This window comes from Cohnella cholangitidis (assembly GCF_014107495.1).
GTDB lineage: Bacteria > Bacillota > Bacilli > Paenibacillales > Paenibacillaceae > Cohnella > Cohnella cholangitidis.
Window position 1 is genome coordinate 2,775,690 of the sequence record NZ_CP041969.1, and the last position, 57,671, is coordinate 2,833,360.

Sequence of the window (57,671 nt, forward strand, 5' to 3'; positions counted from 1 at the left end):
TGCGTATGCTACCACATTACTCTAATCATTTCGAAATATCCACGAAGCCTTCCCCGAACACGTCCCTAACGTCGTGAATCGTAATGAACGCGTCCTTGTCGATCGCTCTTACGATTTTCTTGAGCATGCTTACTTCCTGTTTGCTAATGACGATGTAGAGCAGCTCTTTGGGTTCGTTCGTATAATAACCCCGTCCATAGATGACGGTAACGCCCCTCTCCATGATCATCGTCACTTGTTCGGCGATTCGGTTCTGCTCCTTGGACACGATCGTAACCGCCTTCTTCGGGTTGACGCCTTCGATAATGAAGTCCATCACCTTCGTTGCGATATACAGCATCACGATCGTGAGCATGACGCTCTGCGCTCCGATAATGAAATACGAAGCGAATACGACGATCAAATCGAAAAACAAAAGGGCGTAGCTAACGTTCCAGTCCAAGTATTTATTCATGATTCTAGCCAGAATGGTCGAACCCGCGGTCGTTCCGCCGACCCGGATGATCATTCCGATGCCGACTCCGGCGAACACGCCGCCGAATATCGCATTAATGACCACCTCGTCGGATTGGATGTGCCAGCTCTCGGTAAGATGCAGGAACAGGGAGTTAAACAGCACGGCTATGATCGTATACGCCGTCGTGGTCTTGTCCAGAAATCGATAACCTACGACCAGCAATATGGAGTTGAGAATCAGGCTTACGAGTCCGGGAGACCATTCGTACAAGTAATATAGAATGATCGTTATTCCCGTTACTCCCCCTTCTCCGAATTCGTTCGGAATGGCGTACAAGTTGACGGCCAGAGCGAATAATAGCGCCCCTGCTAGGATGATTAGAATATCTATTATGCGTTTTTTCATAGCTGCCCTTCCTTACTTCGAATTATCTCTTCCCGCATACTCCGTAGAAGAACATGTTAATTATGCCGTCCAGGAACTTGGCTTCGTCGCCGCTATTTTGCGCCATCTCCAGTATCGTTTCGTATTGGTTCATGTAGATTTGCATAAACGCCATGACGCTCTCGATCGTGACATCCTCCGATATCTCCCCGCTCGCTTTCCCTTCCTCGATTATTCGAACGGTCAGGGGAATCGCCTTCTCCTTGTACTGCCCTTCGATATAACGGGTCAGCTCGTCGTCATCGGCCAGCAGTTCCTTAATTATTGTCGGCGGAAGCTCTTGATAAGCTTCTTTCTCCCGAAAAAGAATATACTCGATTTTCTCCTTTAGCGAATGGCCCGCGTTCATATACTCCTCGAAATCGTTAATGGCCTTGTCGGAGTAGCTTATAAAGGCTTCGCGAAGCAGAACCTCTTTGCTTCCGAAATAATTGTATATCGTCACCTGCGACACTTTAGCCGTAGCGGCGATGTCGGCAATCCGAATTTTACTCGTGCTCGAAGTTCTCAGCATTTCCAAAGTCGTTTTTATGATTTTTTCTTTAATTCGGTTGGCTCTTTTCTCAAACCCGTTCATTACGTTCACCCTAGCTTCATAGATTATGATGAAATTTATGAAATAAAAAGATAAATATATTTCACGAATCGTTGACGAGTGCAACTTCCGAGCATAGTATAACATATATGAAATATAACTCTTAATATATTTCATTTCTTTACGATCGGAGGTAACCGTATGTTGACCGTTGATCACTTAACGAAGACATTTACTAACGGGAAAGGGATTTTCGACGTATCGTTCTCGGTGAATAGAGGCGAGGTTTTCGGTTTTCTGGGTCCGAACGGAGCCGGGAAGTCCACGACAGTCCGTCATATAATGGGCTTCATGAAGCCGGACAAGGGATCCGTTAAGGTGAACGGGCTGGATAGTTGGAAGGACCAAGGCAAGGTGCAAGCTTGCATCGGCTACTTGCCGGGCGAAATTTCTTTTATCGAAGGGATGAGCGGTAAGACGTTCCTGGATTTCATGGCGGATATGAAAGGAGCTTCGGATCCGTCCAAGCGCATCCGCTTGATCGAACGACTACAATTCGACGTCAACACCCCCATCCGGAAAATGTCCAAAGGCATGAAGCAAAAGGTAGCCATCGTAGCCGCGTTCATGCATGACCCCGAAGTGATTATTCTCGATGAACCGACATCCGGCCTAGACCCGCTTATGCAGAAGGTTTTTATCGAGATCGTGCTGGAAGAGAAAGCTCGGGGGAAGACGTTCCTGATGTCGTCGCACAGCTTTCCGGAAATCGAGAGAACGTGCGACCGGGCTGCCATTATCAAGGACGGCGTCCTTATAGCGGTGAAGGATATTCATGAACTGCAATCTATGCAGCGCAAACTGTTCGAAGTCACTTTCGAAGAGTTAACCGCGGTCCAATCTTTCCTGAACTCCGGGCTGCCGATCGAATCGCGCGAAGGGAATCGGGTAAGAGTCGCCGTACAGGGCAATTATGCGAAATTCCTGGAAGAGACGGCCAAACACAAGGTTCGCAACATCGATATTTTCACCCAGAACCTGGAGGACGTATTCATGAATTACTATGATCGGAAGGGGTCAACGCCATGAATCCCGCTTTATATAAGCAAATGATGAAAGTGAATATGAAGGGCTTCCTGAATTACGCTTTCGGGTCCGCGTTCTATATCCTGCTCATGTTCTGGTTATATCCCGGCATCGCGGAAAACTCGCAAGCTATCGACGCGTTGGTCCAATCCATGCCGGAAGGCGTCGGAAGAGCGTTCGGGCTGAATGGCTTCAATAGCGCCGAAGCCTTTATCTCCGGGGAGTATTACGGATTGATTCTGGTACTCATCCTGGCGATCGTATGCGTCCAGTTATCGACCCAGCTTATGGCCAAACTTGTGGATCGCGGGTCTATGGCCTATTTGCTGTCTACCCCGACAACAAGAGGCAAAGTCGCTTTCACGCAAGCGACGGTCCTAGTGACAGGTCTATTCCTGATCATAGCCGTCACGACTTTAGCCGGGATTGTCGGAGACGCCTGGTTTCTGGGATCCGACTATGCATTCGATACGTTGAGATTCTTGTTAATGAACGCATCGGCGTTCTTGCTCTTCTTTGCGGTCGGCGGCATTTCCTTCCTCGTGTCCTCTCTGTCCAACGACGAGAAAAAGGCGATCGGCATATCCGGTTTGATTACGTTCGGATTTTTCAGCCTCGATCTTGTAGGTAAATTCAGCGAGAAGATCGACTGGATGCGAGCTGTATCCCTCTTCTCCTTATATAAGCCCGGTGAGATCGTAAACGGGAACGTCAATCTAGGCATGACCTTCGCCGTTCTCTTCGTCATCGGATTGGTTTCCTTTGCCCTTGCCATAGTCCTGTTTCGAAAGCGCGACCTTCCTTTATAGCTCTTAACCCTACCGCAAAAAGCTAGTGCTATAACCTAAGATATACAAATAAAAATATATCTTGTAACTATAGTCTCGATTTATTATGATAGCTTTGTCGTAATATTCATATATTTGTCGCATTTGGGAATAATCCCCCAAGCGGCGAATAGAAAAATTTATTCAGGACGGTGCGCGATGATTATTCAAAGAAGTGTTGGCTTGGCAATCGTTTTATCGATTATCACATGTGGGATTTACGGGATTTACTGGTTCATTGTGATGACCAATGACGTTGGCAAGCTGAGCGGCGACTCCTCGTTCACGGGAGGCAAGCACTTCCTATTAACCTTAGTAACATGCGGAATTTGGAGTTTCGTCTGGGCTTATCAAGTAGGCAAGCAAATCGCGGAAGCGCAAAGACAACGCGGATTGACTATCACGGACAACTCTACGCTTTATATTATTTTCAACCTGTTCGGTTTGTCTATCGTAACTTACGCTTTGGTACAATCCGATATTAACAAGCTTGGCAATGTCCGCATTCACGCTTAAGAACCGGCCTGCAATATTATGGGGCTCCTTGCTTGGCGTTGGAGGCGCGCTATACTTAACCGTATGGTTGCCTGCGACGGGGATCGGAATTCCTTGCGTGTTTCATGAGCTAACCGGCCTTTATTGTCCGGGGTGCGGAATCACGAGGGCAGCCCTTTCCTTGCTACGATTGGATTTTACTCAAGCTTATCGCTATAACGCTTTGGTTTTTGGTCTAGCTCCTATCTATCTGATGTACGTCATGACCCGGAAAAAGCGGATGCCCCGAACAAGCAACGTTCTTATGGCGGCCATGTTAGTCCTCACCGTTGGATTCGGACTTGCGAGAAACTTGCCTATGTTTGATTGGCTGGCTCCAACCCTTATTCGTTAATTGCAAAGGACATCCTCAAAGGAGGGTGTCCTTTGCTTTATACTGAAGTCTTCTATCGTACTTTCAGAAAACTCTCAGCCCGCTTTAACCTTCTATTCACTTTGATCCTTCATGATAGGGATAACGCTGGCAACGATGACAACAAGCTGTCGTTATCCTGCACTCATCCCGGAGGGTCGTTTATGAAAAAAACGCGTACTTTGCACTTATGGATCGGATTGATCTGCTCGGTCTTCATCTTGCTTCAATCCATCACCGGATTGCTATTATTGAATGAGAGTTGGTTTACCGGCGGTCGCGACGGAGGCGGGCCTCCCGGCTTCGCTCGGATGGAGCAATCGCAATCCTATAACTCGGGCGATGCCGGCGCGGAGTCCATTGGCGAACCTAACGACCCTCAAGGCAGAATGCCTATGGGTCAGGGCGGTGAAGGGAGCAATAGCGGCATAGCCTTCATTAAAAATCTGCACAAGGGTCAAATCGGCGGTACCGACATTACGATACTTCTCGATATAACGGCTATCGGCATGATCGTTCTGACGCTGACCGGCATCGCACTGTCTATCAAAACGCTCAGGGCGCAAAGCAAAAGCCGACAAAAGCGGCGACAGGCGGAAAATGCGGCTTAACGTGTTCCATCAACGAATATCATGGCAAACTTGAAGGGCACCCGATGATCCCAGGTGCCCTTCTACGTGAAAATTAGTGACCGCGATGCTTGTCTTTCGCTTTCCGCAACTTCAATTCCCATCTGCGCGGGCCGAAAAAGCTTAACCGGTTGCCTTGCGGCCCGACGAAAAACTGACGATGGCGGATGCTAGCCCTAGCAGAACGACGACGCAAGCCAACCATGGATTGTACTGTGGGGTGGCAGCGGCATTGATCATCGCTCCGCCCGCTCCGGCCCCTGCCGCCAATCCCAAATGAATAATGGATGTATTTATACTGAGCACGAGATTAGCCGATCGAGGCGCCTGTTGAATAAAGTAAGTTTGGATAGCCGGACCGGCCACGAACATAGAAAAAATCATGAGAGCGATTAACGCTAATCCGACCCCTAGAAATTCAGAGAACAAGGGCAGTAAGGCAAGCGTTGCGGCGTGGACGATGATGCTGAAAGCGATCAAGCGGGAAGCCCCCCATCTATCGACGCCATAACCGCCCAATCGCGCGCCAACCGCGCCGAAAATCCCGAAAACCAGCATAACGACACTAATGTTCGAGGCTTTCATTTGCAGGATGTCCGTTATATAGGGGGTTAAATACGTAAATAAGACCGAGTTGCCCGATTCCCTAAAGAAAGTCAGCAGCAGTCCGCTTACGATAACCGCGCTGCCAAGCACTTTGAACTGTTGTCGGTAAGTGACCGGTTCGTCCCCCTCGATCTCCGGAAGACGGCGCATGACCACAAGCGTAATCAATAGGCTGAGTAGACCTAGTATCATGAATATGGCATGCCAATTTAACCATTTGGTAATCACGATCCCGATCGGTACCCCCAAGATCATCGCGCTGCTGAATCCAAGAACGATCGTTCCGATCGCGCCGCCCAACTTCTCGGCGGGTACGATTTTGGCGGCCGTACCGAACGCTACGACAAGATAGACGCCCGAGCTCACCCCTAGCAGCATTCGCGAAATCATCAAGACCGTGATGTCCGAGCTAACCGAACAAGCTAAGCAACCTAGGATGAAAGCAACCAATGATCCTACCAACACTTTTCTGCGTTCCATGCGAGACGTCAGCGACACGATAATAGGAGTCCCAACCGCAAAAGCAAGTGAGTATGCCGTTACCAATTGCCCCGCCAAGGCGATGGAGACGTTTAAGTCCTCGGCAATCATTCGAAGAATCCCGGATACGACCAACTCGGCGGTCGCCGTCACAAATACCCCTAGGGCAAGAACGTATATAGACAGTCTATTCATGGCATTCCTTCCTTTCATGATCTATGCGAAAGCTCTTGCCTGAATTATAATTACGTTACGATATTTATGTAAGAAGGCAAACGATTTGGATATTATCCAATTGTTTTGACTTTCTAACTAAAAGTAAGTAGGTGAAGACAAATGGAACCTAAGCAGGAAGAAACCCAGGATTTCTCCAACATCTGTTCGGTGTTGCAGATCCTTGGCGCGAAGTGGGCGTTCTTGGTGATCGCCGAGCTATCTAAAGGACCGAAGCGATTTAAACAACTCCATAGAGACTTAGCCATCATTAAAACGCAATCTTTAACGGATGCGCTTCGCCACTTAGAGCAGAACGGGATTGTTCTGCGCAAAGTATTTCCTACCGTGCCGGTGTCGGTCGAATATTCACTAACGGAAAAAGGGATGGATTTTCGGATTGCCCTTAAGGAAATGGATAAATGGGCGGCGCGTTGGGCAAACGCGACCCCGTGAAGATATACAAACCAAGCCGATTCTATGCTTTTACGCGGGGGAATAAAGGGATTACCGCAAACTCTATCGAATTCCACAGGTATGATGAAGCCAATATTAAACAAAATCCCTCTCAAAAATATAGTCGCGATACTATTATTCCTTAGCGTCCTCCAAGGGCTGCGGTTGAGCTGGTCCGAGGTTTTCCCTACCGCGAAGCACCCAGGTCCTGTCGCCGGCGTACTCGACATGCGCGGTTGGGACTTAAACCTGTCTCCTTCCGTCGCGCTAAACGGCGAATGGCAATTTGCTCCCGGAAAATTAGTATCCCAAAGGGATATGCAGTCGGAGGATCGCGCTTTCCGTAATATTCAAGTGCCGGGAGACTGGCGCGACGCGATGACGAACGAATCCGGTTCTTCGTACGGGTTCGGAACGTATCGGCTGCGCATTCTCGTCGATCCTTTGACCGCGCTATCTCTTTCTGGCTTAAAGACATTCAAGCCTCCTCTTCCGTGGAAATCAATGGGCGGGTTTCGGGCCGGCTCGGCAAACCTGCCGCGAACGCCGAAGAGTACGTTCCCCAGAATGTCTCCTACACGGCATCCTATACGGTAGAAGGCGCGACGGAAATTGAAGTGCTTATTCAAGTGGCCAACTACGATAACTATTTTGAAGGCGGGATCGTTCGCTCCATCCATTTCGGCTCACTGGCCGCGATCGACTACGTGCGCTGGTACTCTATCGGATCCCAACTGGTTACGTTCGTTATTTTGCTGTTGCACGGGTTATATGCTTCTATCCTCTATATGTTTAATCCTAAAGAACGGGCATTGCTCACGACGGGTCTGCTAACGCTATCGGTCGGAATCGCGATTCTGATCGGTCACGATAACGTGCTTTTATTGTGGTTGCCGATCAACTATTCATGGGCGATCAAGATCAGACTGATTTCGCTCCTGTGGCAAAATCTTTTTATTCTGCTTCTGTTTAGAAGATTCACTTCGGCACTCCCGTGGAACGCTTGGCTGAAGGCTTATACCGCCGCGCTCGTCGCTTTTTCGGGAATCTTGGCGTTCGCGCCCGCTTCCTGGGCGAACGGAATAATCGACTTGAAAATTTTTATCACCTTCTATTTAATTCCGTTCTCCTGGTTCATCTATATCGTAGGAACGATGATCTTCAAGAAACAAACCGACAAAGACTTCACCTTCTTGCTGCTGACCGCGGCGGGGATCATATCCAACGTGTTATGGAGTATCGTGGAATCCGCTATAGACGTTACTACCGTTTACTATCCGATCGATATAACCGCCGCGATCGTCGGCTTCTCTGCTTATTGGTTTAAGAAATACTTCCGCCATTCCAGGGAAAACTCTCAACTTAACGAACAGTTGAGACAAGCCGACAAGCTGAAGGACCAATTTCTCGCCAATACTTCGCATGAACTAAGAACGCCGTTGCACGGGATTATGAATATCGCCCAGACCGTCGTAACCAAAGAAAGAGCGAAGTTGAACGAGAACAGCCTTAAGGATATGGAGCTATTGATTACGATAAGCCGCCGAATGTCCCATATGCTTGGAGATCTGCTCGACGTGGCGCGCCTCCGGGAGCATCGCATTGCGCTGCAGCAAGAGCCTTTGCTTATCCAATCGATCGTCCCGGGTGTTATCGGCATGCTTAAGTTCATGATCGAGGGCAAGCCTATTCGGCTAAATATGGATATCAAGGAATCGATGCCGCCGGTCATGGCCGACGAGAAAAGGCTCGTGCAAATTTTGTATAACTTATTGCATAATGCCCTCAAATTCACGGAAGAAGGGACGATTACCGTGTCCGCCGACACTCGGAACGGACAAGCCCTCATTCGCGTTTCCGACACCGGGGTCGGCATGAACGAAGAGACGCTGGCGCGCGTATTTCTCCCTTACGAGCAAGGCTCATACGGAATGAGCGATGGAAGAGGAGTCGGGCTCGGGCTCAGCATTTGCAAACAGTTAGTAGAATTGCACGGCGGCGAGTTGACCGCTCGCTCCGATCCCGGTAAAGGCTCGGTATTCCGCTTTAACTTGCCGTTAGCAGACTCGTCGGTCGTTCCCTTACCGCAACGCCCGCTTCATCATGGCCAACCGACGGTAAGCATGGAAGCCGGGACTGCCGGGTTGATTTTCCCGGATACGGCAATCAGCCAAATCGCAGTCTCCGAGCTTGCCCCGCCGCTATTAAATGCCGGGAAAGCGAATATTCTCGCCGTCGATGACGACCCCGTCAACTTGAACGTGCTTGTCGGAATTCTGTCGACTGAGCAATATAACATTACGACTGCCCAATCGGGCCGAGAGGCGCTGGAACTGCTAAGCACCGGGCAATGGGATTTGCTCATCGCCGATGTCATGATGCCGCATATGTCCGGCTACGAGTTAACGCAGAGAGTACGGGAGCATTACTCCGTCTCCGAACTTCCGGTGTTGCTGCTGACCGCGCGCAGTCAACCCGCCGACATCTACACCGGATTCATGTCCGGAGCGAGCGATTACGTGACCAAGCCCGTAGACGCTCTGGAGCTGCAGTACCGAATTCGCGCTTTAACGACGCTGAAGCAATCCATTAATGAGCGTTTGCGCATGGAAGCCGCCTATTTGCAGGCGCAAATCCATCCTCATTTTCTATTCAACACGCTGACTTCCATCATGGCGCTTAGCGACATAGACACGGATAAAATGCGCAAGCTGGGAGATGCCTTTGCGTCCTATTTACGGATTAGCTTCGACTTTCTCAATTCGGGGCAACTGGTCGAGCTTTCCCATGAACTACAGCTTGTCGAAGCCTATTTGTATATTGAGCAGGAACGGTTCGAAGACAGGTTGTCCGTCGTATGGGAAGTTGAGCCGGACATCGAGTTGCTTCTTCCTCCGCTTTCGATACAGCCGCTGATCGAAAATGCGGTTAAGCACGGTCTTCTCAGCCGGAACAAGGGCGGAACGGTGTATATTCGAATTATGCGCCAAGGCGGCTCTACGCTTATCGAAGTAGAAGACAACGGAAAGGGCATGGAACAAGAGAAGGTTAATCAACTGTTGCATCCGACAGTGACGGGGAGACGCGGAATCGGGCTTTCCAATACGAACCGCCGATTAACTCAGTTGTATGGTCAAGGCTTGTCTATTCGCAGCAAGCCCAATGAAGGAACAACCGTTTCATTTGCTATTCCGGATAACGCTACTTAACAAAGGGTGGGACGAAGCTCACCGTTGCACGGAGCGCGTTCGATGCCCCGGTTGCCCGCATTCCGAGAGCATGCGCCCAATCAACTCGTACTCCTCCGCTTGCAATTTCCGAAGACGCTCCTGAACGTCTTCCGCATAACGGGCTTCCATACTCATTAAATACTTAAACATCTGATTACGCATCGTGAACGCCGCTTTCTCGATCCGTTCGTATTCGGAACGAATATCGGCGTCAAAGCGAAAGAAATTATGCTCTTCCATGTAATTCATGCGCCGATTCATCATCTTTTTGTGTTCCCAGAGCAGGTAGAACGGCCGGTGGTCGACAATCGCCTCGCGGCGCATGAACATGTTTAGCTTCTCCCTCAGCACGTCCATGATGCCGATCCCCCAGATCCACTCTTCCGTACCCGCTCCCTCCAATGCGATCCATCGGTCGGCGGTATTGCGCGAATTCGCGTAATCCGCCAACTGCTCGGCAAACCACGTCATGGAAAATTCGTTGCGGATGCCCTCGTTAATTCGGAACAAATGGATATAATCCGTATAGGAAAGCGGCTCGCTATTGCAATTGTTGTAAGCGTCCTTGAGCGCGGCATACGGAATTTCGACCGTTCCGTAGCTCTGGTTGTGGAAATAACCCGCGGCGTTGAGCGTTTCCGCCCCGTCGTCGTACCCGTACAGCATAATGCTATGCGGGTTCGAGATATTGCGGTAGGCCCGCGTGCCCGGAATGTCGTATTCGTCCACGAACGTCCAGACGTAATAGCCCTGATCGATCTGGAACCGGACGAAATCAATGAAATCGGGCGCGAACCGCGTTACCGTTGCCCGATCCATCCTAACGGTAGGGCTGATGGACGGAATACGGTTTACTTCGATGCTCGGAGAATAGTATTGAACGAATACCTTGGGTCCTTCGTCGACCAGGAAAATCTGAACGTAATTATTGTATACCCAGCGGGTAGCCTCAGGAGATGTTTGAAGAACGGATAACACGAATGCGTTGTTCGGAAGCGAGTCAAGCTCCGGTACGACCAGTGGTAGCTTGCATGCCGAATTCACGAATACCCCTCCAATTCATAATGGATTATTATAAAATTTTCCTTATTTGCATTATTCGTCTTTCTTTCGCGTAATCCTCCTTCAGGGCTCCCGGTAGCGAACCAACATCTTGGAGAGCCTCCTCCGTATTGAATCCTTTAACTCCGCTGGCTCCTCCAGCTCGGCTTCGTTTCCTAATCCGATGAAGAACTCCGTATAAAAAGGAATGTCCCCGCGGGACACGTCGTTATCGATCGCGCCGCTTCCGTCTTCGCGCACGTGCAGCATCGGAGCAAGCCATAACTCGGATTCGCAGCGCTGAACGCCGGCCCGGCTTAGCAGCGCGCGAAGGCGGACAGGCTCCCTCGGTCCGGCAACCTCCCTCCGGCTAAGGCGAATGTCGCCTAGATCAAGCGGCTCCATGCCGGAAGCATCGTATGCAGCCTCGCGGATGCGGTCGCAGCGAAACACGCGAAAGCCCTCGCGCAGGAAGCAGTAAGCGGTGCAATACCAGAAACCGTTGTTCGCGTAAATGCAGACCGGCTGAATTCGGCGGTTGCTCGCCCCCTCCTCCTTAGACTCATACTCGACGGCGAGCACCTTCTGATGCACGGCCGCATCGAGCAGAATAGCCAAGCAGGGCGCTTCGCCCCGCCTTGTCGGCGTAATGAAGTCTACGCGGTTTTTCATTCCGTCGATTCGGTCCCGGACGTCTCCGGGCATATGAAGGTAGAACTTGCTCAGCGCCGATGCGGATTCAGCTGCGAACGGCAGCGAGGAGTAATGGCGCAGGGCGTGCACCGCAAAGAACATCGCCGCGGCTTCTTCCTCCGTGAATGCGATCGGAGGCAGAACCCTCTCCCTAACCACCTGATAACCGCCATGCGGCCCTACTTCCGAATACAGCGGCACCCCCAGCTCGCTCAGCTCCTGCAAATCCCTAAGAATCGTGCGCTTGGAGACGCCGAATTCGTCGGCAAGCTCCTGAACCTTGAACCGCCGCTTCCGGTTGACGGTCATCATCAGCTCCATCAAGCGTTTGGACTTGGGCATCCCGATCCCTCTTTTCAACAATCTATAAGTTCATGACAAGTTTTGTCACCATTATGCCTTAAGATAAGCGCAGCAAGCAATACTATACCTTTAGGAGTGATTTGCCAGTGCGTAAATATACCTCGCTGTTCTTCCTCATTATGTTCATGATCGGAACCGATACGTTCCTTATCTCGCCCTTGCTCCCGACGCTGCAAACGGAATTCGGCGTCTCGACGGACAACGCCGGATGGATGCTTGGCGCCTATACGCTCGGCTCGGCCGTCTTCGCCTTGATCGCCGGACCTCTATCCGACGGATGGAATCGAAGGATCGTCTTGCTCGGCGGCCTGCTCGGGTTCTCGGTCTCGACGATACTATGCGGCTTCGCGGACGGATTCTGGACGATGTGTTTGTTTCGTTTCCTTGCCGGCGTCAGCGCGGCGTTCACGGCTCCTCAAGTATGGGCGTCCATTCCCGCCGTCATGCCTGCATCGAGAAATTCGAAGACGATGGGCATCGCCTTCGCGGGACTCGCCGCTTCCCAAGCGCTTGGCGTGCCGATCGGAAGCTGGCTCGCCGCGGCCCATTGGTCCGTTCCGTTCTGGACGATCGGCGGCGCTTCGTTACTACTCGCCGCAATCGCCTTTTGCTTGCTGCCGGACATGAAACCTAGCTTGCGCAAGACCGAGCGGACATCGATCTTTCGCCGTTATGTTCCGCTGATCGCGAGCAGTAAAGCAAGGAGCGGCTTCCTCGCCTACTTGCTCCTTCACTTAGGGAGCGGTACCGCATTCGCCTTCGTGGGCAAGTGGATGGCCGACGGCTTCGGGCTTCCCATCGGCCGGATCGGCATCGTGATGATGTTCCTCGGATTCGGCACTCTGCTGGGAAGCATGGTCAGCTCTTATGCGACTCGCAAAGTCGGCCCTGCGATCGCGGTCGCGGCGGGAATGACGTTGCTCGTCATCTTGTACCCGGTTATGCCTTTCCTGACCTACCTCCCTATCGTGACAATAGTTTATTTGATCATTTTCACGACGCTAGGAGTAATCTTCCCGGTTGTTATGGAGGCGCTCACGTCGCTCAACTCCTCCATCCGGGGAACGATCTCCAGTCTGGCCAACTCTACGATGAACGGCGCGAACACGCTCGGCGCATGGGCGGCCGGCCTGCTCTATGTCCAGTTCGGCGGTTATTCGTCGATCGGCATCTTCGCGGCGGCCAGCTTGGCGCTCTCGCTGGGGACGTTCCTGCTCGGCGGCGTATTAGGGAGGAATGAGGAACGAGCAGGGCAGGAATCGGCATCCGCTTCCTGACTCGACGTAACAAGCTCCTCGCGGTGACCGCGAGGAGCTTGTTTGTCGTCGTATTCATACGGTTAATCTAACGTCCATTAGCTTTGCGACAACTCATTCCCTATTAGATTTTCCGAAATAACAGATATGTAAAAATGCAGTTATTAGCTATACTGTTATGGGAATAGATTAGGTTTGAAGGGAGAGTCGCGAATGCGCACTAAAATATTATTGACGTCGAGCGCCATATTTATGGCCGTTCTCGGGATGTTATCTACCTTTATGCCCCAAGAAATATTGGAGTATTACGGGTCTTACCGCGAAGGCGAGAAGTTCGTGGTTCCGGCAGTTCAGATCGCCGGGGCTCTCTATTTGGGTTTCGCGATTCTCAACTGGACGGCTCGTGCAAGTCTTATCGGGGGGATCTATAACCGTCCGATCGCGCTTGGAAACTTCCTTCATTTTGCTATGATCGCACTCGTGCTATTGAAAGAACTAAAGAGTAACCATGGCGTCGAGATCGTTGCGGGAGCGCTCATTTACTCTGCATTTGCCGTTTGGTTCGGGCTGGTTCTGTTTGCCCGCGCGAGACAGACCGGAAAGTGACGGCGTTATTTATTTCCTTCCTTGTCTCTCGCCTGTCCCCGATGTACCGCGTCGCATACGGCCAACGAATTGCCGTCGGGGTCGAAAAATCCGCTTTGTCCGTTCATCGGTATTTTACGGTTGCGCAATCCCGTTAGAAACGTATCCACATCCGCGGAGTAAAAGTCGATTACGCTATGGGTTACGTTAGTGTATGTGTTCTTGAACGTTAACCTTTGTTCGTCCTTCGTCTCCACCAAATAAAAATTCGGTACGCCAAGCCGCTCTCCTCCGTCCAAATAAAGCATGGCCGCCTCCCATTCCCCCACCGGCTCGCCGAGTACCTTCATGCCGAAGACGGCCGTATACCACTCAACCGCTTGTTTCAAGCGGTTCACCGGAATTTCGACGCCTGCAACTCTCCATACGAACGAGTGAGCATCGGGAATTTCTTGATTTCCTAAGCCGCCTTGACCGGTCAGCTCGATATTGCAAACCCCGAACGAATTACCGTCGCAATCCCGGAACCCGAAACCCGGACGATGGGGTTCTCTCTCCCAATCCATCTCGTTTACGTCAACCCCGCGTTCCCTTAGGAAATCATAGTATCCCCTGAGATCGTGAGTGTATAGATCGATGACGCTTTGAACGTAGCCATGCCGCGTGTTCTTGAACGTTAACCGTTGGGTATCCTCCGTTTTAACCAGATAGATCGAGGGTACGCCGATAGCGCCTGATCCGCCCTGGAAGTGCAACATCGCCGTTGTCCCTTCGCCGCTCCAATCCCCTTGCGGCTTCGCTCCCAGCATTTTGCCGTACCATTCGACCGCTCTGCACAAATCGGATACGGGAATCTCGATCGTTGCAATGCGCGGCACGATCGACCGCAACACCTCTCGTTCGACATCCTGTCCGAAGCCGATCTGCTTGCCGATATCCTCCATGAGGACGAACAACTCCTTTTTGAGCAATTCTCTTGACCTTCTAATTCGGCTTTCTGCCGCATCGACGGAAATCTCCAACATCTCGGCCGTTTCTTTAATCGTAAATCCCCCAAAATAAAATAGCGTAGCCGCCAGGCGTTGCGGTTCATTCAGAGAGTTTAGAGCATCCAGCACCTGCCTTCTCACGTCGCTCCGCATCACCGTTTCCTCGACTGACTGATCGTGCGGAAGATCGGAAGTTTCTTCGAGCGAAGTATGTCTCCCCGCCGTTCTCCGCGCATTTAGACTTAAGCGTCTTGCAATCGAATATAGCCAGCTCCCGAGTTTCTCCGGCTTTTGTAACGTATGCAGGTTCATGTAGGCTTTAAGAAACGTTTCCTGGGCGATATCCTGCGCTTGGTGATAGTCCCGGACGACTTCGTAGGCGACGGCATGCAAGACGTTCGCATACTTGCGGACGATGGCGCCGAAAGCTTCCCAATCCCCGGCCAGCGCCGCTCGTACCCATTCCTTCTCAGTGCTCACCTATTTTCCTCCTTTCCATAAGCAGACACGCTGCGCGGTTCATTTCCGTCGGCCTCGCGCAAATAATTTGCATACGAAAAAACTTCGACGCAAAGGGTCGAAGTCCTTATCTAATCCTTAAATTTCGCCGGCTCGGCGGATAATCGGATTGCCTATCCGGTTAAATCTGTCATGTCCCGATTGCCGCGTTCGTAAAATAAACGGATGACGCTCGTACGATGACCATTTGCCCTGGGGGGATGAACATGAAAATTACGTCCGGAGGGTTCGAAGCCGTCTACCACGGCAGGGTTTTCGCATATGGAATGAACCCGATTGAAATTACGCTGTCCGAAGAGAACGATCCTTTAACGTTCGTGTTTTGCATCGAGCAGGAAGCGGAGCGCGACGACTTCATGACGGATATTCGGCTTGTTCGATACAACGAGGTCCGGATCGCGTGCATCAACTTTCCCAGGGGCAAGCCTATCGGCAACGAGGACATGATCCACCTCGGCGTGCTGAACAATCGCAAGCTGTCTCTCCGTTATGAAGTGACCATCAGCTTCGATTTGGCGGCATGGGTGCTAACCTTTACTTTCTATGCGGGGGAAGGGGTTGCCGACCATGAATAAAATCGAGATCCAAGATCCCAAAGTCGCCAGCAAGATCATCGCCGCCAACGCGGAGAGCGAGAAGCGCAAAGCCGAGCTCGGCTTCCTTGGCAAATTCTTCGGCTCGGGGGACAACGTCCGTCTGTACATCGTGGGCACGATCGCGCTCGGCGTTCTCTTTATCGCATTGGCCTATACCTTAACGCCCGATAAGTACCGTTCGGCCGATTTCGGGTTAAAGGAGCTATGGACGCTCGTGGTGCTTCCGGTCGAATCGACGATTATCGGCTACTTGATCGGGTCGCGGTCCAAGGATACGGACGGCTGAAGGGGCAAGGGGCAAGAGGAAGTCAACAACAAAGGCCGCCGACTCGTTATCGGCAACCTTGTCGCGTTATTCCACTTCCTTCAGCAGCTGGCCCAGCCGGTCGAAGTTCTGTTCATTCCCCTCGACGCAATACGCCTTGGCTTCTTCGAATTCCTCCGCGATCTTAAATCGCTGGCGGAAGACCACCTTCGTGCGGCCTCCAAGGTCCTCGAAGGCTGCCGTTACCCGAAATTCGTGACCGGATAAATGATCGAACACGATCCGCTCGTTAGGTACAATCTCGACAAAGACGCTGTAATTGGGGTAATCCACGCCGTTCGGCCCGTGCATGGTGAACCGCCAAGAACCTCCCGGTCTCATATCGAATTCGTGAAACGTATTCGTGAAGGCCTTCGGTCCCCACCACCGGGCTAACCATTCCGGGTTTGTCCAAGCCCGAAACACGAGCTCCCGCGGGAAATCGAACTCGCGCGACGAAATAATTTCATTTTCCCCTATTACCATGATCCTACCTCCCTTTAATGCCTGGTACGTTCTTAATGTCGTCTACTTCGCTGCGCTAGTCCGTACCGGTAGCCTCATTGTAGAACCTGACGTTACGTAAGGTGCAAGAGAAATATTCGCAATTTTACTCATTAAAGCTCCTTGTCGCGTAGGCACATCCCTTTCAAGTACGAAGACAGGCTTTCGATATTCATACGGACATGCCGGTTGTCGCCCTCTAGCTTGCTGAGCATAATGCCGCCTTCCATGACGGATAAAGTGAAGGTCGCTAATGCATCGATGTCAAGGTTCGCCTTGAACTCGCCGGATTGAACGCCTTCCGAGATAATCCTTTTCATCGTGTCCAACGTGTTGTCCATCCCCTGGCGGGCTTTCCCGCGCAGAACGGGATGGCCGTCGTCGCTCTCGGTAGCGAGGTTAAGCAAGGGGCACCCGCCTACAAAAGGAGGATCTTCGACTACGTTCCCATACACCTTCAGGTAGACGAGCAGCTTGCCCATCGCGGTCGACTCCCGATCGAGCGCCTCTTTGATTTTGCCACCCACGATACTGCCCGCATATTGGTAAGCCTCGATGGCGATTTCGTCCTTGCTGGCGAAATAGCGGTAAATACCGCCTTTTTTAATGCCCGTTAACTCCGTAATGTCCGACAAGGACGAGCCTGCATAGCCTTTTTGGTTAAACAGCTCGGCGGACTTCGCGATTATATTTTTGCGGGTGTTTTCTCCCTTTTGCATGTCGATTCCCCCTTGCGAGCGCGTGGAATGATTCCTTTCATTATACCAAACGAAATTTTGCTTTCGATAAGGGATTTCATGTGCTATATTAAAAATACCGATCGGTATCTTTTTTTGCAAACTGTTTTTCGGGAGGACGAATAAAGGAGATGACATGGTTTAAGGAACCGAAGCACGCGTGGATTGGATTGGGTTCTCTGTGGATCGTTGGATTTATAGGCGCGTTAATGCGGTTTATTATGGCTTTTTTTCAAGCTCAAATTTCGGAGGATTTAGGAATCAGCAGGGGCTTTATCTCGATGGCTTGGTCTACGAACCTGCTGATCGCCGCCTTATGCGCGCCGCTGGGAGGATGGCTCGCGGATCGATACGGCCCTAAGAAAATCTTGCTGGCCAGCATGGCCATGGGGACTGTCGGTACGGGTATCGTCGTGTTCGGAGGGCATCAAGACATCGTCTTTTTCGTCGGATACGGGATTATATCCGGCTTCGCCGGCATTGGAACAACTACGACCTACATGTTGATCTTTGAATGGTTTAAGCATCACCGGGCCAAAGCGACCGGACTGCTCGCGAGCGCGTCCTCCTTGGGGCTGGCGATAAGCACGCCGATCTTCGTCTCCGCAAGCTCGCTGACTTGGAAAGACGCTTTCCTCGCTTCCTTCGTTCTTAGCATCATCGTGGCGTTCCCTGTTCTTTTCTTTGGCATCAAAGCAACTAAGCAGCGAAGCAATCAAGCAACGGAAATTCCGAAGGAAGAGCAAGAAGAGCGGCCGATAGCGCAAGCCCCGCTCCGCCGGAAAGCCGTCCATCTGCCGATCTTCATCGTAGTCGCAATCGCTTTGTTCACCTGCGGCTTTAATATGGGGACGGTGGAAATGAATTTGGTCGCGATTCACCAGTTGGCGAACGTCTCGCCTCGTATGATAGCGATATCCATGAGCGTACTTGGCATTATGGAAATTACCGGGTCGCTTATTATCGGTTATGGGTTGGACAGAATCAACAAGCTGGTCGTGATGACACTCTTGTACGGCATTCGGATTATCGGGTTCTGCCTGCTATTCCTGCATCTCGGGCCGTCTCCTATCGTCTTCGCCGTAGCATTCGGCATTACTTACTTAAGCGCGATACCGGGCGGGTTGCTGGTCGTCAACGACTATATGAAAGGAAAAGGCAAACAAACGGGCTGGCTGTTGCTGTTCCATCAAGGAGGAGGCATACTTGGAACGCTGTTCGGCGGCATCTCCTACGACTATTTTCAAGATTATCAAGTGTTGATCGGCGCCGACGTTCTGATATGTACGCTCGCGGCGCTCGGATATTTCTTCTTATACGCAACCCGCAAACGAGCTTTACGACCGGGTTTAACGCGCGGTCTGAATGTGTCCCAATAGAAGGAGGAGAATGGCTTATGTTATTGAATGAGATCTTGGACGAAGCGAAGAAGCAATTTGTTGCCAAAGTACCGGAGGAAGTCCATACCGCAATATTCCGATTGATTCGCGAGCAGGAGCAATCGGAAATCGTATACGGTTTGCAGGAAGGGCAGCCAGCGCCGGACTTTACCCTGAATAATTCGGCAGGCGTTCCCGTGAATCTGTTTGAACAGCTATCCAAAGGCCCTGTCGTGTTAACCTTTTATCGCGGCGGGTGGTGCCCCTTCTGCAATATGCAGCTGCGGGCTTACCAGAGCATCTTGCCGGAAATCGAAGCGCTGGGCGGTCAGTTGATTGCCTTAAGCCCGCAAAACCCGGACAATGCGCTCTCCCAACAAGAGAAAGAAAACCTTCGCTACCATGTCCTTAGCGACACTCATGGCGCGGCGGCCGCCTTATATGAGGTGCTGTTCGATGTCCCGTCTTATATCCAAGAGGTCATGACGAACAAACTGAAAATCAACCTTGCCGAATACAATGCCGCCGACCGCTGGATTCTTCCCGTTCCTTCGACCTTCATCATCGACAAGTCCGGCGTAATCCGTTCAGCTTACGTTAACCCCGATTTTATGGTTCGGTTGGAGCCTCTGGACATTGTTGATCGATTGAAAAAGCTGTAAGCAAGCAAAAATGAATTTCATCTGTCTGAATGCAGTTTAAACAAGGGTAAGCCCGGTCACATGACAAGCGTGACCGGGCTTTGCCCTTTGCGGCGGTTCGAGTCAGCTATCTTGATTCTTCGACGGCGCCTGGTACTGCTTCTGAAATACTGACGGTTTGGTTAGACTGAGTCTCTCCGATTGGCCGTACGTACCGGAGCCGCGTTACGACAAGGATGATGATACCTAGCATAATAGCTCCGCTGGCTGCCGCAACGGTGTGCATCCCTCCGGTAAAAGCTTCGCGGGCGCCGGCGAGAAGTGACGTCCCGATCTGCTCGGGGAGGCCTTCCGCTACGGTTACGGCGCCGGCCAAGCTGTCGCGGGAAGCTTGTACCGCGGTCGCCGGCAAATCGGCAGGAATGGAGACCGCGACTTGATCGCGGTAAATGACCGTGCCGATGCTGCCCATGACCGCGATGCCCAGCGCGAAGGCGAATTCGCCGCTGGTCTGCAACATGGAGGCCGCCGATCCCGCCTTCTCGGGCGGGGCTGAGCCGATGACTAAGTCGCTTGACAGACTCGGAAGCGGAGCTGATCCTACGTTGAAGAAGATGTACCCGACCACCAGAATCGCGAGACCGGACTCCACCCCCACTTGGGTCAGCAGCAGACAGCCAATTGCCGAGATCAAGAGACCCGTTCCGATAAGGCGGGCCGGGCGGATTCGGCGCGCGATGAGCGGCGATAGGAACATCCCGGCCATCGACGCAATGACTCCGGGGAGCATGTACAACCCTGCCTCAAACGGCGACATTCCTTGCACGAATTGGAGGTACTGCGCGACGAAGAGCATAGTCGCGCCTGTCAGCGTAATCCCGAACATGCCCCCCAATGCGGCGCTGAATCCAGGGCTCGCAAACAAGCGCAGGTCCAGCAAAGGGGTAGTCAGACTGCGCTGCCGCATCACGAACACCACGCCGAGGACTGCACCTGCCAAAATGAACAGCAATGGCGCTATTTGCAGACCGTACTTGGCGATTTCCTTAAGTCCGTATATGACCGGTAGAATGGTGCCCAGCGATAATAAGACGCTCGTCAAATCTAACCGACCGGATTCGGGGTGACGGTATTCTGGCAGTAGCAGCGGCCCGGTTATGATCAGAAGCAACATGACCGGGACGCCCAATAGGAATACCGCCCCCCACCGGAAGTGATCCAACATGATCCCTCCAACTACCGGACCAAGCGCCATGCCGCCCATGGAACACATTAACCAAATGCCAACGGCTAGGGATCGCTGCTTGTGGTCGCGAAACATGTTGCTTATCAAGGCTAGCGTAGAGGGCGATACAGTCGCCCCGGCGATACCAAGCAATGCGCGGGCCAGAATAAGCATTTCAGCGCTTCGGGAGAATGCTGCCAATATCGAGGCGATTACAAAGGCCGCCCCGCCGAACAGCAGCAGCTTGCGGCGGCCGATCCGGTCTCCCAGCGTGCCCATAGTGATTAAAAATCCTGCGAGCATAAAGCCGTAGATGTCGATAATCCACAACTGCTGGGCGCTGTCGGCGCCGAGGTCGGCGCCAATATGCGGCAGCGCGAGAATCATAACGGAGAGGTCGATCGAGACAAGAAGCGCGGGCAGGGCTAGTACCGCGAGCCCTGTCCATTCCCGAATGCCGGCTTGCAGCTCATTCCCGTTCACGGCGCTCATCGTTCGTTCTTCAATTGCTTGCCCAGTCTGTCCGGCATCAAATTTGCCACCTGTTCGCGCCATTCTAAGATAGCGCACTTTAAGGATCGTTCGTTCATCATCTTTTGTCCTCCTTGGATCGTCTCCTCATAGCTCAGATCAACCCCTTTTCTACGCGAGGTATTTACCGGCGTGTTTGATTATAGGACATTACGCTGCGTAAGCTTCAAGCGTTAAAATACGATTTTTCCTCGTTTGGTCGGGAGATGGGCGAAATGACCGATAGAATCACAGCTGAAAGCAAAACGGCCCCCGTCCCATGGGTAGAGAACGAAGGCCGATTAAACAACTTTTTATTATCTGCTTGCGACGAGCTCCCGTTCACGGTTCAGTCCGAGCGTCCGCGCCGTTGAAGTATGAACTTCTTGGATAAGCTCCGGGTTTTTCAACAGCGACACGCCATAAGAAGGAATCATTTCTTTGATTTTCGGCTCCCACGCTTTAATATGCTGCGGGAAGCATTTATTTATTACCTCGAGCATGACGGAAACGGCGGTAGAAGCACCCGGAGAAGCGCCGAGCAATGCGGCGATCGAACCATCGGCGGCATTAATGACTTCCGTACCGAATTGAAGCGTTCCTTTGCCGCCGGCAACGGTATCCTTGATCACTTGCACTCGTTGGCCCGCTACCACGATATCCCAATCCTCGCTTTTGGCGTTAGGGATAAACTCCCGCAACTCTTCCATGCGCTTTTCTTTCGATAACATGACTTGCTCGATCAAATATTTGGTCAATGGAACGTTTTTAGCGCCTGCCGCCAACAAGGTCAAGACGTTATTCGGTTTCACGGAACCTAACAAATCGAACATCGAACCGGTTTTCAGAAACTTCGGCGAGAAGCCCGCGAACGGTCCGAAGAGCAACGATTTTTTGTTGTCGATAAATCTTGTGTCAAGATGCGGTACGGACATCGGGGGAGCTCCGACCTTCGCCTTGCCGTATACTTTGGCATGATGCTGGGCTACAACGTTCGGATTGTTGCACACCATGAATAGTCCGCTTACCGGGAATCCTCCGATCCGTTTTCCTTCGGGAATACCGGATTTTTGCAGCAAATGCAGGCTTCCGCCGCCGCCGCCGATAAAGACGAACGGTGCAGTATGGCGTTCGACGGTGCCGCTATCGATATTCCGTACTTTCAATTCCCACGATCCGTCGTTAGTACGTTTAATACCGTCTACCTGGTGTTTGTATTTCAATTCGACGTTTTTACTCTTCAAGTGGTCAAATAATATGCGCGTTAAAGCGCCAAAATTGACGTCCGTTCCGGAGTCGATTTTGGTTGCCGCTACCGGTTCCTTCGATCCGCGGTCTTTCATCATAAGCGGAATCCATTCCATTAGTTTGGCCGGATCGTCGGAAAATTCCATCCCTTCGAACAGAGGATTGTCCGCCATCGCTTCGAAACGTTTCTTTAAGAACGTTACGTTTTTCTCCCCTTCTACATAACTCATATGGGGAAGCGGCATAATAAAGTCCTGCGGATTGCGTATCAGTTTGCTCTCTACAAGATAAGACCAAAACTGTCTTGAAACCTGAAACTCTTCGTTCACTTTAATAGCTTTGCTGATATCTACGGATCCGTCCGGTTTTTCGACGGTGTAGTTAAGCTCGCACAGCGCCGCATGCCCAGTTCCCGCGTTATTCCATTCGTTAGAGCTTTCCTCTCCCGCATTCGAGAGCTTCTCGAACACCGTAATTTTCCAATCCGGCGCTAATTCTTTCAACAGTGACCCCAAGGTCGCGCTCATGATTCCGGCACCAATTAAGATAACGTCTGTATTCGTTTGTTTATAGCTCATTTCTACCGTCCTTACATGCTATTATTTGAAGGAAAGATTCGGGCGCTCCCGCTTAAAGTCCATAGCAAGACAGGCCACGACCTAGTCACGCATCGTTTCCGAAACATTTATAACCTGTTTATAGTTTATCATTAATATAAATAGATTATAATATGAATTTGCTATCTGTATGATAGATATAAGTTATTAAAAAACTGGTAAATCCCCTTACTGACATGCAATCGTGGTCATGGGCATGCGAATCGGCGGCAGCCCCTAACCGAAACTCCGGCATTTTTCCTCGTCTTTTTTTCTTCCTGCTATTATGATATTGGAAAAAGGCAGAACTTGGCGGAGAGTGGTTAAGATGCAACGAATTTTAGTAGTCGACGACGAGCACGATATTCGCGCGTTAATCCGTATTCATTTGGAGCGTGCGGGCCTGCAGATCATCGAAGCCGAGTCGGGGCGTCAAGCGATCGAAAGGTTGCAAGAGCATCCCATCGAATTAATGATTTTGGACTTAATGATGGACGATGGAAACGGCTTCGAGGTGCTGCAATATTTGCGCGGAGACCATTCCGAAACGCTAGTGATCGCGCTTAGTGCCAGAAGAGAAGTGCAGGACAAAGTAGACACGCTCGGCTTGGGCGCGGACGATTATGTGACAAAGCCGTTCAGTCCGATAGAACTGCTCGCCCGGGTACAAGCCCTATTAAGAAGACATCGCTCCCCTTCGCCGCATCAGTCCGAGATTATACGGTTGAATAAAATAATTCTCGATATAGACAATTTAGAGCTGGACAATGACGGGCAACGGCACTTTTTAACCCAATTCGAATGCGATTTGCTGCAATTTTTTATGCAAAACCCGGACCGCGTGTTGACCAAGAGAGACATCTACCAACAGGTGTGGAAGCACGAAAATTATGACGGCAACAACTTAAGCGTGTTTATTAACCGGCTCCGCGCCATACTCGAAAATACGCCCGAAGCCCCGCGCCATATTCACACCGTGCGAGGCGTCGGATATCGATTTTCGGGAGACGGATTATGAAAAATCGTACGAAGTTGTGGCTTATTATGCTGATCGGCGCCGTGGGCAGCGTGTTCTTGTTTGTTTTTCTTTCCTCGTTCGTAGGCAGCTTTTGGATCAAGGGCTACAATTTGAAAACGTTGAATTCGATTTCGCGCGAGACGCTGCGTTCCATCGAGCGGCAAAGCGCATTCGGCAAGGAATACGTTGCGCCGTTGCTGGATTCGGTTCATGCCCGGAATCCGGATCTGCGCCTGGAATGGATCGCATCGGATGGTTCGGTCATCTATGATACTTCAGGCGAACAACAACGCTACGGCTTCCAACAATTAGCGGATCGCGTCGTGAATATGCCCGACAACCTTTGGAGCGAGGACGAATCTGTAACGCTTACTTATTCCCTTAACCGCAACGAACAGTCTTATTATTTAATGTTAAGCCTGCCGAGCGAAGCGATGAAAGCTGGTCAGTTCCTATTCTATGCACGCACGTTCGAGGTTCTGTATTCTTTAGTTTTGCCCCTGCTGGCGGCCGCTCTGGTACCCTACTTTCTGTCCTTATGGTTCTTCTCCTCGATCAATCGACGCATTGGCAAACTGAACAAGGCCCTCAATGAAGTCAGTTTCGGAAGCGATTTAATCGTGCTGGCCGTCAAATCGAAGGATGAAATCGGCCAGCTTACCCGGCATTATAATGAGATGGCGCATCGAATTCAAAGCCAATCGCTTCAAATCGAACAACTGGAAGACCGGCGCAAGATTCTGCTGTCCAATCTTTCCCACGATTTGCGAACTCCTCTGACCATGATTCTGGGCTACGCCGAAACGATCCGTACAGGCACGTATCAAGACGAGAACGAACTGCAAGCCGGAGCGAGAATCATTCTGCAGCGATCCCGCTACATGGACAAGTTGCTGGATCAACTGCTGGACATCTCGCGGCAGGAAGCCGGTGCGTTCGAGCTTCATCCCGCTCCGACTAACTTGTCCGAATTGCTGCGGAAAATCGTGTCCGAGTACCTGCTGTTTTTGGATGGGCAAAACTTCGCCGTCGACGTAGACATACCCGAGAAAGATATCGAAGCTTCGATCGATGCCTCTCTCGTTGAGCGCGCCTTAAGTAATTTGCTAGACAACGCAATTCGTTATGGAAGCGAAGGACAATTTATTGGGATTCGGCTCTTTGAAGAAGAAAACGAGGTATGCATAACAATCATGGATCGGGGCAAAGGCGTCTCCCCTGAGGATCGCGAACGCATCTTTGAACGCTTCTATCGCGCCGACGAAGGAAGAAAAGGCGCCGGGCTCGGCATCGGGCTTGCGATCGTTAAGGAAATCGTTGAATCCCATCATGGCCGTATTCAGGTCATGAGTACTCCTTACGTGGAAACCTTGTTCCTGGTAAGGCTCCCGAAGCGTTACGCAGCAAAGGGACCCTGAGGATCCCTTTTTGCCCGAGTCAGACATTCCCTGACGACTTAGAAGGTTTGTTGCCGGGCGCAAACCATCCAAGAAGAGCTATCGCAACCAAGACGCTATAGAAAGTAAGGGTCCAGCCTGTGCTATGCGGGAAATGATGATCTAACACGCCAATATCTTCATGGGCAAGGGTAATTACAGCGAGCTTCACGCCGACCCATGCCACGATCGCATAAGCCGTGGTTTCGAGTGCCGGCCGTTGAACAAGCAGCTTTACGAACCATGCGGCCGCAAATTTGATCAGAACGAGCCCGGCGATTCCGCCAAGCACGACAATCAAGAACTTTCCTCCGTCCATACCGCCGAAAGTACCAAGCGGTGAATCCGGTAGACCGAGCGCTAAAGCTACTGCGGCAAGAATGGAATCGATCGCGAAGGCGAGATCCGCAAGAGCGATTTTTCCAACGGTTGGCCAGAAGCCTTTTCCTGAAGCATCTTTCTTTATGTCCTCGCGAACGTCCTCGTTTTTCTTACCGAAACGCGCTTTGATGATGTGCTTTAACCCGAGGTACAGAAGGTACGCGGCTCCGATAGCCTGTATTTGCCAGACATTCGCAATAAACGATATCCCAAACAAAGCGGCGAAGCGGAAAACAAAAGCCATAATGATCCCATAGTTGATGGCTTTCTTCTTCTGGTCCTCCGGTAAGTGCTTCGCGATGACCGCCAATACGAGCGCATTATCCGCCGACAGCAATCCTTCCAAACCGATAAGAATCAGAAGTGCCCACGCATACTCCAACCATATTGACTCCAACCTGGATTCTCCTTTCTAACCTGGTAAGTACCCAGTCGAGACATATTTAGATAATATTGACTTTCCCGGCAATAGGTATACGAATGAGGTCGCCGATGGATTTCAACTTTTCCCGGATTTTTTTGCCTTATCTCGGCTTGGCCGACTATCCGTAACGAAAAAAAGAGCTATCGGATCAATTCCGGCAGCTCTCTTCTTTTGGCAGCAAGACGACCATGAATAGCGAAGCTATTGTGAAACAAAGAATGTATACGAATATTTGGCTAATACTCGCACTTAATACACTGCCCCGTAAAGGATGGCCCTTCTTTGAAATTAACTTGGAAGAATACCGGAAGCAAGAAGGAAAATACCTACAATAATAGCTAAGATACCGCCTATTCGTGCCGATATAAGGGCCGCCGTGCTGGGCTCGGCATTCTTGAATTGCCAACCGACGCCCATGTACCAAGAAACTCTGGGAAAAAATACTCCAATAGCTCCCAAAATAATAAAAAGAATTGGGATCAACGTGAACAGGATCATCGCTTTCACCGCCCCATCATACTTTCATACAAAATGTTCCAATATTTAAACGTAAAAAGATAAGCAATAGTTTCAATATATAAAGTAAAGGCACCTGCGATTTGCAGGTGCCTCCAGCCGAAGATTAAATGTCAATGTTCTTAATGACTTTCGCAGGATTTCCTCCTACGACAACATTGTCCGGAACGTCTTTGGTTACTACTGCTCCGGAAGCTATTACTACATTATCCCCGATAGTAACGCCTGGATTGATTACCGCTCTTCCTCCTATCCAAACATTGTTTCCAATCGTTACGGGTTTTCCGAATTCCGCCCCGGAGACTCGTTCGAACGGATTTAATGGATGAGTGGCCGTATAGATATGTACGCCAGGCGCAACAAAACAATTATCCCCGATGCGGACTTCGCATACATCCAAAATCACGCAGTCGAAGTTAGCATAAAAATGGTTGCCTACATGGATGTTGTAGCCGTAATCACAACGAAACGTCGGTTCGATATATACGTTTTCTTCCGTCGAACCGAAAAGTTGTTTGAGGAGTTCCACCCGTTTGTCGTAATCCGTCTCTATGGTTTGATTGAACAATCGGGTCAATTTCCTGGCATTTTCTCTGTCTTTGGTCAATTGAGGGTCGGAAGCAAGGTACAATTCTCCAGCCAACATTTTATCTTTCTCTGTTTTAACAATCACATTCAAACATCCTTTCATATGGCATTCGCTTATTTGATCACCATCGGCGGCTGTGAAAGCCGGCAATGCCGACGGTTTCTCTATTTCACAATTCCTTTGTCATAAACGCGCTATAAGGATCCTCTATGTAATCCGAAAATGGCTCGCAATATTGGAAACCAAGTCTTTCATAAAGTTTCCTTGCAGGTTCGAAAGCTTCCATCGACCCCGTCTCCAGACTGAGCCTTCGATAACCGCGCTCCTTGGAAATGGCAATGATATGCTCAAGAATTCTTCTGGCGACGCCTCTTCTAAGATGAGATGAAACCGTCCGCATGGATTTAACTTCGCCGTGCGTAACATCGAGCTCCTTCAGCGCCCCGATACCAAGCAACTCATCTTGTTCCCATGCGCTCCAAAATGTAATATCGGCTTTCTTTAATTTTTCAAGTCCTAGAGCATGCACGCTTTCGGGCGGGGAGTTTTCGAACATCCCTTGCAAATGCTCATTAATCAAGGTTATTACTTTAGCATCCGTTAATTCATCGGTTCTGATTTCCACAACGACGCCTCCCGCACAACTATTTTTTTCTAACTGTATTGTACCTCAAATTCCCAATAGTTCGCGCGTTTCCTCTCCTATTCCTTCTGCGGGATATGCGAAATCAAAAGGCAGGAACCTTCGCTTTCGACCATCGAGTTTTCGGACACCAGCGGGGATAGTTGTTATCTTCGGGAATGCAAAATTCCATCCAACGAACGGCAAGTTAAAAGGCACCCCGTCGGGGTGCCTTCGAATCGGCATTAGATAACCTGTTTCACAAAATGCATTTGCAGCGTGGATTCATCAAGAAGCCCCATTGCTTCGGCCATAAAAGGCTCTTGCATGATTTTAGATTCGCACTGTTTGGCTGCCTCGGCACTTTCCCATTCCGCTATCTCTACCCAAACGCCGCTCTCCGCATTATAGAAAACCTCCCGTTTGATAAAGCCGGTTGACTTGCTTAGTGCTTCTTGCAGGTAGTTGGCATGCTTACGATACGTTTCTTCGCTCACACACTCCTTTAACTTGTACGATACAACTTCCAGACATGGCTTCATGATTCATGCATCTCCCTTTAGGCAGTAGATTCTTAGTCTTGCTTTTCAAATGTATCGCTTAATATAGTCAATTAATGTCACCTTTAAATGCTATACTTTTTTGCAGGTGATGCTAATGAACAAAACGCAAAGACTCGTCGAGTTGCTGCTTACGATGAATACCAGACAGAGGTTCACTTTAAGGGAGCTTGCCGAACGGTTCGGCGTCTCCAGAAGAACCGTTCTCCGCGACATAAACGAACTCAGCGCCTTGGGAGTCCCTCTATACGCAGAAATGGGAGCCCATGGAGGATATCGGATTTTGAAGGAGAGAACTTTGCCTCCCATTACGTTCTTGGAACAAGAGGCGGTTGCGCTCTTTTTTGTCAGCCAGTCGCTGAAGTTTTACCGTTCCTTACCGATGGAATCCGATTGGCATTCCGCGCTGGCCAAGTTCTATCATGTGCTGCCGGAAGACGTCAAAGAACGCATCGACCAACTTCAGCGCCGTTTGCTATTCTGGGTGCCGGTACAGGGGCGGGAAGCGGCGCATCTGTCTGCCTTGCTTGAAGGAGCCGTGGAGCAACAAATCCTCCATATCTCTTATGAATCGGAGAGGACCATAACTGAAAGAGATATTCAATTGGTGGGGCTCTACTCGATGAGTGGCAAATGGTACTGTCCCGCTTACGACTTTCACAGCGCCGAGTACCGTCTGTTTCGTGCAGACCGCATCCAGACGGCATCCGTCAGTCCCGACCAGACTAGGAAAAAAAACCACGACAAGCTGCTTATCACGGATTGGTTCGATCGAGAGCGGCAACGCGAGGAAAATCAAGAGGAGTATAAATTTCGAGTTCGATTGACAAGGCGCGGTGTCCTCCTATGCAGAAACGACGCTTGGTTGGGAAGCGCATTAACTGTTTTGGAGGACGGCACCGGTTACATATCCAGAAAAATTTCTCCCAATTATATGACTTGGGCAGCTTCCTTTTTTATCGGTTGCCAATCGGATGCGGTCGTCGAAGAGCCGAAGGAACTACGGGAAATGATTGTAGAGCAGCTCCGCGAGACGCTTTCTGTATATGAAGAGGGGGGATCGTATATCAGATGAAAAAAACAATGAAGCTGAAAAATATTGGAGCGAAAACGGAACCTTGGCTACGACAAATTGGCGTGAATGGTTATGAAGATCTCCACCGCATCGGATCGGTTGAAGCTTACAGAAGGCTTAAATCGATGTATCCGAATAAGATTAACTTGCTAGCTCTCTACGCCCTTGAAGCCGCTCTATGGAACATTCATTGGCTGGAGCTTGCTCCTGAAATCAAAGACGAATTGAAACGCAAAGCCCATCGAAAATAGTAGCCGTTATGAAACGCATCCCTCTAAGCCTGCGCCTCCAGGCCCGTTTCCGAAGACGAAACCGGCTTCACGAGCGCTTTGTTCTCCCACGCCCGGCTTCTCCAGCGAAGCAGCATGATTAACCCGCGCAACCATTCATCCACCGTGAACGCGATCCATACGCCGAGCAGCCCGAACCCGAAATGAACGCCGAGCGCATAAGCGAGCGGCACCGAAACTCCCCACATCGAGAGCACGCCCATTAAGACGGGAAACCTCGCATCCCCGGCCGCGCGCAACGAATTGATGATGACGATATTGAAAGTCCGGCCGGGCTCAAGCACGATGGAAAGCAAAAAAATACTCGCGCCGACGGCAATAATGTCCGCGTCTTGCGTGAACATGCCGATCAACTCATGCCGGAATATCGATGCCGCGGCGACGATGGCCAACGTCAATACGAAGCTGATCTTCACGCTTCTCATCAGCCTCCGATAAGCCGCGTTCATCTCCCCCGCGCCGACCATTTGCCCGACGATAATTTCCGTACCCGTGCCGATCGCCAGCGCAAGCGCCATAAAATAGTTCGACACGTTCATGACGTATACATGGGTGCTTAGCGCCGTGACGCCGATCATATTGACGAAGCTTACGACCATGAGGTACTGCGACTGCCAGGACAGGTGCTCGCCCGCCGCAGGCAAGCCGACGCTCATGATCTTCTTCACATAGGAACCGTTCCAGGTCACGTAATCCTTAAGCCTAATCGGGGAGGGAACGTAGCGGTACAAAATCACGATAAGAACGACGATTCCTAGCAAGCGGCTGACGACCGTCGATACGGCCGCGCCCGTAACGCCCCATTCCGGAAAGCCGTAATTACCGAAGATAAGCAAATAATTTCCCGCTATGTGGATCACATTCACGCCTAAGGTGACAAACATAACGCTCTTCGTATGTCCGTTGGCCCGGATAATCGACGAAATCGCGTACGAGAGCGCTTCGATCCAAATAAAACCGCCAATGATCTCTAAATAGCGGCTAGCGATCCCGATCTGCTCGGGACTTAAGTTCATTAGCCGCATGAGAGGTTCTCCGAACCCGAGGAGCACGATGCTGACGATAATCCCGAAAATCAGATTAATCGTAATGGCGAGCGCCGAGATGCGGCTCGCTTCCTGCTCTCGTCCGGCGCCGATATATTGGGAGACCGCGACGCTCGTTCCGATTCCGACGAAACCGAACATCAGAATGCAGAAGAAAATAATTTCGTTGGCTAATCCGACTGCCCCCGTTGCCGTATCCGAAATGCGGCTTAACATAAACACGTCCACCGTGCCCAGCAGCATCCGTAGCACGGAATCTACGAAAATGGGCCACGTAACGGCAAAGAGACTGAGTTTCTTCCATGATGGAATGCGATTTGATGTCGTCACTTCAATAATGCTCCTACTATGCCAATGCACTTCGTTTTCCTTAGTGTAGTGCCTGTTAGCGAAATCGTCTATGGGGTATCGGAATCGAAGAAATTGTAGTCCTCCTAAAGATATATGCCGCAAAAAGCGAAAGGAAGCGACCGTTAAGGCTCGCTTCCTTGTTCGTTATTCGATCAAACGCAGCTCTCTGGCCCGGACGACGGCTTGCCCTCGACGCTTCACGCCCAGCTTGCCGATGATTCTGGACGCATGCGTCTTGACCGTCGTCTCGGCAATGCCGAACCGTTCGGCAATATCCCTATTGGATAAGCCTTCCGCGATCGCCGTTAAAATTTCGATTTCCCGTTCGGTGAGCGGCTCGGTCACTCCCGGTTGAACGGAGCTTGGAGCGGATGACGTGCGACCTCCCGCGGCATTGATCATCTCCGAGGCCGCGGCTTCGTCTTCCAGCAGCTTATAATAAATCATTCGCGTCGCCAACAGCTCCAGTACTTTCACGTCCCGATCCGTAAACACGCCCGGCATCTGCCGATTTTCCAAGTAGAGCACGAAGGAATCCCGCTCTCCCGGAACCGCGATCGGCATGCACAGGATCGATCGGGGTCGCCATGCCTCAATATAAGCATCCTTCACCCAATAACTCCGGATCGCGTCATGGAGGACAAGCGGTTCATTCGTCATCGACGCATGGCGCAAGACGCTCTCCGCGTACAGCTCGGACGCCGATTCCTTCTCGGCCATGCCCGAACCGCCTGCTTCGATGGCGTAGCCCTCGTCTCGGCAGCTCAACACAAGGCCCCGATCGGCGCCCGCTTGTCGAAGCGCCGCCTCCAGGAGACTGGCAGTCCAGCCGCTCTTCATCGGCTTGCCTGATTCATCGACGATCCGTCGAACAAGCTCGTATTCGTCTTCGCTCGCCGAAGACCCGCCTTCCGCCGGACCGTTCTGCCGTGGCAAGTCGATGCGGGTACGATCGCTATCGATCTCCCCCTCCAAGACCGGACCGCCGTACCTCTTGGAAGCCGGACTTAACAGCTCGGCATATCGGCTTCTGATCCGATTCGCTTTGGAGGTGACGCCCCATTCGGAATAAGCGGCGCAGGCATCCATCATGGCGATCGCCGCCCCCGACTGGCTGATCATATCGTTCCGATAGCAGATCGCAAGCCGTTCGCAAGCGATTCCTTCCATTAAACCGTATTTTTCGGTTCTCGCCTGCCCAATCGCGGCCATATATTCGCGCAGCGCGCCCATCGGGTTTCCGGCAATTCGTTCCCATTCCGCTTTCATCAGCAGATACGCGGAAGACCGGTAGCCGAGAAATCCCCGCCAGCTCTTCATCCTTCGCAATAGCGCGCGTATCGCTTTCCGGATCCTCTTGCGTTCCTCCGCGTTCGTCCCGGCATATATAGCCGCTAACGACAAGGTTTCATACAAGCGTTGTTTCCGGATTCGCGTCCAATCCAATGGCAGTTCGTTGGCCCTTCCCCGCATCGCCCAGTACAACGCCTCCCGGTACTTGCCCGACAAGTAAGCCGCTTCTAGCCTGCAACCGCAGCTGTAGTTGTCCTCGTCCCGTTGTTCAGAGTCCCCGTTCGACGAAGCCTGCGGGATGGCAACGAAACCTTCCGTTAGAGACTCGTCTTGCAACGCCGCTGCATAACTGCCGGCTATCCGCACCATTTCGAGCATCTTGCCGTCGGCGCTTTGCCGCATATGATCCGCAAAGTAATCGAGCAGCTCCCGTAAAGCATACAGGTCTCCGTTGTGCGTAACGAGACAAGTGACCATGGTCAGATGGGCAAAGTCTTTATCCCCGGATTCCAACCCTTGGCGCATCGCCTTGTACAGCGCCGCGGAGGCTTCCGAAGGCTTGTCCAATTGCTTCGCCATCCCGCTCACGAAAGTAAACAGATGCCGATTCCCGGACTTGGAGGCGTCCGCGATTTGCAGGAACGCCCGTTCGGCGGCCGGAGGCGCTTGAGCATAACTCGGAAGCACCCTTTGCAAGATCAACTCGTATGCGCCGATCATGACGGCCAGCGATTCGTTCACCCCTTTCCGAAGCCCATAACGAATAAAGCGGGCATACAGTTCAAGCAATGCCCCCGTATCGTGCATAAGCAGCGGAAAAAAAAGCTTCGCCATCAGCCCGCATAATGACGCATACTCTTCATCGAGAGGGTCGGGCAACGGATAGGGCATCTCGCGCTTCCGGTACAATAGAAGCTGAGTCTGCATCACTTCCTTGGCGATGGACAACAGGGAACTTTTCTCTCGAAGCTTCCAACCGTAAGCCGCCAGTGCCTCTCTTCCATATTGGATCGCCGTCTCGTTTTCCACGATCACGTGAAATTGAATCAATGGCGCCCAGATGCGCGAACGCTCCGCCAGGCTCAGGTTTCCGTCGCTTTTTTTCAAGTCCAGCAATAGCTCTCTCGCCCGTTCGAGACGGCCGCCCATGTACTCCGTCCATGCCAGTACCAACCGAAGCCGAACGTCGAGCGAGCCCGATTCCTTTTCTTCCGCCGTCAGGCGCAGCCCGTTCTCTGCGTATTGTTTCCCTTTCGCGAAGCGCCCTTCGGCCAAAGCCTTCTGTCCCGCTTCAAGATTATGCTCTGCCAGTTGCCGCGTTTCTTGCGCCGTCAGGACCGACGCGCCCAGATTCAAATGATCGACCGCCGCCAGCATCGTATCGTCGCTCCAATCCGGAGAACGCCGTTGCAGCAATTGCCCGATCATCCGGTGCCGCTGCGCGTTGCGTCCCGAATCGAAGGCATACGCCATTCTATGCATGGAAGCATGCACGAACAGGTAGATTCTCTCCTGTCCGTTCCCGTGCTCCGCTTCATCTTCCCGATAGACCATCCCTTCTAACTCCGCCTCTTGAAGCCTGCGGAACGCGGCGTCCGGCGCCAGGTCGCACGCTTCTGCCAGGATCGACAGGCGAAAAGCCGGACCGATGGCGGCGGCCATGGCCAGAAGCTCCTTCCTGTCGTCCGGGAGCTTGGCGAAGCTCATCTCCATCAGGCGGAGATTGGCTTCCGAGTCGCTTAATTGCCGGATAACCTCCGGGTCCCACGTCCACTGGCGCCTTTTCTCGTCGAAGCCGAGCCTTTTCTCCTTTAGCCAGCTATCCAACAATAGACGTATCGCCCGGGGATAGCCCCCGGTCTGATCATAAACGGATCGGGCCAGCAGACGAATGCGAGCCGAGTCTTCGTGCAAGGCATTGGAGACATATTGCCTTACGTCTTCATAAGCCAGAGGCGGAAGGGCTACGCGTTCCTCAGGATTCGCGCGCCATCTCTCGGCCAGCCAGGGGATTTCCGCCCTTCCGTCCGGCAAGCTCCGATCAGGAGCAACCCGGGCACCGTTTCCTCCCGCGCCAAAGAACGAATTACCGCATGAGTGCCATCGTCGGCCCATTCCAGGTTATCGATAGTCAAGACGAGCGGAGGTTTGCTTTCGGCCATGCAACGAATCAAGCCCGGCAGCAGCTCCCCGAAACGATCCCAACCCTTCACATCGTCCGAGACGGACGTCCCCTCAGCCTCGCTTCCGAACAGCCGCTTAGCCTCGGGCCATAAAGAGACGATCGTCCGCGCTTCTTGTCCGAACTCGGCTTGCAGATTTGCCTTCAGCCGCGTAATGACGTCCGCCGGCTCGCTCCATAGCTGATAAACCCACTGCCTCATAGCTTGAAGAAGAGGCTCGTATCGCTCGGCTTGTCGGAAAGGTTCGCATTTCCCTGCCACAAACCGGCCTCCTTGCCGAACGACGCTCGATTGGAGCTTATGAACGAGCGACGTTTTGCCGACTCCCTCCGGCCCCGTCACCCATCGGAACGCGTTCGAGCCTTGAACGGCCTGCTCCAGCCCGGCCTCTAATTGCTCTACTGCGGAGATGCGCCCGTACCACGAATCGGATAGCGCAGCGAACGGATTTTGTCCAAGCGGCCAACTTCGAAAGCCGTTAGCGACCCGCTGCTATCCAGCATTTCCCGGCACTGCTTCAGATCGTCAAGCAACCCGTAAGCGCTCTGGTAGCGGTCCTCCGGACATTTGGCCAGCAGCTTCATCAGGATGGCTTGCGGCGATCCGTCCCCTTCCGGCCGGATATCGAACAGAGGGCGCGGCGTCCTATGGATATGCGCGGCATCCCAGTCCTCTTCGCTTTCAGGAAAAAAAGGCAATCGGCCGGTTAACAATTCATAGAGAATGACGCCTAATACGTAAAGATCGCTCCGTCCATCCGGCACGCGATTGATTCGCCCCGATTGCTCGGGAGACCGGTAAGCCGTGCGTCCTTCCCCGCTCTCGGTCAGTCGCGCCGTTTTTTCCTCCCACCGAACGCTAATGTTCAAGGGGCTCAAGCATCCGATCACCGCATTCTGTTGATGCTCGCGGCACACCATTTCCGTCAGTATAATGGAGAGTTCAAAGAAAACCGCAAGCTCTAAAGGGGGGTCCGTAACATAATCTTCCAATTTCTTATCATTGCCGATAATCATGCACACCTATCTGAGTTGTATTTATCGTTTCGGGATATGAATTGTTCGGAATATAATATTAATTTCGGTTAACTGAGATCAGTTTTTGAACCTATTTAAATCTTAATCCCTGTTGTTTCCCGAGTCCACATGCCGAGAGCTTATATAATCTAGCAAAGGCGAGGTTCAGATAGGCCGTCAAGTATGTTCCTTTGGAAGCCGTACTGTCATATTCGCAGAGAGGCTCTTCATACCTTTTAATATATCTTAACGACTGGCATCCGGCATGGGAGGTAGAGAAATGAACGAGAACAATGGAAATCGCCCCAACCAACGGTCGGGAGATGCTCCTGCTGCTTTTCATTCGCAGACGGTTGGAGAACGAGGCCCCGTATTGGAACAGGACAACGTTCTGCATGAAACGCTGGAGACGTTCATCCATGCGAAATTGATGGAAAGGCCCGTGCATGTCAAAGGCTATGGCGCATTCGGCTACTTTCAGACCGTTAATGCCATGACGCCTTACACGCAGCTCTGTTTCTTGCAAAATCCGGGCCAGCAAGTCCCCGTCGCGGTAAGATTCTCCTTGGCCGTCAGCAACAAAGGCACGCCGGATACTTCCCGCAACGTGCGCGGATTCGCCACCAAGTTCTATACGGATCATGGAGTATTCGATCTTGTCTGCAACCATATCCCCGTTTTCTCCGTCCGGGACGCCATCCGCTTTCCGGAGTCTATCAAGGCCTTCCTGCCGTCGCCCGTCAACAACCTCATCGATCCCGAACGATTCTGGAGCTTCGTCGCCCGAGCGCCGGAATCCACTCACTTTCTCGTCTGGCTATACTCCGACGCGGGTACCGTCAACAGTTTTCGCCGCATTCCGGGCCACGGCGTCAATACATACGTCTGGAAAAACGCGCAAGGCGTCCGCACTTACGTAAAGTACCATTGGATGCCTCTTGCGGGCGTGCAGTACATTGACCGTCAGGAAGCTGCCCGGCTCGCCTGCGAGAATCCGGATTATGCCGGCAAGGACTTATTCGATACGTTAGCCGCGGGCAAGACCGTCGAATACGGGCTTTACGTGCAGCTGATGAACCCCCAAGACGAGTCCTCTCTCCCGTACGATCCGTTGGACGATACCAAGATATGGGATGAGCGCCAATATCCCTTGATCCCGGTCGGGAGGTTGGTATTAACCCGCAATCCGGATAATTATATGGAGCAAGTAGAGAAGTTGGCTTTCTCCCCTTCCAACCTGCTGGAAGGCGCGGAGTTGTCGGACGACAAGATGCTGCAGGGGCGCGCTAATATTTACTGGGATTCGCAGCGCCGGCGGCTCGGTCCGGACTTCCGCAAGATTCCGATCAATCATCAGCAGAATTGGACGCCCGAATCCCTTGTGACCAGCGGCAACGGGAGATTCGTGGAAGGACGCCTCGTTCGGTCAGACTTGCCCAAGCAAGACGACTTCGCGCAAGCCGGTCAGTATTATCGCGCTCTTCCGCCGTTGCAGCAAGATCGCTTGGCAGATAACTTGGCCGCCGATCTTGCCGGCATATCCCCCGAGACGCAAACGATCGTGCTCGGCTACCTGTATCAGGCATCCGCCGAGCTTGGGGAACGGGTGGCTCGAATGATCCGCACGCAAGCCAAGGAATAAGACAACCGCTTTTTCCAAGCATCCCCTCATTCGCCTACAACAGCGGACGGGGGATTTGCTTTGTCTATAAAGGTAAGTTTCTCACCGCACGAAAAAAGACCGCCAAAATGGCGGTCTAACCTAATCATTATTTCCCATTGCGGGCAGCCGACCGGCGCTCCGATAGCAAGCTGCCTACTCCAACCGTTAGAGCCAGGCCTACTAGAATTGCCCCTACCCAAGGAAGCGAAGAAAGCGACAGATGGGTAATGACCCACCCGCCGACAAAAGCGCCGACGGCATTGCCGAGATTGCCCGCGGAATGGCTGGATGTGGACGCTAAAGCGGGAGCGCCCTTGGCGATGCTCATGATGCGAACCTGCAAACCCGGCATGACGGCAAAAGAACCCGCTCCCCAGATGAATATCGTAACGATGGCGGCGAACTCGCTGCGAATCGTAAACGTTAGCGCCGTTAGAGCCACGACGATGACGACGTAAGTGCCAAGAATCGAAGGCATCAGCTTCCAATCCGCCAATTTGCCGCCGATGATATTGCCGACGGTAACGCCTATGCCGAATAGAATCAGGATCCAGGTAACGCTGTGCTCAGCAAAGCCCGTAATATCGACAAGCAGCGGCGTAATGTACGTAAAGACAGCGAACAACCCCGCGTTGCCTAGCGCGCATATGAGCAGGAACACCATCAATTTAGGATTAACCAGCGCCGCGACCTGCTGCCGGATGCCGGTCGCCTTCTCCTGCGTTAAGCGCGGAATCAAGAGGACAATGCCGATCAAGGCGATAACGCCCATCAGCGCGATGGCTCCGAAGGAAGCGCGCCATCCCATATTCTGCCCGATGTAGGTGCCGAGCGGCACGCCTAGAATATTAGCGATGGTGAGTCCGGCCATCATAACGGATACGGCGCCCGCCCGTTTGTCGGGACGTACTAAGTTGGCCGCGATCACCGCTCCGACCCCGAAGAAGGTGCCGTGAGTTAGGGCGGTGAGCACCCGCGCGCCCATAAGAACGGCGTAGTTCGGAGCGATCACGGATACGCCGTTGCCCGCAATAAACAGCAGCATGAGTAAGATCAGCAGCTTCTTCTGCGGAATCCGATGCGTCAGCACGGTTAGAATAGGCGCTCCCACGGCTACGCCAAGCGCATACATCGTGATTAGCTGTCCGGCCGCGGAAATGGTTACGTTCAAATCTTCAGCTACATTAGGTAGAATGCCCATAATAACGAATTCGGTCATGCCGATGGCGAAGGCACCGACCGTTAACGAGAGCAGCGAGACGGGGAAGCTTGTCTTAGCCGTTCCCGGACGACGATTGGCATGTTGCGTAAATTCCATGATGCTAAGCTTCAATCCTTTCAATCTGACGAGTCATGTAAAGGCGCAGGTTAATCTTGCAGCAATTCCACTAAGTGCATTCTACTAGAAGAACCGCAAATCGTCTCAAAGAAATATCATCATCCTAGCCTCAAAAAATAAATTGGGATTTCCTATTGCAATATGTGAACATTGTGCTAATATAGGTACGTGGTAAGTGAGAAAGCCGATATTCAATATATCTGGATCTTTGAAGCAGATAATTTTTGACCACATCTCATCCGGGATGTTAAGGCCATACGGACAGCCGGGTCAAATGCCGATTGGCAACTTTAGTTGCCTTATTGATTGAGTTAAAAGCTCAAATTTTATAAGTTGGTTACTTTACAACCGGTGCATCCGCACACAACTTGTGAAACGGTCAATAAGAGTGGTAAAAGTGATTATTTGCTATATAGACTCTGATCCTTCAATGGTATATTCCGAATATTAAAGAGCTTTCTTGCAGAAGTATGTCCACTACTTTTGTAACAGGGTCTGCCTGTGCTTTTTAATATGTGATTATATCTAAAGCAAGTGTGATGCGCGAACAAGCGTATTTGCATTTGCTTTTTTGCGTATAGGACGTTTCCTGCAAATAATTGCGAGTGATGGATACTTAGCGCGTCAGGTTGTTACGGAATTCTTCTTACTCTTCAAAAAACCACTAGGTTAGGGGCTAAAAACAATGAGCAAAGCACTAATTATCGGTTGCGGCGGCGTAGCATCGGTAACCATCCACAAATGCGTTCAAAACAGCGACGTATTCGAAGAAATTTGTATCGCAAGTCGTACGAAGTCTAAATGCGACGAATTGAAAGCCAAACTCGATGGCGGTAAAACGAAAATTACCACGGCACAAGTCGATGCCAACAATGTGGACGAGCTCATCGCGTTGATTGAAGAAGTAAAACCGGATATCGTCATGAACCTCGCGCTGCCCTACCAGGATCTCACCATCATGGATGCCTGCCTGGCAACGAAAACCCATTACATGGATACGGCTAACTATGAGCCGGAAGACACGGCGAAATTCGAATACAAATGGCAGTGGGACTACCGCGAGCGCTTCGAAAAAGCGGGAATCACGGCTCTTCTGGGCAGCGGATTCGACCCTGGCGTAACAGGCGTATTCTCCGCCTACGCTCTCAAGCACTACTTCGATGAAATCGAATATATCGACATTCTGGACTGCAATGGCGGCGACCATGGTTATCCGTTCGCAACGAACTTCAACCCTGAAATCAACATCCGCGAGGTTTCGGCTAACGGAAGATATTGGGAGAACGGCGAATGGATCGAAACCAAGCCAATGGAAATCAAGCGCGTGTATAACTTCGCCGAAGTCGGCGAGAAGGACATGTACCTGCTCTACCATGAAGAACTTGAATCCCTTGCGGTAAACATGCCGGGACTGAAGCGCATTCGCTTCTTCATGACCTTCGGCCAAAGCTATCTGACACACCTCAAGGCGTTGGAGAACGTAGGAATGACTTCGATCGAACCGATCGAATTCGAAGGAAAGAAAATCATTCCACTCCAGTTCTTGAAGGCCGTATTGCCGGATCCGGCGTCGCTCGGACCGCGCACGGTGGGCAAAACGAACATCGGCTGCATTTTCCAAGGCAAAAAAGACGGTCAAGCTAAAACGTACTATGTCTACAACGTTTGCGACCACCAAGAGTGCTATAAAGAAGTGGGCTCCCAAGCGATCTCCTATACGACAGGCGTTCCTGCCATGATCGGAGCTGCTATGGTTCTGACCGGAAAATGGAATAAGCCAGGCGTATACAATGTTGAAGAGTTCGATCCGGATCCGTTCATGGAAGAGTTGAACAAATGGGGCCTTCCATGGGTAGAAGACTTTAACCCGGTGCTTGTCGACGAAGAGCACGCACACACTAAACAGCCGGCGTTGGTTCGATAAGATGCGCTTTGACGAATTACCCACGCCTTGTTTCGTCGTCGATGAAGCACTCATCGAGAACAATCTGAAAATCCTCGGCGGCGTCATGCAGCGTACAGGGGCAAAGATTGTATTAGCCCAAAAGGCATTCTCTATGACAGCGATGTATCCCCTTATTGGAAAATATCTTAACGGCACGACGGCCAGCGGCTTATTCGAAGCTCGCTTGGGTTACGAGGAAATGGGCAAAGAAACTCATGTCTTTGCCCCTGCCTATCGTGAAGACGAAATCGACGAAATTATTTCGATCTGCGATCACATTATCTTTAACTCGTTTTCCCAATTGGAAAAGTTCAAAGATAAAGCCCTTCTAGCCGGCAGGAAAGTCGGCCTCCGCATCAACCCGGAGTGCTCCACCCAGGTCGGGCATGAAATTTATGATCCATGCTCGCCAGGTTCACGTTTCGGCGCAAAACGCGACCAAGTGCGTCCGGAGCTGCTGGAAGGCGTGACCGGCCTGCACTTCCATACGCTTTGCCAGCAAAACTCGGACGACTTAGAAACTACGCTGAATGCCGTGGAAGAAAAGTTCGGCGAGTGGCTGCCGCGGATGGAGTGGATTAACTTTGGCGGCGGGCACCACATCACAAGAGAAGATTACGATTTAGCAACACTCGAGGCATGCATCAACAGAATGCAGGATAAGTACGGTCTCGAAGTGTATCTAGAGCCGGGCGAAGCCATTGCGCTCAACGCAGGCTATCTGATCACCTCTGTCCTTGATATTCATCAGAACGGAATGGAGATTGCCATACTCGACACGTCGGCTACCTGCCATATGCCGGATGTGCTCGAAATGCCTTATCGTCCGCCGCTTCTTGGTTCAGGCGAGCCTGGCGAGAAGCCCTTCACGTACCGCCTTGGCGGGCAAACCTGCCTGACAGGCGACGTGATCGGCGATTATTCGTTCGATCAACCGTTAAAGAGCGGCGATAGACTCGTTTTTGGCGATATGGCGATTTACTCCATGGTCAAAACCAACACCTTCAACGGCATGCCGTTGCCGGCTATTGCCGTCAAAGACAAAGATGGCGACTGCAAGGTCGTGCGTAAGTTCGGCTACGACGATTTTAAGGTAAGACTTGCGTAAACAGAACCCTTAATCCATTTTTACTAAAAAACCTCCATGCCAATGGAGGTTTTTTGTTTTAGGGTATATCCTTCTATGGTGTCTGTCGCTTGTTCATTTCGAAAGCATACAGCATTCCGTTCTTCGCATGTCTAAAACTAGGTCCCTTAACCGGCACGTTATCATAATCCCCAAATCTCGTCTCGTCAAGAGATAATGCGCATATGAGCGACATAGCGGGGGATCCCCCTTATTCTTTCGAAATAGGAATCCATTTCCGAGTATGAAGCGCGATATCGCTTTTTCCAATTCATCCGGTTTCACGTAAAATTTGCTTCAGGTCGATGAGGAGATAAGGGATGTACACGCAAAGGAAAAGGAGGATCTGCATGAACAGAGTGGACAAAATCAGATATATGCTCCTTTACGGTGAAGCGCCTGTAGCAGAATGTTACGGGTACATGGAGTTGAACCGGGATGGCAATATGATCGCGCTCTACAATAGGCATGGCGAGGAAATAGACATGTATGGCGGACATGAATTTGTCAGGGTACGGACGATTGGCAAATTCGATGACGAAGACCGCGATAACTTTTATTCCTTGCTAGAAAGCGATGGCGTAGGGTAATCTGCACGACGGGCTGGACGGAACGCAATGAATATTCGGGAGCCGCTGCGATGCACGAGAAGACGCAAAGCATGGTTGCCGCTCTGCAAACGGTTTTTTGGATTGAAAGAGGGAGCTTATCGATTAACGTTGATGTTCGAAGGCTGCGGCTCCTAATTTCTCAATCGCCTTATGCAGCTGATCCGCTCGATTCTTAGGCGTCGTTGCCTTCAGCAGCGGCAGGAGGACCGCATATCGAGCCGTCTTATCCAGCGCGAAGAACGCCTGCTTAGCCTGTTCATGCCGTTCAAGCTCGGCTGCCAGATCCGGAGGAGTCGCCGCGGTCCTTTGCGATTCGTACGCCGCATCCCATCTTCCATCCGCCTGCGCCAGACGAATTTCCGCATAACCCGGAGCTTTCATTCTTCCTGTTCCTATTAGTTCCTCTGCCTTCTGAACGTTAACCAAGGACCAGGGGCTTTTCTTCCGCCTCGGCGAATACCGTTGCAAGTAATACGATTGGTCGAATGACTTACGGTGACTATCGATCCAGCCATAACACAGGGCGATGTCCAACGCTTCCGAAATGACGATCGAGCTGACGCCGGAACCTTTTTTGGCGATTCTCAACCAGGCGTCTTGCTGCCGGTCATGATGATTCGAGAGCCAAGTCTCCCATGCGGCAGAGTCGGCGAAATCGATAAACGAACGTTCGACGGAATTTTCCATTAACGATTGCTCCTTTCTATCTCCCCTATTGAATGGTAAAATTTGATGCATCCTTATATTAAGAATGACGAAGGGAATTCCATACTTCTTTATAATGAGGACTATGAATCAACCCGATGACGTTGCCGAATGGATCGGCGACCGACGCCGTGAACCAATCCTCGCCGCGTTGCGTCAGGGGCTCGTATTCCGTGGCTCCGTATTCCGTCAGCTTTTTCAACATGGCGTCGACATCGTCCACGTGCCAGTAAAGGGTCGCTCCTCCCGGTCCCGTTACGCAAGCTGCCCGCGGCGCGTATTTCTTATCGATAATGCCCAGCTCGTTCTGAAAATCTCCGATCCGATACTCGATATACGCAGGGTTCTCGGAATCGGGGGCTTGAAAATACGGCTCTATCCCCAACAGCTTCGAATACCATTTTTTTGCGGATACGAGATCCCCCGCCCAAAAACTTACGTTGGCCATTCCTCTTAATTTCGGCGCGTTTGCCATGCCTGCCCATCTCCTTTTTATTGTTGCTCGTTTAATTAACTCTTACACGTATTGTAGGTGATGATCATCGGAACCGTATTACAGAAATCCGCAGCCATTTACAAACCGGGCGGGCATTTGGATCCGTCGGGTTTTCAGCGGCATATTCGCTTTCATACGTATTTGCCTCCCGACGACTTAAGGCCGTTCGTAAACCACTTTTGGACGATTTGCTGGGATAGAGGAATGGAGCAAACCTATGTATCGGAGCAGGTTATGCATCGGCCTTATGTCGACGTGTTCATGTCCATGGAGGAATCGGGCATCCAATGCACGTTCCGGGACAGAAAGGACTACAAGGCAGCCGACGCAGGCAGAATTATCGGCGCAAGGTTTCGACCGGGCGCGTTCCGCGCGATATGGCAAGAGTCGATGGCAGGCTTGCACAATGAAACGATCGCTCTGCAACGCATATTCGCCGAGGCCGATCAAGCCGTCATCGAACATGCGCTTTCCTTGCCGGATGACGCCGCGGTCGGCGTTATCGCCGAACTTATTCAAGCCCGGCATCCGCAAATCGACCCGAACATCGAACGGATTAACCGAATCATCGACGCGATCGAAACCGAAAACTTGCAGACGGTCAGCGCTGTCGCGCAATGGATCGGCAAGAGCGAACGCTGGCTTCAACAGCTTTTTCAGGAGTATGTCGGAATCGGCATCAAGTGGCAGCTTCAAAGGAATAAACTGTTAGGAGCGGCGCAACGCATTCGGGAAACCGACAATCCCGATTGGGCGGATATCGCCTATGAGCTGGGGTACAGCAGTCAGCAGCATTTCATTACGGATTTCGGACGCGTGCTCGGCAAGACGCCGGTGCAATATAAGAAAGAACTGGGCGATCCAACTTAGAAATTTATTCTCCTGACTCCATATTTCGCCTTGCTTACGATAGTGTTCTTCGCACTGTCTGTAACGGCAAGTTCAAGGGCCATCCTTTTGCGGGATGGCCCTTGCTAGTTATAAAAACGGCAAACAGACCGATTACTAATTTCCACCAACTTTTTACGATTTATGATAATCTAAGTAGCACAATAGAAATATAATTTACTAAATGGGGAGACAACAAATGATGTCGTGGAAGGGATTAATTGCAGGTATACTCATTCTCGCGCTTCTTATCAGCGAAGACACCGTTTCTGCACAACAAACAAGGTTTACTGCGGAGCAGAAGGATGTTATGGCACAAACGTTGGCGGATGCTGACGAGAATAAATTAATAGGAGTTTCAGACACCGGATGGGTTTATTACTGGGATAACGATTTCTGGACCATGCGTAAACGTTATTTCGATGGATCGCAGGATCAATTGGCTACTTCAGAGAAGCTGCTATATTTTATGCCTCCGACTGGTTATGTGACTCGTGACAATCGAAATATGAATGTCTTATCGATTCATGACGATCAGCCCTTTTTGAATAAGCTGCACGATCTAGAGCAATATCGATTTTTCTTTAAATCGGGTAATTCTATTGTTTATTGGGAAGGAACGGAGAAAGATGAAGTTGAATGGGCTGGTGAAGTTGTCACTGAGTATACGAAAGGGAATGTCAACGTCGCTGATCTTGACGGCAGCGGAGTAAAAACGCTTTTCAAAGATAATGGAAATCTAGATTATTACTCGATGGCTATTTATAACGGATATTTGTATTATGTACTTCTTAACGAGGATCGCTACGGAGGCGAATTGTTCCGTGTCGGTCTTAACGGTAAAGGACGAGTTAAAATTGCCGATGACTATCATAGCGGTATTGCGTCGAATGCCGGGAACGTTCCTGGAGGTTTGCGTTTCGTCGCGATGTTTGGAGAACGTTATGACCCTGGTCTTGTAATGAATAGCACAATTTTCTATCAATCGACTGACCACTCATTCTACCGGATCAATATTGATGGTACGAAGAAGATTAAGCTTTCCGGCAATACGGGGGGGAATATAATCGACGGGAACTGGATGTATTACTGTATAGTGCTAGATAGTGAACCAGGCACATTAACCTTCAACGGTCCGATTTATAAAGTAAACCTTAGTGGTGGAAAGCCTATCCAGCTAACAGGGAATATGACTAACTTCTTAACAGCTAAAGACGGCTGGATTTATTACACTTATGAGACGAATGGCGGGAAAACTGTACTGGAGCGGAAGAAAGCAGATAGCTCTGGACTCAAGCAACGGATCATGTCGGGCCAGTTCGACCCATTGTTAGAATATAAGCTTGTCGGTGACTGGTTCGTATACTCCGGCGAGAATGGCCTGTTTCGGGTCAAGCTTGATGGCAGCCAGAAAGTTGTTGTTGAGCTTTTTCCGAAGGATGAGCGCTAGAGATAATGTTTTCAAGGGACTATCGGAGAATCGTTATGGCCTCATTAGTTTACTTTTGAGAATCAAGAACAAACATAGACGCATCCTGTCCCATGAATATTTTACTTCCGGTATAAAAAGTTTTGGATTGAATATTCTTATACCCTATTTTCGTCATCTTGTCGGTTAGTTCATCTTGATGGAATCCGTTATGAACGATATCCGAAACGATATTTTCATTTTTATCAAAATCTACGATGAGCAAATGTCCTCCTTCATTCAGAACATCGAATAACCTTGATAAAACGAATTCAACATCATTAATATGAAGTAGAACCTGAGCCATAAAAATATAGTCGGCACGTAAATCCGATAGATCTTCCTTCTCAAAATCAAAGCATAATGTATCCGCGTTCCGAATATTTAAATCCGAAATTTTTTGCTTGATTTGATCAATCATGCTTGGCGATGTATCCAGAAAAAGCATGGAATTAAACTCGTTCAGCAAGTTCATGCCGACAAGACCGGTCCCGCAACCAAAATCGATAGCCTTCTTACTTTTAGCGTCAATTAAGTATTCACGAATGGCATCTGATGATACCTTGGCGATTTGGATTCTTTCGGGAGTGTCGTATATGTTCGCTATCATTTCAAACTTTTCCGTATTTCCCATGTTCACCTCTCCAATCATCGGATAAATTTTAACACAAGCGACGGTGAAAAAGACATCTGCCGGGCTTATTATTACCCTTTAGCGCAGCGCTGCATCGCAACAAAACAGCGACGGATCGGATCCGCCGCTGTGCATGCACTTATGCTTACTTCCCCCTTAGGGAATTGGATAACCCCGGATCCTTCCGATGCCGGTACCGAAGAGGAAATCAATCTTGACCGTCAATAAGTCGTAGATTGTACGGATCGTCCCCATGATTATCGTCTATTCAAAACATACAAAAAAAGCATAAACTAAGGTACCTATAAGGAAGGAGACAATCGCCAGATGAAAACATATACCGCGCTCGGAGACTCCATCACCGCCGGTATCGGCGCAAGCTCCCCGACATCGGCGTACCCCTGCGTTGTGGCAAAATGGTTGCGAGAGAAGTCATGTCCGACGGCAGTCGGCACATTCGCGTATCCCAGCTGGACAAGTACGGATTTACGGCTCGCTTTATCGGAACATGATTACTCCCCTGTGCGCAAATCCTCCGTCACGAGCATTTGGATCGGCGGCGATAATTTAATTGCGGCAGGGTTGCTTATCCTGAAGGGTGCAGGGACTCAAGCGATTCCGAAGCTTTTGTCGCAGTACGAACACGATGTAATCGCGATTGTTAAGGATACTCGTCGGCTTAGTAAAACTTCAATTATATTATGTACGCAGTATAACCCTTTTCCGAACGCTCCCATAGCTGTTCAATCCATTCAAGCTCTGAACGGAATTACGCAACGAATTGCTTTCCGTTACCGCACGAAGCTCGCATCCGTTCATCAATGGTTCGCCAACAACCAAGCCGAACTCATTGCGGGTTATCGAAACGGACGTTTGGAAGATGGCGCCGCAGGATCGTTACCGGTTCACCCGAACGACAAGGGGCACATGCGGATTGCCCGAGGCTTGATTCCTCTGATCGCGGGCAATTAAAAGTTTTGCTCGGCTTCTACTTCTTAATATCAATAATAATCTTGCCTACATCAGATGCGCCGCTTGCCGCGAGCGTGAACGCCTCTGCGATCTGTTCCAGATCAAAGCGATGAGTGACCATTTCATCCACTTTGATCTTCCGCTCTTGGATCAATTGAATGGCAATGTCGTAATCCTGCTTGACATACATTTGAGTCCCTAGCAATGTTTTTTCGGCTCTTTGCAGCAGTTTGATTGGAAAAACAGGATCTTTGCTGACCAATGCCGTGATTACGATTTCACCGCCATTTTTAGTAATGGCCAAAGCTTGCCGTAACGTTAATTCTATTCCCGCAACATCAAAAGCACCATCTAGTCCTAGTCTGCCAACCTCCGCTTGGATACGTTCTTCTACATTCTCATTGGCCGGATCTATCACGATATCCGCGCCTAATCTGCTTGCAATATCCCTTCTGCTCTCAATGGGGTCTGATGCGACAACCAATGCAGCTCCGAACGCTTTGAGCACCTGAATGATCAAGAGTCCGATCGGACCCGCTCCAAGAACTGCTATTTTCTTTCCTTCGACAGCCTTCATTCTTCTAACTGCATGCACCGCTACAGCAGCACTTTCAACCATTGCACCCGCTGTCGCGCTGAATTGCTCCGGAATTTTTACGATATTGTACTCCGGTACGGCTGTATATTCCGCAAATCCCCCAGGATAGAAACCGCCAATGACCTTCAGGTCACGGCAAAGATTGAAATTCCCCGCACGGCATGGCTCGCATTCCCCGCAGCCCACTCCCGGAATCGCGCAGACGTAGTCGCCCGGCTGGATCGCTTTTACGTCTGCCCCTACTTCCACAACTCTGCCTGCAAATTCATGCCCCATTCTGACAGGAGGCTTCAATACGGGATGGTTTCCTCCATAGATATGAAGATCCGAACCACAAATCCCGCATGCATCATTCTCCACTAATACTTCATTTGGCTTTACTACCGGTCTTGCTGCATCTTCCATTTGCATGAGCTTTTCACCGACTAGAACCGCTCTTTTCATTGGGCACCCCTGTATAAGTTATTCTTGATTGTTGTTAACCTATTCATTCGCTAACGGATTCAACGTAGGGTCTCCACCCAATATGCCGCCATCGACTGCAATGACCTGTCCTGTCACAAAGGATGCTTCCTCCGAGAGTAGAAAGACAATCATATTCGCTACATCGTCAGGAGTTCCCAATCGTTTCAAAGGTGTACGTTTAATCAGTCTGTCACGGTAATTTCGGTTTTCCGGAAGCGAGAGATCCACGAACGGAGTTGCAATATAGCCGGGGCTTACTTGGTTTACGCGAATGCCGTAGTCGGCAAACTCGGTCGCATGCGTTCTCGTAATCTGCGACACGCCGCCCTTAGCTGCGCCATAGATAGCCACATTGTGTACCCCATAGTGGGAGAGCATAGACCCGATATTAACAATGCGCCCCCCATTGTTCTGCTTCATTACTTTCGCGGCTGCGGTGGAGGCGAAGAATGTGCCTGCCAGGTTTGTATCGATGATCTGTTTCCACTCTTCGTAAGTGTAATCTACGGCTGCCTTGCGGAAATTCATCCCTGCACAATTGACCAGCATATGAATATGGCCGAAATCATGCCCGATCTGCTCAACGACTTGTCCAATTTGCTCCGCATTGGATACATCCGCTTGATAGAAATGCAATTTGCCAGTATATACGGGCTTGCTCCGGATGAATTCATTCGCGCGATCGGCGCTGCGTCCAAGTACAATGCAAATCGCCCCATTATCCAACAACTTCTTCACGGCGGCTGCGCCAATCCCCGAATAGCCGCCCGTAACGACTGCAATTTCTCCGTTGAATTTCATACTTCCGATTCATCCTCTCAATGCTGTCAAATGAAGTCCCGATTCACGATTTCACGGAGCCCGCGGTTAGTCCGGAAATCAACATCTTGCCCAGGAACGTGAAGACGATAATCGATGGAATAATTGCGGTAGCCGCCGCGGCGGTGAGCGGCCCCCACTCTTGGCCAAAGAAGCCTAAATATTGATAGATCGCAAGCTGCACGGGTCTTAGATTAGGACTGTTAATCATAATGGACGAAAGAATAAATTCATTCCACGCGCCCAAGAAGATGAATAACGCCGCTGCCGCCAATGCGGGCCTGCACAATACCGAAACCATTCCGAATACGATGTAGAACCGGGATGCGCCGTCAATCGTTGCCGCTTCGTCTACTTCGACGGGAATCGTTTCCACGCCCGATTTAATGATCCAAATCGCCATAGGGAGATTATAAGCCGTATAGAGTATCGGTAATGTGTACCACTCATTCAAAAAACCCAATTGACTCATATACAAATAGTTAGGGATGATAAGCGCCGAACTGCCGATAGATAAAGGGATACAGAATACGATCAAGTAAAACATCGGTTTCTTAAACCTGAACGAGAATCTATCGAATCCATACGCGGCTAACAATCCGAGAATCAATCCAAAAGCAATGGAGGCAACGCAGTACAAAATACTGTTGACGAAGGTGCTTAAATAGCCCCCTTCGAAAATCCTTATATAGTGTTCAAAAGAAGCTTCAAAGTTAAATATTTTGGGCGGAAATGCAAAGATATCAGAGGGAGACATAATTGAAGTTTTAACTCCCCAGAGGATGGGGACGATATTGATAACGATAACGAACCCAAATATGAGAAACAGCGCAACCGACTTTAATGATCCCAAGAAAGCAACGTTTAGTCCTTTAGATCTCATATTTCACCATCCTGATGTAAAGCGAGATTAACAAAATATTAATCATGAGCACGATAAAAGATAGCGCGCTGGCAACTCCGAAATTATAGTAGACAAATCCCTGGTGATATAATTCCATTGTGATCACGTTTGTCGCATCGCCCGGACCGCCGCCCGTTAATACCATAGGTACGTCCACATTGTTAAAATTACTAAGCATAAGAATAATCGATGTAACCATAATCGGCGTTTTCAACAGCGGCATTTTAATGAGCCAGAACGTTTGCCACTTGTTTGTGCCATCCACTTGTCCGGCCTCTATAAGCTCCTTCGGAATACTCTTCAATCCCGCTAGAATCAAGACCATTGCAAATCCGATCGTGCGCCATGCTATTACGAATATCAATGCGATAGGTGCCGTTGTGGGATTACCTAATAGATCCGCCTCTTGAAGGCCGATTCCATCCAGAATGTAATTCAACAACCCCAAGTTATTGAAGATCCATTTCCACAACAGGGCCCCGACAACCATTGAGATTACCCAAGGGATTAACACAATGATCTGGATAATATAGGCGGTAAAGCCCTTCTTCGAATTGATCCATAACGCAAGCAATGTGCCCGATACGATCGATATGAATAATCCCACAAAAGTCGCAACGAACGTGATCGACAGCGAGGACAAGACATCTTCGCTCGTAAATACCTTTATATAATTTTTAAGTCCCACAAAGTTTCCAAGTTGCAAATACTTCATGTCATAAAGGCTAATATAAATTGTAAAAAACAGCGGGATGATCAGGATTACAGATAAAAACAAGATGCTCGGCGCGACCAGTATAGCTCCCAATTTATTCGCTCTCACAAGTTTGTCCCTCCAGTGCTGCACGAATTGCCTTATCCTCTTAACTGCCGCGGACCGACTTGCCTGCTCGCAGCAGTTAAGAAGGATTATTGCTATTCAATCATCGGACTTCATTAATCTGCTCCGACTCTATCATTGAATACCTTCTCGGCAGCTTCCAAAGCCGCTTTGACATCTTTGCCTTTCACCAATACATCCTGAGCGACGTTATTCAGATCGGCCTGCCATCCGCTAATCGGGAATTGCCAAGGCTGCGCATAACCGTGCGAAGCAAACCCTTCCGCCATGACAGACAAGTATTTCTTGTCCGGCTTATTCAAGAAATCGGAATTGCTTTGAACGGTGGATTTGCGAACCGGCACTTGGCCGCCCGTCTTCATCCAGATCTCATCGGACTCTTTATTGATCAAATGCTGTATTAACTTACCGGCCTCTTGTTTATGCTTGCTTCCGGACCATATGCTCACATTCCATCCGTTGATAACGCCTGGAGAGAACGATGTCCCATCTTCACCCGGGAAGTAAGTCATTTGAACCGTGCTTCCATCAAAGGTAGATTCCGCTTGCAGCGTAGGAACCCTCACGCCTGCGCCGATCATCATGGCATATCTTCCCGCCTTGAAGTCGTTGTAGACATCCTCTACGGTAGACGACACTGCGTTATCCGGCGTAACTTTATGCTTTCTAACCATATCCAATTGGAGCTCCATCGATGCGACTCCCGCATCCGTACTCCAATTCGCTTTGCCGTCTTCCGCGAACAGATCCCCTTGCTTGCTAATGGCGGATGGCGCGAACACTTGCGGATCGGTAGACTCTGCGCTAAATGCTTGCCCTAAGCCATATCTTTGGAGGCCGGTTGCCGAATCCTTCTCCGTCAGCTTCGTAGCCGCATCGATGAGATCATCCCAAGACTTGAACGGAAGCTCGATACCTTTCTCCTTCAACAAATCTTCTCGGTACAGGAGAGCGATATAGTTTCTTGATAACGTAACTTGATAATGCTTGCCGTCTTTATTTCCGAATTTCCAGTAAGCATCATCGATATCTTCAAGGTCTTCCTTAGACCATTCGTTCAAGAAAAGGCTTTCAAAATCGGCCACGGCATTTTGTTGCAGAACGGTTCCAAAATCGCCCATGTTGGTCCAGATTACATCCGGCGCATTGCCCGTTTGATGCGCAGCAAGAAACTTGGTGCCAAGCGTGTCCCATGTCTGCGGTTCTACCACGACTTTAATATTTGAATTGTCTCTTTCGAAGTTTTGAATAATTTGCTTTAGCGCGGCTTCTCTCGGGCTCGTCCCATTGGGGTCTAGAAAGGTCCACATCTTAATCGTTGTTGTTCCAGAGGATGTTCCTTCTCCGTCTTCCGTTTTCGATTGACAAGCAGCGGCAAATATCATTACGCAACAGAGCATGAGCATTAACAGAGTTTTTCGTATTTTCTGATTTCCCATTTTGTAATTTCCCCCTAAATTGTGGTCAATCATCGTCCGGTGCCTCATATCCTAAGCTCCTTTCTATTGTTCTCTTCGAGATTTGTTAACAAGTAAAAACTAACATACGGAGAAAGGGCTTACCATGAACTAATCACCTTGATATGCATTATTAAATTGTGATAACATCGTCAACATAAAAACAATAATGTATGCGCTTACGATATCAGATTCGAAATATTGCAGGTGATTCCTATGAACGATGCTCTAGGCGACTTACACAACATGGTTCCGCATTTTACTCAGGTCATACACAGGATGGTCAATGGTTCATGGGTCAATCATCGAAAGATCTGGGACACTCACTCCTTTATCCTTGTCTATGATGGTGAAGCAGTCATAGGATGTAACGAAGAAAAACGGGTTGCCAAGGGAGATTTGATCTATTTCAAACCCGGCGATGTTAGATGGGGATACACCTTCGAAGAAAATCCAATGAAATGCTACGGTATGGATTTTCAATATTCCTGCCTTTTGTACGAGGATAACGACTGGGTCAAGAGAGATATCCCCTTGCCGTTACCTTCTTTTCTCCACATCGACGACTCGCATCTGTTCTCTAGAGTGCTCAGCTTGTTTCAGAATTTAACGAAGGAATGGATATCGCCCGCAACATTCAATAAAGTGTCTAAAGAACGCTCCTATTTCATGGAGATGCTTAACCTTCTATTGCTATGGAATTCCTCCAAGCAATCTTTCAATTACGATAAAATCAGGAAAGTAGAGAAAATAACTCGATACATTCTTGATAACTATGCGAAAAAGGTGAAGCTTCAGGATTTGGCCGACTATGTCCAACTCAGTCAGTCTTATCTTCAGGTCATCTTTAAAGAAATTACCGGAAGCTCTCCGATTGAATTTTTGCTTACCGTACGCATCAATATGTCCAAAGAATTGATGAAGGAAGGCTATCATAATATCGGAGAAATTTCGGAGTTAGTCGGCTTTAACGATGCCTTCTATTTCAGCAGGTGCTTCAAAAAAATGGAAGGCGTTACGCCTACGGAATACCGAAGCATCGCTTCTTCGCAACGCCAATTTGTATAACGGAAGCAAGACAAGAGGATGTCTCGGAAGCCGAAGCTTCTGGGACATCCTCTTGTTTCCTTATTTTAATCTAGCGCACGCGGATCTCTACGACTTCGGCATAAGCGGTCCCATTCGTTTGTTCTACGACAAGTCTTAGCTGCTGCGTTCGAACCGCGTTCTCCGGCGCGTGAACCCTTTTGCGTTGACGATTGCTCTTGACTTCAAATAGAACTCGCCAATGGCCATTCTCCAGCGTCTCCAGACGGTAGTCCTTGACCAATTCCGGTACCACGTCGAATTCAGTCCGATGGTGATGCAGATTAATCAGATCCTCATTGACGTCATCGTTGAAAGTGACGTGGATTTCGTTGACGCTTATCGCTTTGTCCCAACTCAATTGAACCCAAGCTTCATGCTCCCGATGCTCTGCGAGCCACATATGCGGTCCGCCGAATGGGCGCATGAATCCGTCAATGACTTTATTGGGTTCAAATGCTTTCGTTTCATTAACCAAACGGAAGCAGAAAGGCTTGCGAACCACGCGCTTCATGTTCCATTTTACGACTAACTGATCTTGATTCAGCGACTCCATGCCGCGGGCAACATTCAAGGCTTTCTCTTTCACGAACGAAAGAACGCCGCTCATCGGTTTATGCGATAGATAAACAGATACGTCCGGGTTTTCTTTAATGATGACGAAAGCATTTTGTAAGCGCTCAGGCGCCCAAGGCAGATTAAATTCAACCCATTGTTTACTACCTTTCTCTACAGCTTGAGAATCGCTTGCTTGAAGAGTATGCGGAATATAGTTTTCCGATCTTCCCGTATCCCAAATTTCAACTACAACTGTCGTGTCCTTGGCCGCATCAAGCAAAATTTGGATCTTGTCGATCTTAGGATCGACCGGCAGCAACAAGGCAACATCCGTACAAAGCTCGAATTCCTCATCAGCCTGCTCTACCGCAAGATGATTCAAATAACCTGATGCCGTTACCGTCGCTTGGAGCGCAAGATCCGCCGCATCCTCATTCTTTATTCCTATAACGGAAGCATCTTCCCACAGGAGAGTCTGCTGTAATTGTTTCAAGTGATTTCGGTAAATTTCCCTAGGCGAAACACCATGTTCAACGCATAGCGCTGCCGCAATTCCCGCTGCTTGTCCGACTGACGCGCAAGTACCCATCACTCGCGACGATCCGAATGCAATATGGGTTGCGCTAATATTTCTTCCCGCGAAAAGAAGATTGTTTACATTGACCGAGTATAGCGAACGATAGGGAATTTGATAGATTCCATCCGAGTGAAAATGCTTGGATGTGTAGTCGGAGGCATACATCCCCTCAGGCGGATGCAGGTCGATCGACCAACCTCCGAACGTCACGTAATCCTCGAATTGCGTCTGACGCTCCAAATCGTTCTGATTTAATACGTAATCTCCTTTAAATCGACGAAATTCCCTTTTGCCGGGGACGCTGCCGACCCATTCCAACGTCATATTATCCGCATTGAATTTTCCCGAGTTTTTAATATAATCCCAGATTCCATAGATGACAGACCATAACTCGTCGCGAATTCGTTCATTGTCATGGAGCGTATCTATTTCCTCCGCTCCCCCCCACTCGATCCACCAATAGTGACAACCCGAATCTCCGCTGTTCAGAACTCTTTTGATTGGAATCGCCGTTTGCGTAATATCCTTCGTAAAGCTCGGCGGAACGAACTTCACGGGACGTCCCGCGTCCTTCGTATAGAATAGCAACGTGCTTCCCAGAGTAATATGATCGGATACCTCAGGCGCCCAAGCTTCATGGAACTCGTGCTTCGCCTCGCGCCCGATTTGATATTTGGCACCCGCTAGAAAACCGACGAGGCCGTCTCCCGTGCAGTCCAGGAATACGGGGCTTTCAAAGCGTATTTTACGTTCCGAACCCATCATCCAGCCCGTTACGGTACGAATTTGACGAGAATTTTCATCTCCATCCGCTTCGACCTCATGCACATCCGTATTTAAAAACAATTGAATATTCGGTTCGCTGCGCACCTTCTCTAAGACAATAAGATCCCAGTAGTAAGGATTGCCTTCCGGGTTCGCGTATTGATTCTCTACAAACATTTCGCCTAGAATCCCCGTCTCCCTGGCGTACCTGTTCACGCCATGACCCGTTGCCCCTACGACCCAAACGCGAACTTCGCTGCTTGAGTTGCCGCCCAATACGGGACGGTTCTGAACGAGCGACACCGTCTTGCCCAAGCGCGCGGCAGCAACTGCCGCGCATACTCCCGAAAGGCCTCCGCCGATGACGGTTACATCTGACTGAACGTGTTCGAACCTCATGATAGATCACTCCGTTTTCTTCTCTAAAGTTGTATTTGCGTCTTGAGGAAATCTCGACTCTTCGGACCATTAAAAAAGTCGACCGCTTGCTCTAAAGTTAATGTCTGCGATACCAAATGGTCGACCTGGATGCGTCCTTCATGGATCCACCTCATCGCGGGAATCGTTGTATAATGGACCGCCATCGAGCCTAAAATCGTCCAATCTTTATTGAACAACTTAAATGGATTCAGCGGGACAGTGACATCCTGTTCGGCTACTCCGAATTGCAAGTATTTCGCGGCAGGCCCCATATAGGTAAACGCCTTTTCAATGACGGACGGAATACCTGTCGCCTCTACAACGATATCGAAGGTTTGTCCGCATAAAAGCGCGTCCTGATCCTTGCTTAATACCGTCCTGGTCGCGCCGAATTTCATCGCCATTTCCAGCTTAGGCGAAGAAACATCCACGACAACCAACTCGGCGGCTCCCGAGCTCGAGATCGCTTGTAAGAGCTGTTGCCCCATCGCGCCCGCTCCAAACAGAATGACTCTGTTCCCCGCCTGAATTTGCAAACGATTCATGGCGTATACGACGCAGGCCATCGGCTCAATAAAAGCACCTTGTTGAAACGTCATTTGAGCCGGCAGCTTAACAAGCGTATGTGCGGGTACACGGACAAACTCTGCCATGCTTCCATTTCTCGTCACGCCCGTAGCTGCGAAATTTACGCATTGATTCGATCGGCGGGTCTGACAATATTCGCAATGTCCGCAAAAAATATTCGGATCAGAGCTCACTCTGTCCCCTACCGCGTATCCGGCGACATTGGATCCAAGCTCATGAACCGTTCCGGAAAACTCATGACCGGGAATCAGCGGATAGGATGATAAATAAGTGCCTTCATAAATATGAATATCCGTCCCGCAAATCCCTGTGCGTTCCACTTTTATCGTGACTTCATTGTCTCGCGGTTTCGGATACGCAACCTCCAGAACTTTAGCTTGAAAAGGCTTTTCGATAACAAGCGCCTTCATGTCGTTCCCACCTCTTATTCCAGTATCAGAATGAAAGCATGATGCTCTTCGGTCAGTACTCCCCCCCCCCCCCATTAAATTCAATTATGACCGTCACTTCTAACCTTTCCTGCAACCTTGTGGTCAAACATAACATTCCAATCCCTGCACTAACATGGATTAATCGGGCTTAACTGTACTATCTGATGCTTAAATTAAAAAAGAAGAGGATGCACCCAAGGTTATAACCTTAGTGCATCCCCTATCCTATTGGGTGCCCTCCAAAATCCTTTTATCGATGCCGCATTCCGATCTCGGAAGCTTGGCGGCTTAAAAATTGTCGAACGGGAGCGTCCGAACTTAGTCCAATGGCACGGCTATAAGCAGAGCGGGCGTCTTCTTGTCGATTCGTCCGCTTGTACAAATGACCGGCAAGCGCCCAATAGGGCTGATAATTCACCACTTCTTCAGGCGGAATAGCTTCCAGCAAGGCAATGCCGC

Annotated in this window: 56 protein-coding genes and 3 pseudogenes (1 of these 59 only partly in view); 27 read left to right on the forward strand and 32 right to left on the reverse strand. The window is 50.3% G+C overall.

Annotation, left to right across the window (positions count from 1 at the left end; all coding sequences use genetic code 11):
• Positions 1-25: 25 nt before the first annotated feature.
• Together FPL14_RS13095 and FPL14_RS13100 are read right to left on the reverse strand one after the other, a co-directional pair.
• Positions 26-862 carry a YitT family protein gene (locus tag FPL14_RS13095; protein WP_182303418.1) on the reverse strand — a complete coding sequence of 279 codons (837 nt, stop codon included), beginning with the start codon at positions 860-862 and terminating at the stop codon, positions 26-28.
• Positions 863-884: 22 nt separating this feature from the next.
• Positions 885-1,478, reverse strand: a complete 594-nt coding sequence (locus tag FPL14_RS13100; RefSeq protein ID WP_182303419.1) for a TetR/AcrR family transcriptional regulator — start codon at positions 1,476-1,478, stop codon at positions 885-887.
• A gap of 159 nt (positions 1,479-1,637) precedes the next feature.
• Between FPL14_RS13100 and FPL14_RS13105 the strand changes: the two genes are divergently transcribed.
• The 5 genes from FPL14_RS13105 (at position 1,638) to FPL14_RS13125 (ending at position 4,867) form a co-directional block, all read left to right on the forward strand.
• Complete coding sequence (locus FPL14_RS13105) at positions 1,638-2,525, forward strand: ABC transporter ATP-binding protein (protein ID WP_182303420.1); 888 nt, start codon at positions 1,638-1,640, stop codon at positions 2,523-2,525.
• Positions 2,522-3,331, forward strand: coding sequence for an ABC transporter permease subunit (locus tag FPL14_RS13110; protein ID WP_182303421.1), 810 nt, complete (start codon positions 2,522-2,524; stop codon positions 3,329-3,331). Before FPL14_RS13105 ends, FPL14_RS13110 begins: the two co-directional genes overlap by 4 nt.
• Before the next feature lie 177 nt (positions 3,332-3,508).
• Entirely contained in the window at positions 3,509-3,865 is a 357-nt protein-coding gene (locus FPL14_RS13115; protein WP_182303422.1) for a DUF4234 domain-containing protein, read from the forward strand.
• The gene (locus tag FPL14_RS13120) at positions 3,846-4,238 is read left to right on the forward strand and encodes a DUF2752 domain-containing protein (protein WP_182303423.1); all 393 of its coding nucleotides are present in this window, start codon (positions 3,846-3,848) and stop codon (positions 4,236-4,238) included. The genes FPL14_RS13115 and FPL14_RS13120 overlap by 20 nt, the downstream gene beginning before the upstream one ends.
• Before the next feature lie 182 nt (positions 4,239-4,420).
• Entirely contained in the window at positions 4,421-4,867 is a 447-nt protein-coding gene (locus tag FPL14_RS13125; RefSeq protein ID WP_182303424.1) for a PepSY-associated TM helix domain-containing protein, read from the forward strand.
• A gap of 141 nt (positions 4,868-5,008) precedes the next feature.
• Here FPL14_RS13125 and FPL14_RS13130 read toward each other — a convergent pair whose 3' ends face one another.
• On the reverse strand, positions 5,009-6,166 hold the full coding sequence (locus FPL14_RS13130; RefSeq protein WP_182303425.1) for an MFS transporter: 1,158 nt from the start codon (positions 6,164-6,166) through the stop codon (positions 5,009-5,011).
• A 141-nt stretch (positions 6,167-6,307) separates the two neighbouring features.
• On the opposite strand from FPL14_RS13130, the gene FPL14_RS13135 reads away from it, so the two are divergent.
• Complete coding sequence (locus FPL14_RS13135; RefSeq protein ID WP_182303426.1) at positions 6,308-6,640, forward strand: winged helix-turn-helix transcriptional regulator; 333 nt, start codon at positions 6,308-6,310, stop codon at positions 6,638-6,640.
• Positions 6,641-6,990: 350 nt separating this feature from the next.
• Here the strand turns inward: FPL14_RS13135 and FPL14_RS30520 are convergent, their stop codons facing one another.
• The gene (locus tag FPL14_RS30520; protein WP_324617910.1) at positions 6,991-7,122 is read right to left on the reverse strand and encodes a hypothetical protein; all 132 of its coding nucleotides are present in this window, start codon (positions 7,120-7,122) and stop codon (positions 6,991-6,993) included.
• Between the two features lie 648 nt (positions 7,123-7,770).
• Here FPL14_RS30520 and FPL14_RS13140 point away from each other — a divergent pair.
• A pseudogene (locus FPL14_RS13140) lies at positions 7,771-9,849 on the forward strand (ATP-binding response regulator); the annotation flags it as partial.
• A gap of 18 nt (positions 9,850-9,867) precedes the next feature.
• On the opposite strand, the gene FPL14_RS13145 reads toward FPL14_RS13140, so the two are convergent.
• Both FPL14_RS13145 and FPL14_RS13150 read right to left on the reverse strand, forming a co-directional pair.
• On the reverse strand, positions 9,868-10,914 hold the full coding sequence (locus FPL14_RS13145) for a hypothetical protein (RefSeq protein WP_182303427.1): 1,047 nt from the start codon (positions 10,912-10,914) through the stop codon (positions 9,868-9,870).
• 81 nt (positions 10,915-10,995) lie between these two features.
• Positions 10,996-11,946, reverse strand: coding sequence for a helix-turn-helix transcriptional regulator (locus tag FPL14_RS13150; protein WP_182303428.1), 951 nt, complete (start codon positions 11,944-11,946; stop codon positions 10,996-10,998).
• Between the two features lie 107 nt (positions 11,947-12,053).
• On the opposite strand from FPL14_RS13150, the gene FPL14_RS13155 reads away from it, so the two are divergent.
• Together FPL14_RS13155 and FPL14_RS13160 are read left to right on the forward strand one after the other, a co-directional pair.
• Positions 12,054-13,244: an MFS transporter gene (locus tag FPL14_RS13155; protein ID WP_182303429.1), complete on the forward strand. Its 1,191-nt coding sequence runs from the start codon at positions 12,054-12,056 to the stop codon at positions 13,242-13,244.
• Positions 13,245-13,436: 192 nt separating this feature from the next.
• Positions 13,437-13,829, forward strand: a complete 393-nt coding sequence (locus FPL14_RS13160) for a hypothetical protein (RefSeq protein ID WP_182303430.1) — start codon at positions 13,437-13,439, stop codon at positions 13,827-13,829.
• Between the two features lie 5 nt (positions 13,830-13,834).
• Here FPL14_RS13160 and FPL14_RS13165 read toward each other — a convergent pair whose 3' ends face one another.
• Positions 13,835-15,277 (reverse strand): sigma-70 family RNA polymerase sigma factor, encoded by a 1,443-nt coding sequence (locus FPL14_RS13165; RefSeq protein WP_182303431.1) that lies wholly within the window; start codon positions 15,275-15,277, stop codon positions 13,835-13,837.
• A gap of 245 nt (positions 15,278-15,522) precedes the next feature.
• Here FPL14_RS13165 and FPL14_RS13170 point away from each other — a divergent pair, with 245 nt between their 5' ends.
• A complete protein-coding gene (locus FPL14_RS13170) occupies positions 15,523-15,891 on the forward strand; it encodes a DUF6864 domain-containing function (protein ID WP_182303432.1) in 369 nt (122 codons plus the stop codon).
• Complete coding sequence (locus FPL14_RS13175) at positions 15,884-16,198, forward strand: hypothetical protein (protein ID WP_182303433.1); 315 nt, start codon at positions 15,884-15,886, stop codon at positions 16,196-16,198. The genes FPL14_RS13170 and FPL14_RS13175 overlap by 8 nt, the downstream gene beginning before the upstream one ends.
• 66 nt (positions 16,199-16,264) lie before the next feature.
• Here FPL14_RS13175 and FPL14_RS13180 read toward each other — a convergent pair whose 3' ends face one another.
• Positions 16,265-16,702 (reverse strand): SRPBCC family protein, encoded by a 438-nt coding sequence (locus FPL14_RS13180; protein WP_182303434.1) that lies wholly within the window; start codon positions 16,700-16,702, stop codon positions 16,265-16,267.
• A gap of 131 nt (positions 16,703-16,833) precedes the next feature.
• Positions 16,834-17,439 carry a TetR/AcrR family transcriptional regulator gene (locus FPL14_RS13185; protein ID WP_182303435.1) on the reverse strand — a complete coding sequence of 202 codons (606 nt, stop codon included), beginning with the start codon at positions 17,437-17,439 and terminating at the stop codon, positions 16,834-16,836.
• Positions 17,440-17,588: 149 nt separating this feature from the next.
• On the opposite strand from FPL14_RS13185, the gene FPL14_RS13190 reads away from it, so the two are divergent.
• On the forward strand, positions 17,589-18,836 hold the full coding sequence (locus FPL14_RS13190; protein ID WP_182303436.1) for an MFS transporter: 1,248 nt from the start codon (positions 17,589-17,591) through the stop codon (positions 18,834-18,836).
• A gap of 17 nt (positions 18,837-18,853) precedes the next feature.
• Positions 18,854-19,498 (forward strand): peroxiredoxin-like family protein, encoded by a 645-nt coding sequence (locus FPL14_RS13195; RefSeq protein WP_182303437.1) that lies wholly within the window; start codon positions 18,854-18,856, stop codon positions 19,496-19,498.
• A 106-nt stretch (positions 19,499-19,604) separates the two neighbouring features.
• On the opposite strand, the gene FPL14_RS13200 is transcribed toward FPL14_RS13195, so the two are convergent.
• Together FPL14_RS13200 and FPL14_RS13205 are read right to left on the reverse strand one after the other, a co-directional pair.
• Entirely contained in the window at positions 19,605-21,194 is a 1,590-nt protein-coding gene (locus FPL14_RS13200; RefSeq protein WP_182303438.1) for an MFS transporter, read from the reverse strand.
• Between the two features lie 335 nt (positions 21,195-21,529).
• A complete protein-coding gene (locus FPL14_RS13205) occupies positions 21,530-23,038 on the reverse strand; it encodes a malate:quinone oxidoreductase (RefSeq protein WP_182303439.1) in 1,509 nt (502 codons plus the stop codon).
• Between the two features lie 346 nt (positions 23,039-23,384).
• Here FPL14_RS13205 and FPL14_RS30765 point away from each other — a divergent pair.
• From FPL14_RS30765 to FPL14_RS13215, 4 genes and pseudogenes are all read left to right on the forward strand, one after another.
• Positions 23,385-23,666 (forward strand): annotated as a pseudogene (locus FPL14_RS30765) (response regulator); the annotation flags it as partial.
• Positions 23,643-23,748: pseudogene (locus FPL14_RS30770) on the forward strand (DNA-binding response regulator); the annotation flags it as partial. The pseudogenes FPL14_RS30765 and FPL14_RS30770, both read left to right, overlap by 24 nt.
• 32 nt (positions 23,749-23,780) lie before the next feature.
• Positions 23,781-24,074 (forward strand): winged helix-turn-helix domain-containing protein, encoded by a 294-nt coding sequence (locus tag FPL14_RS30775; RefSeq protein ID WP_407644672.1) that lies wholly within the window; start codon positions 23,781-23,783, stop codon positions 24,072-24,074.
• Complete coding sequence (locus FPL14_RS13215; protein ID WP_182303441.1) at positions 24,071-25,492, forward strand: HAMP domain-containing sensor histidine kinase; 1,422 nt, start codon at positions 24,071-24,073, stop codon at positions 25,490-25,492. The genes FPL14_RS30775 and FPL14_RS13215 overlap by 4 nt, the downstream gene beginning before the upstream one ends.
• Positions 25,493-25,511: 19 nt before the next feature.
• Here the strand turns inward: FPL14_RS13215 and FPL14_RS13220 are convergent, their stop codons facing one another.
• From FPL14_RS13220 to FPL14_RS13240, 5 genes are all read right to left on the reverse strand, one after another.
• Complete coding sequence (locus FPL14_RS13220) at positions 25,512-26,288, reverse strand: TerC family protein (protein ID WP_182303442.1); 777 nt, start codon at positions 26,286-26,288, stop codon at positions 25,512-25,514.
• Between the two features lie 315 nt (positions 26,289-26,603).
• Positions 26,604-26,813, reverse strand: a complete 210-nt coding sequence (locus FPL14_RS13225; protein WP_182303443.1) for a DUF6199 family natural product biosynthesis protein — start codon at positions 26,811-26,813, stop codon at positions 26,604-26,606.
• A 124-nt stretch (positions 26,814-26,937) separates the two neighbouring features.
• A complete protein-coding gene (maa, locus tag FPL14_RS13230; protein WP_324617931.1) occupies positions 26,938-27,504 on the reverse strand; it encodes a maltose O-acetyltransferase in 567 nt (188 codons plus the stop codon).
• 85 nt (positions 27,505-27,589) lie between these two features.
• Positions 27,590-28,045, reverse strand: a complete 456-nt coding sequence (locus FPL14_RS13235; RefSeq protein ID WP_182303444.1) for a GNAT family N-acetyltransferase — start codon at positions 28,043-28,045, stop codon at positions 27,590-27,592.
• A 242-nt stretch (positions 28,046-28,287) separates the two neighbouring features.
• Positions 28,288-28,584 (reverse strand): hypothetical protein, encoded by a 297-nt coding sequence (locus tag FPL14_RS13240; RefSeq protein ID WP_182303445.1) that lies wholly within the window; start codon positions 28,582-28,584, stop codon positions 28,288-28,290.
• Positions 28,585-28,699: 115 nt separating this feature from the next.
• Between FPL14_RS13240 and FPL14_RS13245 the strand changes: the two genes are divergently transcribed.
• Together FPL14_RS13245 and FPL14_RS13250 are read left to right on the forward strand one after the other, a co-directional pair.
• Positions 28,700-29,677, forward strand: a complete 978-nt coding sequence (locus tag FPL14_RS13245; protein ID WP_182303446.1) for a helix-turn-helix transcriptional regulator — start codon at positions 28,700-28,702, stop codon at positions 29,675-29,677.
• A complete protein-coding gene (locus FPL14_RS13250; protein WP_182303447.1) occupies positions 29,674-29,928 on the forward strand; it encodes a TfoX/Sxy family DNA transformation protein in 255 nt (84 codons plus the stop codon). The genes FPL14_RS13245 and FPL14_RS13250 overlap by 4 nt, the downstream gene beginning before the upstream one ends.
• 23 nt (positions 29,929-29,951) lie before the next feature.
• Here FPL14_RS13250 and FPL14_RS13255 read toward each other — a convergent pair whose 3' ends face one another.
• The 4 genes from FPL14_RS13255 to FPL14_RS13270 all read right to left on the reverse strand — a co-directional run bounded on the left by FPL14_RS13255 (position 29,952) and on the right by FPL14_RS13270 (position 35,856).
• On the reverse strand, positions 29,952-31,343 hold the full coding sequence (locus FPL14_RS13255; RefSeq protein ID WP_182303448.1) for an MATE family efflux transporter: 1,392 nt from the start codon (positions 31,341-31,343) through the stop codon (positions 29,952-29,954).
• A 165-nt stretch (positions 31,344-31,508) separates the two neighbouring features.
• Positions 31,509-34,691: a LuxR C-terminal-related transcriptional regulator gene (locus FPL14_RS13260; protein WP_182303449.1), complete on the reverse strand. Its 3,183-nt coding sequence runs from the start codon at positions 34,689-34,691 to the stop codon at positions 31,509-31,511.
• A complete protein-coding gene (locus FPL14_RS13265; protein WP_182303976.1) occupies positions 34,622-35,251 on the reverse strand; it encodes an AAA family ATPase in 630 nt (209 codons plus the stop codon). Before FPL14_RS13265 ends, FPL14_RS13260 begins: the two co-directional genes overlap by 70 nt.
• Entirely contained in the window at positions 35,239-35,856 is a 618-nt protein-coding gene (locus tag FPL14_RS13270) for a serine/threonine protein kinase (RefSeq protein ID WP_182303450.1), read from the reverse strand. Before FPL14_RS13270 ends, FPL14_RS13265 begins: the two co-directional genes overlap by 13 nt.
• Before the next feature lie 280 nt (positions 35,857-36,136).
• Between FPL14_RS13270 and FPL14_RS13275 the strand changes: the two genes are divergently transcribed.
• Positions 36,137-37,498: a catalase gene (locus FPL14_RS13275; RefSeq protein WP_182303451.1), complete on the forward strand. Its 1,362-nt coding sequence runs from the start codon at positions 36,137-36,139 to the stop codon at positions 37,496-37,498.
• A gap of 127 nt (positions 37,499-37,625) precedes the next feature.
• Here the strand turns inward: FPL14_RS13275 and FPL14_RS13280 are convergent, their stop codons facing one another.
• The gene (locus FPL14_RS13280; protein WP_182303452.1) at positions 37,626-38,837 is read right to left on the reverse strand and encodes an MFS transporter; all 1,212 of its coding nucleotides are present in this window, start codon (positions 38,835-38,837) and stop codon (positions 37,626-37,628) included.
• Between the two features lie 706 nt (positions 38,838-39,543).
• Between FPL14_RS13280 and FPL14_RS13285 the strand changes: the two genes are divergently transcribed.
• The 3 genes from FPL14_RS13285 to FPL14_RS13295 all read left to right on the forward strand — a co-directional run bounded on the left by FPL14_RS13285 (position 39,544) and on the right by FPL14_RS13295 (position 42,519).
• Entirely contained in the window at positions 39,544-40,782 is a 1,239-nt protein-coding gene (locus FPL14_RS13285) for a saccharopine dehydrogenase family protein (protein ID WP_182303453.1), read from the forward strand.
• Position 40,783: 1 nt separating this feature from the next.
• Positions 40,784-41,911: a carboxynorspermidine decarboxylase gene (gene nspC / locus FPL14_RS13290; RefSeq protein WP_182303454.1), complete on the forward strand. Its 1,128-nt coding sequence runs from the start codon at positions 40,784-40,786 to the stop codon at positions 41,909-41,911.
• Between the two features lie 368 nt (positions 41,912-42,279).
• Positions 42,280-42,519: a hypothetical protein gene (locus tag FPL14_RS13295; protein WP_182303455.1), complete on the forward strand. Its 240-nt coding sequence runs from the start codon at positions 42,280-42,282 to the stop codon at positions 42,517-42,519.
• Positions 42,520-42,642: 123 nt separating this feature from the next.
• Here the strand turns inward: FPL14_RS13295 and FPL14_RS13300 are convergent, their stop codons facing one another.
• Entirely contained in the window at positions 42,643-43,227 is a 585-nt protein-coding gene (locus FPL14_RS13300; protein WP_182303456.1) for a YdeI/OmpD-associated family protein, read from the reverse strand.
• Positions 43,228-43,285: 58 nt separating this feature from the next.
• Positions 43,286-43,720 (reverse strand): VOC family protein, encoded by a 435-nt coding sequence (locus tag FPL14_RS13305; RefSeq protein WP_182303457.1) that lies wholly within the window; start codon positions 43,718-43,720, stop codon positions 43,286-43,288.
• A gap of 60 nt (positions 43,721-43,780) precedes the next feature.
• Here FPL14_RS13305 and FPL14_RS13310 point away from each other — a divergent pair, with 60 nt between their 5' ends.
• Both FPL14_RS13310 and FPL14_RS13315 read left to right on the forward strand, forming a co-directional pair.
• Positions 43,781-44,611 carry a helix-turn-helix domain-containing protein gene (locus FPL14_RS13310; RefSeq protein ID WP_229263978.1) on the forward strand — a complete coding sequence of 277 codons (831 nt, stop codon included), beginning with the start codon at positions 43,781-43,783 and terminating at the stop codon, positions 44,609-44,611.
• A gap of 217 nt (positions 44,612-44,828) precedes the next feature.
• Positions 44,829-46,079, forward strand: coding sequence for a DUF5050 domain-containing protein (locus FPL14_RS13315; protein ID WP_182303458.1), 1,251 nt, complete (start codon positions 44,829-44,831; stop codon positions 46,077-46,079).
• A 49-nt stretch (positions 46,080-46,128) separates the two neighbouring features.
• Here the strand turns inward: FPL14_RS13315 and FPL14_RS13320 are convergent, their stop codons facing one another.
• Entirely contained in the window at positions 46,129-46,731 is a 603-nt protein-coding gene (locus tag FPL14_RS13320; RefSeq protein WP_182303459.1) for a class I SAM-dependent methyltransferase, read from the reverse strand.
• Positions 46,732-47,058: 327 nt separating this feature from the next.
• Between FPL14_RS13320 and FPL14_RS13325 the strand changes: the two genes are divergently transcribed.
• On the forward strand, positions 47,059-47,703 hold the full coding sequence (locus tag FPL14_RS13325; RefSeq protein WP_182303460.1) for an SGNH/GDSL hydrolase family protein: 645 nt from the start codon (positions 47,059-47,061) through the stop codon (positions 47,701-47,703).
• A 16-nt stretch (positions 47,704-47,719) separates the two neighbouring features.
• On the opposite strand, the gene FPL14_RS13330 is transcribed toward FPL14_RS13325, so the two are convergent.
• The 5 genes from FPL14_RS13330 to FPL14_RS13350 form a co-directional block, all read right to left on the reverse strand.
• The gene (locus FPL14_RS13330; RefSeq protein ID WP_182303461.1) at positions 47,720-48,745 is read right to left on the reverse strand and encodes a zinc-dependent alcohol dehydrogenase; all 1,026 of its coding nucleotides are present in this window, start codon (positions 48,743-48,745) and stop codon (positions 47,720-47,722) included.
• A 39-nt stretch (positions 48,746-48,784) separates the two neighbouring features.
• Entirely contained in the window at positions 48,785-49,567 is a 783-nt protein-coding gene (locus FPL14_RS13335; RefSeq protein WP_182303462.1) for an SDR family NAD(P)-dependent oxidoreductase, read from the reverse strand.
• A 43-nt stretch (positions 49,568-49,610) separates the two neighbouring features.
• Positions 49,611-50,468: a carbohydrate ABC transporter permease gene (locus FPL14_RS13340; protein ID WP_324617912.1), complete on the reverse strand. Its 858-nt coding sequence runs from the start codon at positions 50,466-50,468 to the stop codon at positions 49,611-49,613.
• A complete protein-coding gene (locus tag FPL14_RS13345; protein WP_182303464.1) occupies positions 50,458-51,312 on the reverse strand; it encodes a carbohydrate ABC transporter permease in 855 nt (284 codons plus the stop codon). The genes FPL14_RS13340 and FPL14_RS13345 overlap by 11 nt, the downstream gene beginning before the upstream one ends.
• Before the next feature lie 113 nt (positions 51,313-51,425).
• On the reverse strand, positions 51,426-52,769 hold the full coding sequence (locus tag FPL14_RS13350; protein WP_182303465.1) for an ABC transporter substrate-binding protein: 1,344 nt from the start codon (positions 52,767-52,769) through the stop codon (positions 51,426-51,428).
• A 474-nt stretch (positions 52,770-53,243) separates the two neighbouring features.
• Here FPL14_RS13350 and FPL14_RS13355 point away from each other — a divergent pair, with 474 nt between their 5' ends.
• On the forward strand, positions 53,244-53,855 hold the full coding sequence (locus FPL14_RS13355; protein ID WP_182303466.1) for a helix-turn-helix domain-containing protein: 612 nt from the start codon (positions 53,244-53,246) through the stop codon (positions 53,853-53,855).
• Between the two features lie 70 nt (positions 53,856-53,925).
• Here FPL14_RS13355 and FPL14_RS13360 read toward each other — a convergent pair whose 3' ends face one another.
• The 3 genes from FPL14_RS13360 to FPL14_RS13370 all read right to left on the reverse strand — a co-directional run.
• Positions 53,926-56,172, reverse strand: coding sequence for an FAD-dependent oxidoreductase (locus FPL14_RS13360; protein ID WP_182303467.1), 2,247 nt, complete (start codon positions 56,170-56,172; stop codon positions 53,926-53,928).
• 23 nt (positions 56,173-56,195) lie between these two features.
• Positions 56,196-57,191, reverse strand: coding sequence for a zinc-dependent alcohol dehydrogenase family protein (locus FPL14_RS13365; RefSeq protein ID WP_182303468.1), 996 nt, complete (start codon positions 57,189-57,191; stop codon positions 56,196-56,198).
• Between the two features lie 271 nt (positions 57,192-57,462).
• Positions 57,463-57,671: the 3' end of an RNA polymerase sigma factor gene (locus FPL14_RS13370; RefSeq protein ID WP_182303469.1), read on the reverse strand. 1,030 nt of this gene lie beyond the right edge of the window; the window shows 209 of its 1,239 coding nt (coding positions 1,031-1,239); its start codon lies off the right edge, out of view — the gene reads right to left on this strand; its stop codon occupies positions 57,463-57,465.

Coding starts and splice junctions, on each gene's coding strand:
- FPL14_RS13095 (WP_182303418.1), bottom strand. CDS start 862: ATGAAAAAACGCATAATAGATATTCTAATCATCCTAGCAGGGGCGCTA.
- FPL14_RS13100 (WP_182303419.1), bottom strand. CDS start 1,478: ATGAACGGGTTTGAGAAAAGAGCCAACCGAATTAAAGAAAAAATCATA.
- FPL14_RS13105 (WP_182303420.1), top strand. CDS start 1,638: ATGTTGACCGTTGATCACTTAACGAAGACATTTACTAACGGGAAAGGG.
- FPL14_RS13110 (WP_182303421.1), top strand. CDS start 2,522: ATGAATCCCGCTTTATATAAGCAAATGATGAAAGTGAATATGAAGGGC.
- FPL14_RS13115 (WP_182303422.1), top strand. CDS start 3,509: ATGATTATTCAAAGAAGTGTTGGCTTGGCAATCGTTTTATCGATTATC.
- FPL14_RS13120 (WP_182303423.1), top strand. CDS start 3,846: ATGTCCGCATTCACGCTTAAGAACCGGCCTGCAATATTATGGGGCTCC.
- FPL14_RS13125 (WP_182303424.1), top strand. CDS start 4,421: ATGAAAAAAACGCGTACTTTGCACTTATGGATCGGATTGATCTGCTCG.
- FPL14_RS13130 (WP_182303425.1), bottom strand. CDS start 6,166: ATGAATAGACTGTCTATATACGTTCTTGCCCTAGGGGTATTTGTGACG.
- FPL14_RS13135 (WP_182303426.1), top strand. CDS start 6,308: ATGGAACCTAAGCAGGAAGAAACCCAGGATTTCTCCAACATCTGTTCG.
- FPL14_RS13150 (WP_182303428.1), bottom strand. CDS start 11,946: ATGCCCAAGTCCAAACGCTTGATGGAGCTGATGATGACCGTCAACCGG.
- FPL14_RS13160 (WP_182303430.1), top strand. CDS start 13,437: ATGCGCACTAAAATATTATTGACGTCGAGCGCCATATTTATGGCCGTT.
- FPL14_RS13170 (WP_182303432.1), top strand. CDS start 15,523: ATGAAAATTACGTCCGGAGGGTTCGAAGCCGTCTACCACGGCAGGGTT.
- FPL14_RS13175 (WP_182303433.1), top strand. CDS start 15,884: ATGAATAAAATCGAGATCCAAGATCCCAAAGTCGCCAGCAAGATCATC.
- FPL14_RS13180 (WP_182303434.1), bottom strand. CDS start 16,702: ATGGTAATAGGGGAAAATGAAATTATTTCGTCGCGCGAGTTCGATTTC.
- FPL14_RS13185 (WP_182303435.1), bottom strand. CDS start 17,439: ATGCAAAAGGGAGAAAACACCCGCAAAAATATAATCGCGAAGTCCGCC.
- FPL14_RS13190 (WP_182303436.1), top strand. CDS start 17,589: ATGACATGGTTTAAGGAACCGAAGCACGCGTGGATTGGATTGGGTTCT.
- FPL14_RS13195 (WP_182303437.1), top strand. CDS start 18,854: ATGTTATTGAATGAGATCTTGGACGAAGCGAAGAAGCAATTTGTTGCC.
- FPL14_RS13200 (WP_182303438.1), bottom strand. CDS start 21,194: ATGAGCGCCGTGAACGGGAATGAGCTGCAAGCCGGCATTCGGGAATGG.
- FPL14_RS13205 (WP_182303439.1), bottom strand. CDS start 23,038: ATGAGCTATAAACAAACGAATACAGACGTTATCTTAATTGGTGCCGGA.
- FPL14_RS13215 (WP_182303441.1), top strand. CDS start 24,071: ATGAAAAATCGTACGAAGTTGTGGCTTATTATGCTGATCGGCGCCGTG.
- FPL14_RS13225 (WP_182303443.1), bottom strand. CDS start 26,813: ATGATCCTGTTCACGTTGATCCCAATTCTTTTTATTATTTTGGGAGCT.
- FPL14_RS13240 (WP_182303445.1), bottom strand. CDS start 28,584: ATGAAGCCATGTCTGGAAGTTGTATCGTACAAGTTAAAGGAGTGTGTG.
- FPL14_RS13245 (WP_182303446.1), top strand. CDS start 28,700: ATGAACAAAACGCAAAGACTCGTCGAGTTGCTGCTTACGATGAATACC.
- FPL14_RS13250 (WP_182303447.1), top strand. CDS start 29,674: ATGAAAAAAACAATGAAGCTGAAAAATATTGGAGCGAAAACGGAACCT.
- FPL14_RS13270 (WP_182303450.1), bottom strand. CDS start 35,856: ATGATTATCGGCAATGATAAGAAATTGGAAGATTATGTTACGGACCCC.
- FPL14_RS13275 (WP_182303451.1), top strand. CDS start 36,137: ATGAACGAGAACAATGGAAATCGCCCCAACCAACGGTCGGGAGATGCT.
- FPL14_RS13280 (WP_182303452.1), bottom strand. CDS start 38,837: ATGGAATTTACGCAACATGCCAATCGTCGTCCGGGAACGGCTAAGACA.
- FPL14_RS13285 (WP_182303453.1), top strand. CDS start 39,544: ATGAGCAAAGCACTAATTATCGGTTGCGGCGGCGTAGCATCGGTAACC.
- nspC (WP_182303454.1), top strand. CDS start 40,784: ATGCGCTTTGACGAATTACCCACGCCTTGTTTCGTCGTCGATGAAGCA.
- FPL14_RS13295 (WP_182303455.1), top strand. CDS start 42,280: ATGAACAGAGTGGACAAAATCAGATATATGCTCCTTTACGGTGAAGCG.
- FPL14_RS13300 (WP_182303456.1), bottom strand. CDS start 43,227: ATGGAAAATTCCGTCGAACGTTCGTTTATCGATTTCGCCGACTCTGCC.
- FPL14_RS13305 (WP_182303457.1), bottom strand. CDS start 43,720: ATGGCAAACGCGCCGAAATTAAGAGGAATGGCCAACGTAAGTTTTTGG.
- FPL14_RS13310 (WP_229263978.1), top strand. CDS start 43,781: ATGATCATCGGAACCGTATTACAGAAATCCGCAGCCATTTACAAACCG.
- FPL14_RS13315 (WP_182303458.1), top strand. CDS start 44,829: ATGATGTCGTGGAAGGGATTAATTGCAGGTATACTCATTCTCGCGCTT.
- FPL14_RS13320 (WP_182303459.1), bottom strand. CDS start 46,731: ATGGGAAATACGGAAAAGTTTGAAATGATAGCGAACATATACGACACT.
- FPL14_RS13325 (WP_182303460.1), top strand. CDS start 47,059: ATGAAAACATATACCGCGCTCGGAGACTCCATCACCGCCGGTATCGGC.
- FPL14_RS13330 (WP_182303461.1), bottom strand. CDS start 48,745: ATGAAAAGAGCGGTTCTAGTCGGTGAAAAGCTCATGCAAATGGAAGAT.
- FPL14_RS13335 (WP_182303462.1), bottom strand. CDS start 49,567: ATGAAATTCAACGGAGAAATTGCAGTCGTTACGGGCGGCTATTCGGGG.
- FPL14_RS13340 (WP_324617912.1), bottom strand. CDS start 50,468: ATGAGATCTAAAGGACTAAACGTTGCTTTCTTGGGATCATTAAAGTCG.
- FPL14_RS13350 (WP_182303465.1), bottom strand. CDS start 52,769: ATGGGAAATCAGAAAATACGAAAAACTCTGTTAATGCTCATGCTCTGT.
- FPL14_RS13355 (WP_182303466.1), top strand. CDS start 53,244: ATGAAATGCTACGGTATGGATTTTCAATATTCCTGCCTTTTGTACGAG.
- FPL14_RS13360 (WP_182303467.1), bottom strand. CDS start 56,172: ATGAGGTTCGAACACGTTCAGTCAGATGTAACCGTCATCGGCGGAGGC.
- FPL14_RS13365 (WP_182303468.1), bottom strand. CDS start 57,191: ATGAAGGCGCTTGTTATCGAAAAGCCTTTTCAAGCTAAAGTTCTGGAG.